Below are 57,240 nucleotides of genomic sequence, written 5' to 3' on the forward strand. Positions count from 1 at the left end.
GACGAACTTCGGCCCGTGCCCGGTGGAGGGATTCGAGAAGGTTCGACGACGCCTTCGCGCTCGCGGACACGTGACCGTACTGAGCATCGACAAGTTCCCCCGGATGGTCGACTACGTCGCACCCGGCGGAGTCCGCATCGGCGACGCCGATCGCGTGCGTCTCGGCGCACACCTCGCCCCCGGCACCACCGTGATGCACGAGGGATTCGTGAACTACAACGCGGGCACGCTCGGGTCGTCGATGGTCGAGGGTCGGATCTCCGCGGGCGTCGTCGTCGGCGATGGTTCGGACATCGGTGGCGGAGCGTCGACGATGGGCACGCTATCGGGTGGCGGCAAAGAGATCATCTCGCTGGGCAAGCGCTGCCTGCTCGGCGCGAACTCCGGCTGCGGCATTCCTCTCGGCGACGACTGTGTCATCGAAGCAGGTCTGTACGTGACCGCCGGCACCAAGGTGACCGGACCCGACGGCGCGTCGATCAAGGCGCGCGAGTTGTCCGGACAGTCGAATCTGCTGTTCCGCCGCAACAGCCTCACCGGCGCCGTCGAGGTTGTGCCGTGGAAGGGCGACGGCATCGCGCTCAACGAGGCGCTGCACAAGAACAACTGACTCGGGGGCTGCCGGGTCGACATCGCGGACGCCTTCGTGGGGGCGTGTGATTTCGACTCGGCAGCTCGCTGCGCTCGCGGCCGGCTCAATCAGCGGCGAGGCGTCGGGCTCAATCAGCGGTGGGGCCGGCTCAATCAGCGGCGAGGCGTCGGGCTCAATCAGCGGGCGGGGCCGGCTCAATCAGCGGCGCGGCGTCGGGTCGGGTTGTAAATGTGTGTCAGATCGAAGGATGTGGGTGCTGCAGCACCCACATCTTTACGTTCAACACACATTTGTGGCGGGCCGCCGGGTGGGCGACGCACAGTCGGCGGGATAGAGCGCCCAGTCGGCGGGACGGGGCCCTCAGGCGGTGAGCCGCGCCACGGCGGCGTCGATGCGCTCGTCGGTGGCGGTCAGAGCGAAGCGCACGTGGTTGACCCCGAGCGGTCCGTAGAAGTCTCCGGGGGCAGCCAGGATTCCGCGCTCGGCGAGCCACGCAACGGTGTCGCGGCAGCCCTCGCCCCGGGTGGCCCAGAGGTACAGCCCGGCTTCCGAATCGTCGACGCGGAAACCCGCCTCGCGCACCGCGGGCAGCAACCGCGAACGGCGCAATTGGTAGCGGGCGCGCTGCGCCTCGACGTGCGTGTCGTCGGAGAGCGCAGCGGTCATGGCGGCCTGGATCGGGAACGGCACGATCATGCCCGAATGTTTGCGCACGGCAAGGAGTTCGGCGATCAGATCACGGTCACCGGCGAAAAAGCCCGCGCGATACGACGCCAGGTTGGAGATCTTCGACAGGGAGTGGATGGCGAGTAGCCCGGTGTGGTCGCCATCGCTGACCCGCGGATCGAGAATCGACACCGCCTCGGTGTCCCACGACAGTCCGAGGTAGCACTCGTCGGACGCGAGGATCGTGTCGTGCTCGCGGCACCATGCAACCACCTTGCGCAGATGGTCGACGCCCAGCACGCGGCCCGTCGGATTCGACGGGGAGTTGATGAACATGAGCGCGGGTGCCGAACTGCCCATGACCGGGCCGATCTGCAGCGTCGAATCCGCTCGTGTCACCGACGCGCCCGCCAGCAGCGCGCTGACTTCGTACGTGGGGTAGGCGACCTCGGGGATCACGACGTTGTCGCCGACGCCGATACCGAGCGCGGAGGTCAGCCCGGCGATGGCCTCTTTGGTCCCGATGACCGGGAGAATCGACGATTCGTCGAGATCCGATGCGCCGTACCGGCGTGCGAGCGCCTCCGCTGCGGCCTCGCGTAGCTCTTTCGTACCGACCGTTGTCGGGTAGCCGGGAAAATCCGACGCGGACGCCAACGCCTCACGGATCAGCGTGTCGACGGGATCGACGGGCGTGCCGACAGAGAGGTCGACGATGCCGTCCTCGTGGGCGGCAGCATTCGCCTTGGCCTCGGCGAGCGAATCCCAGGGAAAATCGGGTAGCGCCTCACTCACACGTGCCCGACGGGCCGTTCGCAAGTCAGTCCTCGCCCTCGTTCATCGGCGGGAGTTCTTTGACGAAGGGCGGGTCGAAGTCGGTCTTGCCGACCTTGCTCGCGCCACCCGGCGAACCGAGGTCGTCGAAGAAGTCGGCGTTCGCGCTGACGTAGGGCTCCCACTCGTCGGGAACGTCGTCCTCGTAGAAGATCGCTTCCACGGGACACACCGGTTCGCAGGCACCACAGTCCACGCACTCATCCGGCTGGATGTACAGACTGCGGCCACCCTCGTAGATGCAATCGACAGGGCACTCCTCGACGCAGGCCTTGTCCATCACGTCCACACAGGGCTCCGCGATGATGTACGTCACCACTTTCTCCTTTTCCGCATCACACGTTCATGTGTCCGCTCGCGCCCGCGTGTGCTCACACGGCGGCAGACCTCGACGCGAGGGCTGATCGCGTCGCACGCGCGCACCGTCGACCTCCCCCGAGACAGGCGCCGAGCACACACGCATCGTCAACCTTATCTGCCCGGCAATGCCACAGCCCACATCGCCCCGTGCAATCGCCCACATCTTTCCCGGTCAGGGCAACTCGGCACGACGAAGATCACAGTTTCGACGACCCGATTCCCTCCCCGACGACAGCCGTCGATTTGCGTTCAGCGTGACGCCAACCCTCCCGAGGCGCAGACGTCGGGAGCATCCTGTCCTGGTGAGTCTGATCATCGCCCGGAACGGGGCCCAGCAGATCAGCGTGGGATTGGCCATCGCGCACTGTCGACGCCGCTGATCATCCGCCGATCCCCGACCCCTCTCCACCTTTCTTCCGGAGTACTCATGACCTCGACCCTCGATCCCGTGCACCGCGCCGCGACACGACCGACGAGTGCCACCCTTCCCACCAGACTTCGACCCGCCGACCTCCTGCGCATCACCGATCAGGGCGTCGCAGACGTTCTCGACGGTCGATACAACCACCTGCTGCCTCCGACCTGGGACCCCGTCGAGCGCTGGTCGACCCGCCTCGAATCCGACGACGACCTCGACCTCTGGCTGATCAGCTGGACGCCCGACCGCTCGACGGACCTACACGACCACGCCGGCTCACTCGGCGCACTGACCGTGCTGTCCGGCGCGCTGCGCGAGTACCGCTGGACCGGCAACGATCTCGCACTGCGCATCCTGTCCGCGGGCGACCAGGCGTCGTTTCCCCTCGGCTGGGTCCACGACGTGCAGCATCACGCCAGCGCCCCTCCGCTACGCGGACTCAACCAGGCGCACGCAACCTCGCACCGCCTCGGCTCGGTGAACGAACCGGGCCCCACCCTCAGCGTGCATGCCTATTCGCCACCGCTGACGGCGATGTCGTTCTACGAGGTCACCGACTCGAGCAGATTGCGACGCACACGCACAGAACTCACCGACGAACCCGAATGATCCCGATAGCCTTGCGGTGTGCCGATGACGATCAATGACCTCCTGCTGAACGCCCGCGAGAGCCTCCAGCGGGTCGACGCCGAGGATCTGCCCGACGAACTCCAGCGGGGAGCAGTCCTCGTCGACATCCGCCCGGCCGCGCAGCGCGCCGCCGAAGGAGAGCATCCCGACGCACTGGTCATCGAGCGCAACGTCCTCGAGTGGCGCTGCGACCCCGCCAGTGACGCCCGGATCGACGAGGCGGTCGATCATGACGTGCGGTGGATCATCCTGTGCTCGGAGGGTTATACGTCGAGCTTGGCTGCGGCGTCGCTGCAGCAGTTGGGCTTACACCGCGCCACCGACGTCGTCGGCGGCTACCGAGCGATCCTCGCCACGCAGTCAGACGACTGAACTTCTCAGTGCCGCAAGACCTCCCGAAGCCGCGAGACCTCCCGACGCCTCAGACTCCCTCACGCGACGGCGGGCCAGGGACGGCCCGACGGCCTGGCGTCTGCCGCGAGTCCGGTGTCCGGGTCGGCGAGTGCCGCAACGTGCGCCGTCAGTGACGGATCGATCCAGTTCTCGGCGTCGAGCACGTACGGCGGTTGGGCCGTGATCCGCTCGGCGAGAACGTATCCCGATTCCGCGGTGATCTCGGCGAGAGTGGTCAGGTTGGGCCACGGACGTTCGGGGTTGACGTGGTCGGGCGTCAGCGGCGACACGCCACCCCAGTCGTCGATGCCCGAGGCGATCAACGCCGCGCACTCCTCCCCCGACACCAGGTTCGGCGGCGCCTGCACCCGCATGCGCGACCCGAGCACGATGCGTGCGGTTGCCACGGCCGCGAGGAACTCGGTCATCTCGGCGTCGGGTGTGCCGCGCATCGCGGTGTCGGGCTTGGCCCGGAAGTTCTGCACGATCACCTCCTGGATGTGACCGGCACGCGCGATATCGGCAAGTGCGAGTAGCGATTCCGCGCGTTCGGTCAAGCTCTCACCGATGCCGACGAGGATGCCCGTGGTGAAGGGAATCCGCAGATCACCCGCATCGCGCAGCACCTGCAGCCGGACCAACGGGTCTTTGTCGGGGCTGCCGTAGTGCGGTTGCCCCTTCTCGGTGAACAGTCTGCGCGAGGTGGTCTCGAGCATCATGCCCATCGAGGGCGCAACGGGCCGCAACACCGCCATCTCCTCGGCGCTCATCACGCCGGGGTTGAGATGCGGCAGCAGGCCGGTGTCTTCGAGGACGGCAACCGCTGCTGCGCGCACGTAGTCGAGTGTCGACGAATATCCCCGTGCGGCAAGCCATTCGCCCGCCTGCGGCCAGCGATCCTCCGGCCGGTCGCCCAGGGTGAACAGCGCTTCTTTGCAGCCGAGCGCGGCTCCCTGGCGTGCGATCGACAGCACCTGGTCGATCTCGAGGAACATGCCCTCGCCCGCCCGTGCCAGTTTGCCCGGCACCGTCACGAACGTGCAGTAGTGACACCGGTCGCGGCACAGCCGCGTCAACGGCACGAACACCTTGCGCGAGTAGGTGATCTGACGTTCCCGACCCACCTCGGCAAGCCCCTCGTCGCGCATCGCCGACGCGACCGCCGCCACCGCGGTCAGGTCGTCGCCCGACGCCGACAGCAGCGCCGTCGCCTCGGCGAGCCCGACGTCGCCCCCCGCGCGCAACACGTCGAGCGCCTCACGTGCAGTCATGTCGGTTGTCATCACGCTCACCCCTCGCGGGTCTCGACGACATACGGCCCTACATCGAACGTACCGTTTCTCTCTCGAAACGAGACTGCCGTACCAGGCCAGAGCAGCGTCAGCCTTCCGCTGTCCGGATCGACATACCAACTGTTGCAGCCGGTTAACCACACCGTCGACGAGGCGCGCTCGTCGATCTCGGCTGTGTAGGAGGCTTCGGCGTCGGCGGTGACCTCCACCGATCGGATCCCGTCGTCGGCGAGTACATCGAGCGCGCCGAGAACGTAGCCGAGTTGGGTCTCGATCATGTAGATGGCGGAGTTGTGCCCCAGTGCGGCATTGGGGCCGTCGAGCACGAACATGTTGGGGAAGCCGTGCACGGTGGTCGACGCGTACGACGTCATCCCGTCGGACCAGTGCGTGTCGAGCCGTTCGCCGCTGACACCGGTGATGCGCGTGGAGACTGGAGGCCGGGCGGCCTCGAATCCCGTTGCCAGCACGAGTAGGTCGAGGTCATAGCAGCGTCCACTGGCCGCGCGAGCCTTCGATTCGCGCACCGTGTCGAGCGCACTCGGCTCGAGGATCACGTTGTCGCGCAGAAGCGTCGGATAGAAGTCGTCGCTCAACAGGATGCGTTTGCACCCGATCTCGTAGTCGGGCGTGAGGATCGATCGGAGTTCCGGATCGTCGATCTGGGCGTGCAGCTGAGTTCGTGCGCGCGCGCGGATCTCGTCGATATCCGGGTGCAGCGCGAGCCGCTGACGGAACGCGGCATCGGCGTCGCGCAGAAGCTGATCGCGCACATCATCTGCGACAGCGGGATCGAGGTAGGTGGCGCGTTCTTCAACGGTGTACTGCCGATCGTCACGCGGCACGACATACGGTGGCGTCCGACAGAAGACGACGAGTTCTTCGGCGTTCTCGGCGAGATGCGGAGCGATCTGCACCGCCGACGCACCGGTACCCACCAGACCGATGCGCGCGCCGTCGAGCGGTAGGTCGTCACGCCAGGCGGCGGTGTGGACCACCTCGCCGGTGAATGAGTCGAGTCCCTCGATGTCGGGGACTCTCGGCTCCGACAACCGCCCGACAGCGAGAACCAATGCACGGCAGATGATCTCGCCGTCGGACGTCGTGATCGTCCACCGAGCCGCTACGGGATTCCAGGTGGCGTCGAGCAGCTCACAGCCGAGTCGGAGTCGGTCGTCGAATCCCTCGTCGAGCACGGTCCGTTCGAGATACTCGCGGATCTCGCCACCACTGGGATACACCGACGACCAATCGGCAGGCGGACGGAACGAGAAAGAGTAGAGATGCGCCGGAATGTCGCAGGCAATACCCGGATAGGTGTTGTCCCGCCACGTTCCCCCGACGGCGTCGGCACGCTCGAGAACGAGAAACGACTCGCGTCCACGTCGAGCGAGCTTGGTGGCCATCCCGATTCCGGCGAACCCGGCACCGACGATCACGACGTCGACGTCGGGCTCTGCGACAGCTCGACGGTCAGGCGTGCTCACATGATCGGCAGTCACCCGCAGGCCCGCATATTCTCGTTGCGCGGCAACGTGATTCGACGCCCCTCCGGAGGATCGCCATAGTCGGTACGACGCTGCCGGGGCAGCCGACCAACCGCGTGAGCGATCTCCGCGATGTCGTAGACGGACAGCGTGCGACCGGCCTCCTGGCCGGATTCCGGCGAGAGCTCGCCGTCGAGCAGCAAGCCGCCGATGTCGTCGGCCCCGCCCGCGAGAACGTCTAGGACGACGTCGCGATCGAGCTTGGTCCAGGCGACCTGGATGTGGTCGATGTGTCCGAGCATCATCAGACGCGCGACCGCGTGGACTGCTCGGGTCTCACGAACACCGACCGAGTGGGTGGCCGCGCCGGCGAGGTGAGGTGGTGCGTTCTCGGGCAGCAGCGGCATGACGATCAACTCGTGAAAGCCGTGGGTCTCGTCGGCGATGCGCGCGAGCAGTCGCAGGTGTGCGACCACATGCTCGGGCTCTTCGACGTGGCCAAACAGCAGAGTGGCGGTGGAGAACAGGCCCGCGTAATGGGCGGCGCGGATCGTGTCGACCCACTCCGATACCGGCTGTGGCGCACCTGCGGGATGCAGTGCCGCACGCACCTCGTCGTCGAGAATCTGTGCCGCGGTGCCCGGTACCGACCCGAGTCCCGCGGTGCGCGCCAGCCGGAGGAACTCCGCGACTCCGAGATTCATGCGCGCAGCACCGTCGCGGATCTCGGGTGGTCGGAAGGCGTGCAGGTGCATGTCGGGTGACGCGGCGTGGATTCTTTCGATGATTCGCAGGTAGACGTCGCCGCGTTCATCGCCTGGTATCGCGCCCTGCATGCAGATCTCGGTGGCGCCGAGCGTCCACGCCTCGGCGACGAGCGCCTCGATCGAGACTGCCGAATCGTCGGCCGCGACAACCGCGGTGTCGAAGTTTCGGTTCACCACGAAGGTCATGACGTCGGGATCGGTGACCTCCCTGCGGGCGGCGTCGGCGAGTGCGCACAACGCGAGCAGGTCGTCATCATCGGCGCCGAGCAAGGCCACCCACTCGGCGTCGGTCACCGACGCCGGGTCGGCTCGCACAGCGGCCAACGCCGACCGAACCGATTCGACTGGGGCGGGGCGGTCACTCGCCCACGCGCGCAACACCATGCAGAACACTCTAACGATCGCCGCCGTCGCTACCCCCGGCGGACGCAGCTGGAGAAGCTCAGCGGACGCGGAACCCCGGTCAGGCCTCGGCCTCGGGCAGGCGTCTCGACCACACCAACGCGACGGGTGCACCGAGTCCGATGATCACGAGCAGCAAGGTCGCGAGCGTCATGCTGCCCTGCAGCGCGAGCATCACGTCGCCGCCCGGGCCACCCATGCCGGCCACGGCAAGCACAATCAGCCACGCCACCAGGGGGCCGTACCGCAGCGGGCCGTCGGTGTACTTCGCGGCCAGCCACAGCAGCAGGCAGTTGAGCAGGCCGGCGCCGATCGCAGCGACCGGTACGGGTGTCCCTCCGAGGCGCAGATAAACGAAGCCGACCGAGAGGAGTCCGACGATGAATCCATCGAGGATCAGGAATCCGAGGAGCACGCGGTCGGCGACACGCATCACGCCACTCCGTCGGACGAGCCGTCAGACGCGTGGTCCGAGAAGAAGAGATCCGCAGCACGGCGCCCAGACGTGAGGCGATCCCGGTTCGACCGCAGCACGAAGTGTTCGTCGCTCATGATCGGTTGCAGGATGTTGTTGCTGAGCGCGTACTCGGTTCCCGACGGCGCGACGGTCACTTGCGTGGCGTGCGCACGCAGCCCGTCGACCTTGCGGTCGTAGACGGCGCTGACGTCGATCGCGGCGTCGATCTCGTCGTCGGGATAGCTGGGCAACTCCCCCGTCCCGGGCATCCGCCACCCCTGCGGAACACTGCTCGTCGAGGCCAATCCCTCGTGCAGCGCACTGTGTTCGGTGACCGACTCCCAGACGATGAGCTCACGCCCGGTTCGGGCCTCGACGAGTGGGATCGCCGCCATCGACGCCGTGTGCACCATCTTGTGGTCGGGGTGACCGTAGGTGCCCGCCATGTCGTAGGTGACGAGGACGTGCGGGTCGAACTCGGCGATGACGTTCGCGAGTGTTGCCACGACGTCGTCGAAGCGCGCTTGCGCGAGCGCACGCGGATGCTGCGCCGACGCCGAACCGGCCATCCCCGAATCGCGCCAATGCCCCGCACCGCCGAGGAACTCCGGACGCAGCGGCGCTGCACCCTCCGGAGTGAGCGCGGCCAGCGCATCGGTCAGCTCGCGGATACGGTAGCCGCCGAGTTGATCGGCACCGCCGTCGGCGACCAACTGCGCCCATTCGTCGCCGATCACCTCGCCCTCCTCGCCGAGCGTGAACGTGAGGACGCGCACGTCGACGCCCTCGGCGAGGTACCGCGCGATGGTGCCCCCGGTCATGATCGTCTCGTCGTCGGGATGCGCGTGAAGCAGCAGCAGTCGACGATCGGATCGCTGGTCGCTCACGAGAGATTCCATGTGCTCGCCGTGCCGAAGATCGAGACCTGGATCGGTCCGGACAGCGGAACACGGGTCACCTTGCGCGTCACACCCACCATCATGCTGTCCTGATAGAGCGGCAGATAAATCGACTGCGCTGCCAGCAGCGGTTCGGCCTCGGTCAACTGCGGAAGCGGGTTGTCCGACGACAACGCGTCGCGCGCGAGGCCGATGAGGACGTTGTCGCAGACTCCCGAGGGATTCGACGCGTAGACGTCCTGGGTCGACGTCTGCTGCTGCTGGTCGGGGGCATCGCTCGTGGGGGTCGGCGGCGTCGAGAGGCTCGGTGCCGTACCCGGCTTGGGCTGATCGCAATCGACCTGGGACGCCAGTGCCGCGGCAGGCGGCACGCCGAGGCCCGTCCAGCCAACGGCCATGTCGACACGCGATTCGGTGAGGGCGACCCCATACAACTCGTTGTTGGGCAGGGAGACCACGGCGGCACGGACACCGGCGTTGCGTAGCTGGTCGACGATGTTGGCAGCGGCGGCGGTCGACCGCGCGTCACCGCTGATCGCACCGACGCGCACGGCGAGGTCGCGGCCGTCCTTGGAGAAACCGGCGACACCGTCGGGTACCGGCGACATGGTCGACGCGGGGTCGGGTGGCGTCGAGGACGACGGGGAGACGGGGGCCGTCGAGTGCGACGGGGCTCCCGACGAAGGTGACACAGAACTGGTGGCCGGTGCACTCGAGGGAACCGACGAACCGGCGGGCGGCGTCGAGGTCGGGGTCGGCGCTCCACGCCGGTAGCCCGCCGACCCGAGCAACTCGTCGATCTGCTCGACGCTCGGGCGCTGGCGGTCGACTGCGAAGTACCCCGGATCCGACGGTGCGAGAACGGTGTTCGCGTACGGCGTGACGATGGTGTCGCCCGCGCCCGCGTAGGTGACGACCGCCGGGTCGATCATTCCCAAGATTGCTCGACGAACCGCCACCGAGTTCATCACCGGAGTGCGCGCGTTGACGCTGATACTCAACGCTCGTGACGTCGCCGAGCGCTGCGTCGCGATCCCTGGGACGGCGGCGAGTTCTGCGCTACTGGCGGGCCCGGTGGCCAGCGTCGCGAGCGACGAGTCGCCCGAACGTACGGACCCCACCATCTGCGACGCGGTACCCGCTCTGCGCAACACCACCTGGTCGAGGATCGACGGCTTCACCCAGAAGCGGTCGTTGCGGATCAGGCGCACCTCGTCGCGGGTGGTGTCGATCGAGAACACCGAGAACGGACCAGCCGACACCGGCTTACCGCTGTCCATACCGGTCTGGAATCCGGCGGGCGCCCCCTTCAGGACGTGACTGGGAAGCAGCCAGGTGAACATCTCGCGCCACGCCGGGTATGCGCGCGCGAACTTGACCGTCACCACCTTGCCACCGCTGCTCGACTCCACGGAGTCGATCAACCGGTACCCCGCGGGCGCGACGACGTTGGGCTGTCGAGACATCTGTTGCCACAGGTAGCTGAAATCGTCGCCGGTGACGGGCAGACCGTCGGACCACTGCGCATTGGTGTGGATCTTGTAGGTGACCGTGAACGGCTGCTGCGACGTGACCTCCGCCGAGGTGAGCAGCGCCTCGGAGCGCTGCCAGACAACACCGTCGGGCGTCTGAACGGGTTCGAACGCACTCGGCAGTGTCATCGAGGCGATCGCCGTGGTGACGGGGCTCTGATCGGCGGCGAGATGCGGATTGAATCCCTGGCCGACCGAGTCGGTGGCGACGTAGATCGTCTTCTCCGTCGGGTACTCGGCGGGGGTCTGCGGTGGGGCCTCGGTCTCGCGGACCGGCGGCGGCGGGTCGGACATGCACCCGGCCATCGTCGCGACCACAACAGCGCTCAGCACCGCCAACAGGAGGTGCCTACGCCGTCGAGAACGGTCAACCGCTCGCGCCCGCATCGGCGGCCTCCTGCCGGTCACCCACTCACCCCCACCATCACGTCCCCATGTTCACGTCAGCACCACCCCGACACTCACGAGGTCGGCTAGCCGGCCGCCTGATCACGCGTCTTGGCTCGCGAACGCTCACGGGCACGCGTGGACGAATCGAGATGCACCTTACGCACACGCACGACCTCGGGGGTCGCCTCGACACACTCGTCTGCTGCGCAGAATTCCATCGCACCCTCGAGCTCGAGATGCATCGGCTTGGCCAGCGTCTCCATGACGTCTGCCGACGACTGACGCATATTGGTCAGCTTCTTCTCGCGGGTCACATTGATGTCGAGATCCTCCGCACGCGGGTTGATACCGACGACGTGACCTTCGTAGGTGTCGTCGCCCGGATTGACGAAGAACGTGCCGCGATCGGCGAGCTGGATCATCGCGAACGGCGTCACCGTACCCGCGCGGTCACTGACCAGTGAGCCGGTGTGGCGTGCGCGGATCTCACCCGCCCAGGCGTCGTAGCCGTCGAACACGGCGTTGGCGATGCCGGTGCCGCGCGTCTCGGTGAGGAAGTCGGTGCGGAAGCCGATCAGCCCGCGGGAAGGCACCCGGAACTCCATGCGGACCCAACCGGATCCGTGGTTGTTCATCTGATCCATGCGACCCTTACGCGCCGCGAGCAACTGGGTCACCGCACCGAGGTACTCCTCGGGGACGTCGATCGTCAGGTGCTCGAATGGCTCGTGCACCTTGCCGTCGACCTTGCGTGTGACCACCTGCGGCTTGCCGACGGTCAGCTCGAAGTTCTCGCGTCGCATCTGCTCGACGAGGATCGCGAGGGCGAGCTCACCACGACCCTGCACCTCCCAGGCGTCGGGCCGATTGATGTCGACGACGCGCAGCGACACGTTGCCGATGAGCTCGCTGTCGAGGCGATCCTTGACCATGCGCGCGGTGAGCTTGTGGCCCTTCACCCGACCGGCGAGCGGCGAGGTGTTGGTGCCGATGATGACCGAGATGGCAGGCTCGTCGACGGTGATGCGCGGCAGGGCAACCGGGTTCTCGGCGTCGGCGAGGGTGTCGCCGATCATGATCTCGGGGATACCGGCGATGGCCACGATGTCGCCTGCGACCGCCGACTCCGCCGGACTGCGCTCCACGCCGACGGTTGCGAGCAGTTCGGTGATCTTGGCGCGCTCGACGACCGGCTCCGCGGTGCCGTCCTCCTTGGTGATCTCACGCATCCAGGAGACGGTCTGGCCCTTCTTGAGCGTGCCGTTGTGGATACGGACCAGCCCGAGGCGACCGAGGAACGGCGAGGCGTCGAGGTTGGTGACGTGCGCCTGCAGCGGAGCATCCGCGTCGCCCTTGGGCGCGGGGACGTGCTCCATCAGGACGTCGAAGAAGGGGTCGAGGTTCTCGCCCTCGGGGACCTCGCCGTTCGCGGGCTCCACCGTGCTCGCGATGCCTGCGCGGCCCGAGGCGTACAGGACCGGGAGGTCGAGGACCTGCTCGGCAGCGGCGGCGGCCTCGTCGTCGAGGTCGGAGGCGAGGTCGAGCAGCAGATCGTGGGTCTCGGAGACAACCTCCGAGATGCGCGCGTCAGGACGGTCGGTCTTGTTGACCAGCAGGATGACCGGCAGCGATGCGCTGAGCGCCTTGCGCAGCACGAAGCGGGTCTGCGGGAGCGGACCCTCGGACGCGTCGACGAGCAGCACGACGCCGTCGACCATCGACAGGCCGCGCTCGACCTCACCGCCGAAGTCGGCGTGGCCGGGGGTGTCGATCACGTTGATGACGACCTCGGTGCCGTCGGGCTGACGACGATGCACCGCGGTGTTCTTCGCGAGAATGGTGATGCCCTTCTCGCGTTCGAGGTCTCCGGAGTCCATCACGCGATCGACGAGCTCGGCACGCTCACCGAACACTCCGGACTGGCGGAGCATCGCGTCGACCAGCGTGGTCTTGCCATGGTCGACGTGCGCGACGATCGCGACATTGCGGAAGTTGGGGACAGCGCTCACTGAGCTCTCTTTCATCTTTTTCGACGTCCCGAAGGCATGTGCGGGCCGTCGGCGATCCGGTTTCAGGCACCGGATGTGGACTCTACGACGCTCAACAGGGTATCTGCTCGGACCATGAGAGCGCGATCACACAGGTGGGAGTGGGTTTTGCGGTGCTCTTTCGAGGGATCGTCATCGTCACTTCGACCGACCACCCGCCTGGACTCCGATCGCCCCGGCGACGGCGAGGATTCCGAGCATCTCGGTGAGCGCGGGGACTTGCCGCAACGCGATGAAGCCCACCACAGCAGCTGTGACCGGCAGTAGTGCGAGCAGCACGGCGAACCGAGCCGGACCCACCGAACGCAGGATGACCTGATCGAGGGCGTACGGAACCGCTGTCGAGAGCACCCCGAGTCCCAGCGCGAGCAGGATGAGCCACCACACGTTCTCGCCGGCCCGCACGGCCGGTCCCACGGTCAGCGCCAGCGGCGACGTCACGATCGCCGCGACAACGAAACCCGTTGTCAGGTCCTCGATCCCCGCCCCGCGGACGGCGACGCGCCGACCCAGCACGATGTAACCCGCCCAACACGCAGCGGCCACGAGCGCCAGCACGACGCCGAGCACACTCCCCGCCCAGTGCACGTCGACGATGAGTGCCACGCCGATCACCGCGGCGAGCAGCGCCGCGACATCGCGCCTCGTACGTGATCCGGCCGCCGCCACTGCGATGGGACCGAGAAACTCGAGTGCGACCGTCGTGCCGAGTGGCAGGTGGTCGAGCGCGAGGTAGAACGCGATGTTCATCGCGGCCGTCATCAGGCCAAACATGCCCGCGAGGCGCAGCCGCGACCACTGCCACGCGGCACGGCCGGGACGCACCACGATCAGCAGCACGAGGCCTGCCCCGGCGATGCGCAACCACGCGACACCCGCGGGCGACACCACGTCGAAGAGCTCGATCGCGATGGCGGCACCGAGGTACATCGACGTGCCACCCAGGAGCATCAGCGCGGGACCCAGCCAACGCACGTCGCGTGTGGCCGAAGGCCGCTCGACCCGTTGCCGTCGCTGTTGCGTCACAGCCGACGAACCTACTCCGCGCCGCAGTCACCTCGCACGGAAGTTTTCACCGACACGATCGTCGTCAGGACGAACCGGATGATCCTGCCGAGCCCGTCGTCAGTCCGTTCGATGGCGCCTTCCGCACGCATCCGCTCGCCGCGGCTTTCCCGGCGAATCTGTCGGCGAGCCATTCGTAGGCCTCGTTGTATCCGGCGACTCCACCCGCGATGTGGCCCAACGCAGTTCCTCCGATCACCGGAAAGCTGATGTTCCGATACTCGAGTGATCGTGGGTTCTCGGCGCACCACTCGGCGAAGAGCGTCTGACCTTGCGAGACGGGGACCGTCGGGTCAACGGGATTGCTGGACAACAGGATTGGGATATCGGTGGGCTTGCGCATACCGACCTTCTGATCATTCACGCGCGCGGCAAGCGCGGGGGTGGAGTCGATCAGCTCCCCGATTGTCTTGCCGCTGGCCGTCCACGTACTGGTCTTCGGCGATCCGATGAGGGTCGTCGCCACGATGCACTGTCCGCGAACAAGATTCGTCACGCGCTTGCCCTCGGCGTTGAGCAGCGGAGGAATCTGTTGCGCCATATCGGGATACAGCGCCATCGCCCCGTCGATGGCCCACCCGATCGCTCCGCCGAGGCGCTGACCGTCGAGGTGATTGAGCAGACTGCGCAGATCGGTCGGAGCACCGCCCGCATAGATTCCGACAACATGGTTGGCCAGGTCGGGGGCGTAGGAGTCAATCAGTTCCGCTGCAGCGGCCGTCGCGGCGCCGCCCTGCGAATAACCGGCGAGCGCGACCTTGGTGGCCGGATTCACGCCGGGCAGGTGCAACGCGGCGCGTGCGGCATCGATCACGGCGTTGCCCTGGTCGATGCGCATCGCGAAGGTGTGATCGCCGGGTGTCCCCAGTCCGATGTAGTCGGTGCTCACCACGCCGTAGCCGCGCGCGAGCAGGTTGTAGGTGATCAGTGCTTCGATCTCGGCCATCGGTCCGCCGGGTGACGCCACGTTCGGCGAGGAGACCAAACGTGAAGGCGCACACTGGTCGCCCATGCCGTGTGCACCGGGCCCGTAGGAGACGAGGGGACGCGTGCCCGGTCCGGCCCACGGCCGCGACGGTTGCAAATAGTAGCCGCTGACCGCGACCTTCTTGCCGAGAGCATTCGTCGACACATACAAGATCTTCGTCGCCGACGCCGGGATCTTCCCGGCCCGATTGGGCACGGTGATGAACGTCGACATGGACTGTGTCCGAAGCAGTGTGCCTGGCGCGGGAAGCGCGCCCGTCGGCGGTGTGTAGAAGGGGTCGCTGCCACCCGACGATCCCGCCGAACCGCTATCGGCTGAGCCCGACGACCCGAGCGGTGCCGCCGCGGCGCGACCGGCGTCGAACACCGCGCTCGTTCCCAACATCCCGGCGACCGTGAGCGCCACGACGCAAATGATGGTCGCCATCGATCGCCACCGGCCGCCACGCGACCGAACCGTACGCCGATACGGCGTTTCTCCCCCTCGATTGCCCACTCCGACTCCCACTTTCGATTCGACAGCCACAGCGATGTCGCGTGCTCCCCTGGTACGACGGGATGTGCGGATCGCCACCCCCGGTGTTCGGTGTACGACAGTAAACCGAGTGTCGTCTGAGTGCAGGTTCGATTACCGATTCGTGATGTAACGAGTTGACGCTTGCCCTGTCATCGCGCTCGGCGCAGAACCTTTCGGAGTTCGGGCAGCCACGCGGTATCGGCGGGCACCAGCCGGCCCACCGCAGCCATATCGTCGAGTTCGTCGGCGCTCACCCACAGCAGTCGGGAGTGTTCGACCGCCCTCGGCGCACCGTCGACGATCCGCGCCCACAGCGCGACGAGCGTCAGGTCGTGCGAGAGTTCGACGGAGTCGGCGAGGCGCGCACCCACCTCGACGTCGACCTCGAGTTCTTCGCGCAGTTCACGACGCAACGCGGTCGCCAGGTCTTCGCCGTCTTCGACCTTGCCACCCGGAAGCTCCCACAGACCGGCAACCTGTGGCGGATAACTGCGCTGCGCCAAAAGAAGTCGGCCATCGGAGGTGGTGATGGCACCCGCGACGACGATCCTCGTGCTCACCTGCCGATCACCGCCACGTGTTCAGGACGCAACCGCAGCGCGACGGAATCCCCCACGCGCACACCGTCCGGCGACACCGCATCGACCTCACCCACCGATGTCGACACCCGAATCCGCTGGCCTGCAGGAAGATCGGCCACCACGACCACCTCGCCACGAACCGCATCCGCGTCGAGAGTCCGGTCGCGCGCAATTGCTTCCGCGGCGAGCGACTCCGCGCGGAGTCCGAGTTCGCCTGATTCCCAGTCATTGTCGATCCGCAGGGATTCCGGGTCGACGACGCCCAACGACGTGCTGATCACACCGTCGGTTCGTCGCGCCTGCACCACCGTCGTGCATCCGAGGAACTGTGCAGTCCACGTATCGACCGGTCTCTGCCACAGCCGCGCAGGTGGATCCGTCTGCACGATGTCGCCCGACCTCATCACCGAGATCGCGTCGGCAACCAGCGCCGCCTCGGTGTGATCGTGGGTGACCAGGATCGCGGGTGTCGCGGTCGCCCGCACGGCGCGACCGATGTCGACGGCCAGCTCGTCGCGCAGTCTGCGATCGAGTGCGGCGAGCGGTTCGTCGAGCAGCAGCAGTCGGGGGTGGGGCGCGAGCGCACGCGCCAACGCGACGCGTTGCGCCTGCCCGCCCGACAGTTCGTCGACCGAACGCCGCTCAAATCCGGGCAACTGTACGAGTTCGAGCATCTCGGCAACCCGTTCGGCGATCTGTGACCTGCCCATGTGCCTGGCCTTGAGTCCGTAGGCGACGTTGGCACCGACGCTTCTGCCGCCGAACAGTTGACCGTCCTGAAAGACAACACCGAAGTCCCTGCGGTGCGGCGGCACTCGGACCACATCGTCTCCGTCGAGGCGGATACTTCCCCGCTCGACCTCTTCGAGACCTGCGATGGCGCGGATCAGCGTCGACTTTCCACACCCCGACGGACCGAGCAGCGCGGTCACGAGACCGTGCGCCCCGACGCTCCAGTCAAGATCGTCGATCACCGTGTGCGCACCGTAGGAGACGCGCACGCCCTCGAGTTCGAGCTTCACAGCACCGCCCTCGACCGAGGCCTGAGCACTTCGACGGCGAGCATCGCCACGGCGGTCGCCACGACGAGCAGCATCGACGCCGCCATCGCCGTCGCCAATTGTGTTGCGCCGGGACGGTTCAGCGCGGACCCGATCAACACCGGCAGCGTCGTGGTGTCGGCGCGCGCCAGAAAACTCGTCGCACCGAATTCGCCGAGCGCCATCACGAATGCGAATCCTGCTGCGGCGGCCAGCGACCTGCCGATCGCGGGAAGGTCAATGGTGCGCAGCACGCGCAGCGGGCCCGCCCCGAGCGTCGCAGCAGCAGCGCGTGCACGGTCGGGAACCGCGTCGAGCGCGGGCACGAGAATCCCGATCACGACCGGTATCGCGATCAGCGCCTGAACACACGGAATGATCAACGGCGAGGACGCCGTTCGTGCGGGAAGCTCCGACAGCACAATGAGATAACCGAAACCGAGTGTGACAGCACTGATCCCGAGCGGGATGAGCGCCAGGACCGCGCCAACCGTCCGCGCAGCGCCTCGTGCGGTGTGCAGTGCGATCGCGGCCATGACACCGACGACCAGCGCGATCAGCATCGCCAGCAAGGCGGAGAGAAACGAATACCGCAGCGTCGCAAGTGGTGTCACACCGTTCACCGGCTCCGCCAGCGCGCGATAGCCGGCAAGAGTCCACGCGCCGTCACGACCGGGGCGAACCGACCGCACCGCGAGCACCACGATCGGAACGACCAGGCCCACGATCGTCCAGGCCCACGCGAGCGTCGCCGACACCCGCGCCCACCCCCGGAGTCGACGACGCCGAGGCGCGCGCGTGCTCGTGGCGGAACTTCGCGACCGTGCCGTGACGAGGCGGGTGAGCAACAGTGCGACGACCACGACGACGATCTGCAACAGCGACAACGCCACCGCCTCCGGAATCCGGAAGTAGCCGATGGCCTGTTGGTAGATCTCGGTTTCCAGTGTGCGTAGCGTGCCGCCACCCAGGATGATGATCACGCCGAAACTGGTCGAGCAGAACAGGAAGATCAACGTGGCAGCGGCGCCGACCGCGGGCAGCAGCGCGGGGGCGATCACCGTCCGCCACGCACGAAACCGCCCGGCGCCCAACGTGCGTGCGGCATCGAGAGCACGGGTGTCGAGCCCGCGCCACGCCGCGCCGACAACCCTAACCACCACCGCGACGTTGAGAAAAGCGTGCGCGGCCAGCACCGCCCACCATCCGGAACCGATGTGCGCAAAGGCGAGTGGGCCGTCGAAGACCGCTCGGAACGCGACACCGACCACCACCGTCGGCAAGACGAACGGCACCGTCACGACGACGCTCAGAATCATCGCCGACGCTCCCCGCAGCCTCGACGACAACCAGACGATGGGTGCGGCAACCAGGAGCGCCAGCGCCGTCGACGCGGCCGCCTGGGCGAGTGTCACCCCCAGCAGATGAGCCGCGTGTGTTCGCGTGAACAACTCCCCCAGCGATGCGGATCCTGTTGCGGCGTTGCTGTTCTGGGAGATCGCGCGCCACACGAGCGCGGCAACCGGCCAGACGAAGAGCACCCCGAGGAACACCACGGGAACGCCCGCGAGCAGCCAGCGTCCGAGGCGGTTGCTGTTCAGCGACCGACTGCGCTGCGCCATTGCTGAAGCCACGTCTCCCGATTCTGCGCAATGTATGCGGGCGGAAGATTCACCGTCGACTGTGGGATCGGTGCGCGTTGCGCCCAGCCGTCGGGCAACGGCGTGTTCTTCTGCACCGGGTACACGTACATCGACGCCGGAAGCGCCTTCTGCACAGTGGGACTCAGCATGAAGTCGACAAGTTTGCGCGCACCGGCCGCGTTGGGAGCACCCTTGAGTACGCCGACGTACTCGACCTGCCGGAAGCAACTGTCGAGCAGTGCACTCGTCCCCGGCGTCGCAGCAGGCGACGAGGCGTACGACAGCACTATCGGCTTGTCGCCCTTGCCTTCTCCGGCGGTGAAGAGCTGGTTGTACGCGATCTCCCAGCCCGACACGATCGTCGCGCCCGCCGCGGACACCTGCTTCCAGTAGTCCTGCCAGTTGTTACCGAAGACCCCGACAGTGCTGAGCAGATATGCCATACCCGGCGACGACGTACCGGGGTCGATCAGCGCGGCCTGCTTGGCGTAGGTGGGATCGGTCAGGTCGCGCAGACTCTTCGGCGGGGTCTGGCCCTCGCGTCGATACCACTCGTCGTCGATGTTCAGGCAGACGTCGCCACGATCGACTGCCGTCAGCTCGTTGTTCGAGTCGGGCACCACGTATTGATCGGCGCCGTCGGCCAGAGCCGGCGATGCGTACGACTCGAGCGCCCCGGCCTGAATGGGTCGGGTCGCGAACGTGTTGTCGATCCCGTACACCGCGTCACCTTTCGGCGAACCCGGCGTGAGAGACACCGTCGACGCCAGCTGGCCCGCGTCGCCGCTCTTGACGACCTTCAGCGTCTGACCGGTTTCCTTCTTGAACTCGTCGAAGACCGATTGCGGGAGATCGAACGAATCGTGGGTCAGCAGCGTGACCTGAGAATTCGACGACGAATCGTCGCCACACGCGGTCAACATCGACGCTCCGACCGCGACAACCGCTGCGGCCACCGCCCCGGTGCGTACCATCCCTCTGCGCGTACTCCGCTGCCAGTGGGGGCGTCTCACTGCGGTCCGGTCTGTCACCAGCGCTCCTCATCTCCGGGCGATCCACATCTCCTGGTGCTCTTCGCATGCGAGATCGACGCCGTCCGACACACAGAACTCGGGCGACACCACTGAAGAAAGACACACCACCGAGAAGACCGACATTGATCGAACTCCTGTCGATCTAACCAGGTGCATCACAGACGTTCCGCAGACCAGCAGACAGTGCATGTCCGTACGTAACATTCGTAACAATTGCATCACCTGCACCAGAATCGGGGTGCTTGCGGCGTTAGGCTCCCCTGGACACCGCCCCATCGCCGGGGCTTAGAATGACGCGCCGGCGTTTCCGGACGGGGCACCCGGGTAGGGTCCCGAGTGCCGGATATCCAGCGCCCGATATAGACACCGACAACCGATAGGACTCCGACAAGTGCGTCTCTCAGCACTGACCAGTCGCGCCCGCATCGCAGTGGCCGCAGCAACGGTCGCCGTCGCCGCGTCGCTCGCGGCCCCGAGCATCGCGCACGCCGCACCTGCGCCCACCCAGGCCACGAAGGTCGACCAGCGCACGCTGGATTCCCTCGGAGCCTTCGCGCCCGCGATCATCGGCTCGGTCACCACGCCCGGACCGGACGGCAAGGTGAACGCTCAGCTGTTGCAGCAGGCGCGAGCGATGGCCGACCAACCGGGGCTCCCCCCGCAGGTCGCCGCCACCTGGCAGAAGATCACCGACTTCCTCGGCGAACCCGGCCGCAAGCAGGTCGCCCGGATCGAGGCCGCAAAGCCAGGCGATCCGGAGATCCCGCAAGGTCCGAACGCACCGAAGATCCAGGAGTTCCTCTACCCGACGCTCGGCTTCGGCTGCATGCCCGGCGGCGGCAACTCCCTCGGACGAGCTCTCGTGACGGCGGGTCCGCAGAAGGCGCCGGCCCCAGGCCCCAAGCGCGGACAGGCCGGCTATGTCTACACCAGCCTCGGCACCGGCCCCGCGATCAACAATCAGGCCCGCCAGCTGCTGGTCAGCTGGATCAACATCGACAACGGCCGCACCGGTCAGCTCCAGCTCAAGCGCAACGCGCTGATCAACGCGACCAACGGACCGGGCACCTTCACCGGGATCGCCTCCACAGGCAAGGGACGCGTGATCTCCACGATCTACGGCGACGTGACCACCAAGACCAAGGGCAAGGTGCTCAGCTGCACCATCATCCCGACGATCGGACTCGCGATCATCTGATCCGACCCGGGTACCACGCTCGACCGGTACCACTCTCGGCCCGCAGCACCAACGACAAGCCGGGGAAGCAGATCTGCTTCCCCGGCTTCGCCGTTTCCGGCTCCCGATGTGGCCCGAGCCGTCGAATCGGGGTCACCGTGCGGGATCGCATCGGGGTCGCGTGCACATCACAGCTCGGACTCGCGACTTGCAGACCCCACCTCAACCGTGGTCTCTTGTAACTCTAGAAACATCTGTCACATCTGCACCACGCTATTCGCGCGTGGGCTGATGGTCGTGTCGAGGAGAAGCATGATGATGTCGGCCCTACACACCGCACTCGGGCACCGCACCATGACCGGGCAGCGCGAGCAGAACCGCCGTCGAATCCGGGTTGGCGTTGCGGGAGCGGTCACGGCGGCCGCGATGCTGCTCGTCGTACCGGCGACAGCATCGGCTGCGCCCGCGTTGCCGACCGCGCCGACGACACTGGCTCCCGACCCTCAGTCACTCGGCAGTGTCCCGCTCGACCACGAGCTCGCCGAGGCAGTCAAAGCACTCAAGGCCGCAGGCGTCGACCAGTTGGCACTCAAGGCCGCCGAGGCCGTGAAGTCCTCGCTGGGACAGCTCTCCACCGCCGACATCGAGAGCAAACTCAATACCCTCTCCGTTGCCTTCGGTGGCGCTTCGGCATCGCGCGACGTGAGCGCCACCGGCGTCGCCCCCCATCCCGTCGCCGGTTCCGATGTCGCGTCGGTACTCAAAACGCTCGGCATCCAACCGTTCTCGCCCGCGATCGCACCGTTCTGCGCAGCGCCCACCGACGACAACCCGCTCGGGATCGTGACAGGCGCCGCCGGTGCGGCGCCCGGTCCGTGGCCCGCCAAGGAGGAGCCGATGAAGGTTGTCGAGCCCCTGGCGCCGCTGCTGAAACTCATCCCCGGCATCACATTGCCGAAGAAGCTGAATCTCGTCGACAAGGGTGAGACGGCTTTCGCGTTCGTCCCGGCCGCCGTCGGTACCGGCACCGCCGATGACGGTCAGATGCAGGTTGCGTGGTTCAACACCTCGACGCTCCAGGGCGGCTTCGAAAAGCTTGCCCCGGTGACGGATCCGACCGCGCGGGTTCTGCTGCCGATGCTGTCCGGTGTGCGCCTCGCACCGGTGAAGACCGGTAGCGGCACCATTCTCGCCGCCATCTACGGCACGTCGAACAACGCGGGACGCTCGTGCTTCTTCCTGCCTGCGGTCGGCGTGGTGAACGCCAAGTGACCACGTCATCTCGCCGTCGGAGACCGCGGAGGGCACAGGGCAGATCGCTTCGGATTGCGACGTGCGCAGCCGTCGTCTGCGCAAGCCTCGCGGCAGCACCTGCTCTGGCATCGGCGACCCCATCATCGTCTGCCGGGGAGCCGAACGCGCAGTCCTCTTCTGACTCGGCCAGAAGTTCTGACTCGGCCACATCTTCCGACGCCGCAACGACTGTCGATGCGGTCACGAGCGGAGGGGGATCGGCGGGGGCGGTGTATTCGCGGCGACCGATCACCCGATCGAATCTGGTGCCCGGCGCTGCGAGCGGCACCGTCTTCACCTATGCGACCACCGGGGCCGATCACAAGCCGCAGCGATCGAGCGGCATGCTGCTGACACCCTTCGGTTCCGTTCCCGCAGGCGGATTCCCGGTGATCGCCTGGGCGCACGGCTCCCGGGGGTTGGCTGACGGATGCGCACCGTCGGTGCGGCCGGCCGTCGCCGATCTCGACCAGGCACGCGCATGGCTGTCACGCGGCTACGCGGTGGTGAGCACCGACTACGCAGGACTCGGAACCGCCGGAACGCCACAGTATTTCGACACCGATGCGACGGCGCGCAACATCGTCGACGCCGTGCGTGCCACCCAATCGCTACGCAGCGATGTCTCGCGTCGCTGGGCCGTCGTCGGTCAGGGACAAGGTGCCGCCGCCGCTGTCACACTCGCTAGGATCGGGCCGACACTCGGTGGCCCGATCCTCGACTTCCGTGGCGCCGCCGCGTCGTCGATCCCGGCCCAGTTCTCGTCGCTGCTCACCAAACTCGGCCCCGGCACCGTCAACATGCCCGCCGGACTGACCGCCGACGCCCTGTACACGCTCAGCGCCATCAGCAGCGCCCGCCCCTCGGTCGACGTGGTCAACTACCTCACCGAGAGCGGTAGGAGTTGGTTGAACCGTGCCGCACAATTGTGCGTCGCCGATCTGACCCGCGAGGTCGACGGCGTGTCGCTGGGATCGCTGTTCTCCAAACCGCTCTCGAACAATCGGGAGCTCGCAGGTGTTCTCGAGGCGGCATCGGTGTTGCCGGTTCGTGGCTTCACCCGGCCGGTGATGATGACGCAGGGGCTCGTCGATCCGTCGGTGATCGTGCCGCTGACACTGAACTACATCAACGACGCCAGGATGGCCGACAGACAAGTCTCACCGCGTCCGTATCTGACTCTGTCCGCTGACGGCGCAAACCGAATGGCCGACAACGACATCCGTTCGTTCATCGCCACCGTCATGCGTTGATGGGCGGTCGACGGCGCGCCGCGTCGGGAGTAAATGGACAACGCGCTATGTCGTCGGGGTTTCCGCTCGCCTACGCCCTCTCGTCGGCCGTCGCGACAGCCGCGGGAGCATTCGGTACACAACGCGCCGCCGCGCTCACCAAGCCGATTCCGCTGGCCGTGCTCGCCGGACGCGCACTGCTGCGTCGCCAGCGCCAACACTCCGGTCCGGGGATCGACGATGCGCTTCTCGCAGGCGCGATAGCGTTCTCTGCGGCAGGCGACCGCGCGATGCTTCTGGAGGAGTTCACGCCGACCGACAGCGAAGCCGATCGCGTGACAAAGGATCGTCGACTCGCCACGGGCGCAGCGCTTTTCGGTGCTGCCCAACTCTGTTACTGCGCGCTGTTCTGGCGACGCGGTGCCCGACCGACGGTCAAGGCATTCGCGCCGAGGATGGCGGCCCTGAGTGAGTCGGCCGCAGTCCTGGCCGCCAACCGACCTCGTCCGCTGCTCGTGCTCGCCCCGTACGGCACCTCGTTGGCGGCGATGTCGACGCTCGCGGGCGCCGTCGACTCCCCGCAGCCGTCCGCTCGCATCGGCGGACTGTTGTTCCTCGCATCAGATTTCACGATTCTCAACCGCCGACACCTGATCTCGGGTGCCACCGCGCGCAGCATCAGCGAAGTCTGGGTCCTCGCAAGCTATTTCGCGGCACAGTATCTGCTCACCGATGCAGTCGACGTCGCGGCGTCACCCGACGTAGCCGGCGAGCTCGCCTGACCCGGACCTAACTCGACTTCGCCCGCTTCGTCGCCTCGAAGCGGGAGAGATCGTCTGCCGCAACGGCATCCATCTCCTCGAGTTCGAGACCCTTGGTTTCGCGCACCTTCGCCCTGACGAAGAAGTACGACGCCGCGGCACAGAACGCGAAGAAGCCGTAGACCCATCCGAGTCCGAGGCTCGAGCTGGCCTGCGGGAAGAGCATCGAGATGGTGAAGTTCGCCAGCCAGTTGAACGCGGTACACACACCGAGCGCGACCCCGCGGATTCGGTTGGGGAACATCTCGCTGAGCATGACCCACATGACCGGACCCCAGGTGGCGGCGAACGCGATCACGAAGAGGTTGGCTCCGATCAGCGCCACGACACCCCAGTGCCCATTGAGCGTCAGACACTCGGAATTGGTGTTCCCCGGTGTGCACTGCGTATCGCCGACAGAGCCGGTCTCCTTGTAGTGCGACTGTGTGAAGGCGACGCACGCCATGACGAGTCCGATGAACATGCCCACCGAACCCCAGAGAAGCAGCACTCGCCGCCCGATTCGATCGACGAACAGAATCGCCACGAACGTCATCACCACGTTGATCGCCGACGTGATGACCGACGTGGTGAACGCGGAGTCTGTGCTGAATCCGACGGACGTCCACAGGCTCGTCGAATAGTAGAAGATGGCGTTGATACCGACGAACTGCTGGAAGATCGCCAGCCAGATACCCACCCAGACAAGCGGATGCAGACCGAACGACGGACCGCGCAGATCCGACAGCTTGGCCGACGATTCACGCTTGACGGTCAGTTTGATCTCTTTGACACGATCGAGCGGATGCTGCTCTCCGGTGACCTCCTGCAGGATGCGGGCGGCCTCCTCGTCGCGGTTGTGCCCGACGAGATACCGCGGAGACTCCGGGATCAGCAGCGCGAGAATGCCGTACACGACTGCGGGAATGACGCCGACCAGGAACATCCACCGCCAGGCCTCGAGTCCCCACCACAGGGTGTTCATGGGGTCGCCACCGGGCGCGGCCTGTTGAAAGAGCTTGTCCGACAACAGCGCTGCGAAAATGCCGAGTGTGATGGCCAACTGCTGCATGGATGCGAGCGCGCCGCGATAGCGCGCCGGCGCGATCTCGGCGATGTAGGCGGGGGCGATCACCGAAGCGATGCCGATGCCGAGTCCGCCGATCACGCGCCAGATGAGCAGGTCCCAGACCGTTTGGGTGTACGCGGTTCCGACGGCCGACGCGGTGAACATCACCGCACCGAGGACCATCACGCGTTTGCGACCCCAGACGTCGGCAAGACGACCGGCAAACCATGCACCGACAACGCAACCGAGCAGTGCGATCGCGACGGCGAAGCCCTTGAACAGCGATCCCAGCCCGAAGGTGTCCTGGATGGAGTCGACCGCGCCGTTGACAACGGAACTGTCGAAGCCGAAGAGGAATCCGCCGACGGCCGCTGCGACGCTGACGCCGATGACCCGCGCTGTGTGTTGATCAGATGAAGGGGCAGAACGTGCTTGTGACATTGCCTGACCTCGCCTCGATGCTCGGTTCGCGGGGACGCAGCGCCCCAGACGTGATTTTCACGTTACCCAATGTTGTTCAGCGTGAAGGCGTTTTGCACGGCACCACACGCGAAACCGTGACAGCGCGACGAGATCGAGCTCAGATCGTGACAGTCCGGCGTTCAGGCGGTTGCCGTGCCGCGGCACGTCGAGAACTGCGGGTTGACCATCGGTACGAACGCGATGGCCCCGATCTTCTGTCGAATGACGAACGACACCGGTCCGGAACCCGGATGAATGTCGATCTGCCAGGAGATGTTTCGCGCCCGGCTCGGCGCGCTGACCACACCCGTGCGACCCGTCGCCAGGTTGCGCCACGAGACCGTGACGTCCATCGAGTACTCGACGAGCCCCGGCTTGCCGCGATCGGTGCCGATCAGCTCGATCGCCGGAGGTGGCAGACCGTCCGACGGGAAACGGATGCCGTTGAAGACATCGACGTGGATGCGCAATGGCCCCAAGGGCCACGGATTGGCGCTGTCGCACCTCAGCGAGGTCACGAAGTTGGGGTTGCTGTATTCCGGAATCGCCTGCGCGCCGCCGACGCCGACGGTCGTCAGTCCCGTAATCGCGAGGATTGCCGCACCCACGATCACCGCCATCCGGCGCACCATCAGCCTGCCTGCACCGACTACCCCTTCGCGCATGGCGTCATTGTAGGAGTCCCTAGGATGGAGCCATGGCAAAACTGCAGATTGCCCAAGACCCGGCCGCAGACGAACTGCTGTCGACCGACGCGTTCGCACTGCTCACCGGCATGTTGCTCGATCAACAGTTTCCGATGGAGCGCGCCTTCGCCGGGCCGGCGAAGATCCGCGACAGGTTCGGTTCGCTCGATCCCGAAGCGATCGCCGACGCCGATCCCGAGGCCTTCGCCGACCTGTGCGCCACACCGCCTGCCATCCATCGCTACGGCCGCTCCATGGCAGGCCGTGTGCAGTCGCTCGCCCGGGTTATCGTCGACGAGTACGACGGCGACACCGCGCGCCTGTGGACGACAGCCACCACCGGCAAGGAACTGTTCGACCGCATACGCGCACTGCCCGGCTTCGGCGATCAGAAGGCGAAGATCTTCACGGCGCTCCTCGCAAAGCAACTCGACGTCGCTCCGCGCGGCTGGACCACGGTCGTCGGCGACTACGGCAAGAAGGGTTTTCGGTCGGTTGCGGACGTAACCGACCCCGACTCACTGCAGAAGGTTCGGGACTTCAAAAAGGCCGCCAAGGCAGCAGCCAAAGCGGGCGATCAGGCGTCGTCGAAAGGCTAGGGTGTCGTGGTGGTCGAAGAACGTGACACCGATGTCGACATCGTGCCTGTGGACCTGCGCTCGGCCGTCGACCTGCCGTTCCGCCTAGGGTTCGCGATAGCAGGTGTGGCACTGACCGCCGCGGAATCGGCGGTCACCATCGCGCGAGTGACCGCGACGAGTGTGCAGCACGAGATCGGGCAGGCCATCGGGGTCTCGGGCGCCGAACTCGGCGGTGCACGCGCCCCGCTCGCGCTGCTGGCTCAGCTGAGCGATCTGATGTCACCCGACCGCCCGCTGGGCAGGCTTATCGCGCCGGGAGGTCCACTCGAGCGACTGGTCACTCCCGGTGGCGTCATCGATCGCCTCACCGCCAAGGACGGCCTCCTCGAGAAGTTGACGGCCCCGGGCGGGATCTTCGACCAGATCACCGACGAGAACGGCATTCTCGTCCGGCTGACCGCCAAGGACGGACCGCTCGACCGACTCACCCGCGAGGGCGGCGTCGTCGACCAGTTCACCGAGAACGAGGGCATCCTCGAGCGTCTGACGTCCGAGGGTGGGATCGTCGACCAACTCACCGCTCCCGGTGGAGTGTTGGAGAAGGCGACAGAACCCGGTGGTGTCCTCGACAGGCTCGCGGCCGACGGTGGTCTTCTCGATCAACTCGTCGGCGAGAACGGCGCGGTCGAGCGCGCCATCACGCCCGGCGGCACGCTCGATCGCATCACCGAACTGACAGAGGTCATCGCGACGCTCGCCCCGAATCTCATCGCGATGCAGGACACGGTCCACGAGCTCGCCGAGACCGTCGATCTTCTCAACCAGACTGTTGCACCGCTCGGCGGACTCGCCGACCGGCTGCCGAAGCGGCTCACACGTGGCCCACGGAATTCTCTTCCGAGCGGCCACGATCCATCGCGGGCGCCACACGACCAGCTTTGACGCTGTGGGGTCGGAGGGTCCCGAGCCGGTCGATCGCTTCGGACAACAACGTCACGTAGTCGTCGACGTCGGGAGCGATTTCCGGCGACGTCGTCACCGAGATGGTGACTCGATCGGCGATTCCGTGCACGCCGTGCGTCAGCCCTTGCACGGGAGACAGCGCGGGGAAGCCTGTTGTCGCGAGGACCGGTCTGCCATCGAGCGCGAGGTCGCCCGCACCCCGATTCACCGACGACACAACGGTGACCCCGGTGATGTTCTCGGGAACCAACGTCGGATCGAAGTGTCCGATGCCCCACCGGGTCAACGCCGCGGGAGTCGCGGCGGTTGCCGCACGCGATGCGACGCGCGCCGGATCGTCGTCGGCGCGACGGGCGGTGTCGATCTCGGCGGCGATCAGACGAGCCCGCTGCGCGAGATCCGGCTCGTCGACGTGGAGGTCGACGCCGACGTTACGAAAGTTGTTGCGCACCGCCTTCTTTGGTGACCGTGCGACGGTGAGCTCGACGACGAGACTGCCCTCGGGATCGGCGAGGAACGTCGGCAGTGCCAGCGAAATGGCCACCAGCGCACCGACTGTGACACCGAGGTCACCGATACGCAGAGCCTCGCGCTCCACGGTGATCGTGCGCAGGGTTCGACCCGCTCCCGGTGCGCGATTCAGGCGTGAGAGCGGCACACCGCCGCTCTGCTGTGGCGGAGAAGCCCGATACCGTTGCCAGGCAACGAATCCGCGAGCGATCATCGAAGCGAACTGCGCGGGCAGGCGCGCCGCCCCGACCACCGCTCCCGCGGCCCGTAGAGCCGAATCCGGAAGTGCGCGTATCGGATACGCGGAGGTGGCGGGTGATGGGGCCACTTGTCCGAAGAGTTCGCGGGCGATCGCCGCGGTGCGCCGACCGTCCCCGAGTGCGTGCGAGAACTGCAGGGTCACGACGACGCCGCGACCATCGCCACCTCTCGGTCCGGCGGCGTCCGGAACCTCGTCACCGAGAGCTCCCGTGCCCGGAACCGACGACACGTGAGCGAAAAGATGTACCCGCCAAGCCATCTCGGTCGGATCGAGCTGCTCGGCCATCCGATCGGCCAGAATCGCGAGACATTCCTGCCAGGTGAGCGCGGCGTCGTCGACGACGAACTGCCGCGGCAGAATATCGGCGTGCACCCAGTAGGGCCGATCGAGCGTGAACGGTATGTCGAGGACGCGCAGCCTCAGGTCCGCGATGTTCGCCGCCCTCGTCGCGATCCACGCTGCGAGCTCAGCGGCGTCGACCGGCCGGTCGTCGGCGAAGATGTAGACCACGAACTGGTCGTTGGGGATGATCGGCGCCATCCAGTACGGCACCACATCCGTGGCCGACAACCGCTGCATCGGGCGAGATCCCGTCAGCCCTTGGGGGTTTCGAAGTGAACGAGACCCTGGACGTGGACGTCAGAACCGTCCACCGCAGCCCGGATCAGTTCAATTTCTGGTCCGAGCACAGCGGCGACGTCGTCGTAGGAGTACGTCGGCGGCGCCGTCACGGTGACCCTGATGAGTTTGCGACCTCTGTCGTCGAGGGCCTTGGCCGAGACATCGTCGAACATCGTGTGTCCGGCGAGGTCGGCGGCGACCGCGTTCGCGATCAGTTTGGGCGCGACGATCAGTTCGCCGTCGTCGTTGCTGCCCGCGAGCTCGAGGTCGTCGACCTTGCTCGGGCGAATGGCCGTTGAGATCAGCGACCATCCCCAGATCAGACCGATGATGACGATTCCGAACAGCAGCACCGTCCACCAGTCCGTGCCGTCGAGGCGGGCGGGCCAGCCCGAATCGAGGTGATCGGCCCAGTCACGAACCTTGGGCACGTTGAGTTTCCACAGAACAGCACCCACTCCGACGACGAGGCAGATCAGACCGATCAGTCCTGCCGTGATCCGGTGAAATGACGCGGGTCCGCGGTTCATCGCGATGCCCCCTTCTTGTGTCGAGTGACCACCTTGAGCTTCACGCGCATCTTCTTCTCCAACGACGACGCAACGCTTTCGAGCGTGTCGCGAAGCGCCGACTCGTCGACCGCGGAATCGGTGGTGACGAGGACCTTGGCACGCCGTCGTCCGACGACCGTTGTCGCGTGTTCGACGCCCGGCACCGACAGCGCCGCTGTGCTGAATCGGCGTGCGACGTCGCCGCGTCGAGTCCACAGGACCTCGAAATCGCCGAGGCTGACGTGAGTGCGCCGACGCGGAGCGAGAGCCGTCCACACCAGGAGAAGGCCCACGATGATGAAACCGACTGCCGCAGCCCACATCCAGTCCTGCCACGTTGCGCCGTCGAGCCAGTCGGCAGCGGCCTGCAGCCACCGCGTGCCCGACACCCAACCCGCCTCGACGAGCAGGTCGTGGATGGCGACCGCGACCAATGCGAGCAATGCGACGCCGATGATCACGCCGGACACAACGGATTTCGGCCCTGCTGCCGGGACGAAGACCTTGCCCTTGTGGGTGTCAGCGGTACGCGCCTCAATGACGGCGCGCTCGTTCTTGCCCGCTGTGTTCTTGTCCCCCGTGCTCTTGCCCGCTGTGCTCTTGTCCGCCGTGTTCTCGTCCTTTGGGGCGGCGTCCGGCGTGGTCGTGCTCATGACTCCTCCTCATCGCTGTCGGTGACCCGCTCGCTGCGGGTGGCCCGACCCTCCGGCGATTCTTCGGAAACCTCCGATGGGGTCGTCGGGTTCGGGATCTCGACAAACCCTGCGCGACGGCTCTTTGCCTGTGCCGTCGTCACGATCTCGGCGACTGTCACATCCACCCGTCCGGGGCGAACTCCGGTCAGCCGAGTGACCTCTGCCGCGACGTGATCACGCACCTCGGCACAGACCGCGGCAACCGCGCACGGCCACAGAAGCGCGACCGTGAGTGTGATGGTCGGCGCGGTCTGCGACATGTCCGTCGACGCGGACGGATACCCACCCGCGAGTGGGTTGAGCGCGTTCAGTACCGACGCGCCCTTGCCGTCGGATTCGATCACCCCGTCTACCCCGAGTGCGGCTCGTTCTGCGATCTTCTCGCCGACGCGGTCGTCGAGGACCAGACTTCCGCGTGCCCCGGGATCGGACGCGTCGGCAGCCTCTGGCGACAAGGCCGGCGCTGCTGTACCGACCGCCGACGCGCCTAGATCGCCACGGGTGACGGTGACCGCATCAGCCACGGTTCCGGCTCTTCAGCAATCGACCGAGATCGAGCACACCGTCGCGGTGTAGCCCGATGACCAGTCCCACCGCTCCGAGCACGATGGCCAGGATGAAGCCGGTGAAGCCACCGGTCGTTGCCGCGAGTGCGAGGAGCAATCCGACAATCAGACCGATCACCGCGTTGTTACTCATCGTTGTTCACCTCTGTTGATCGAGTTGGATGTGCCTGCGTCGATGTATCGGCGACGGGGATGTCACCGATGGGGATGTCACCGATTGGGATGTCACCGACGGGAATGTCGCCAACGGGGATCTCTCCGGCTGGGGTATCCCCGCCTGATGTGGTCCCGGCTGACGTGGTCTCGCCTGATGTGGTCTGGGGTTCGTCGTGAGACTCGGTGGGTCCGACCGAGATGTCCTCGACGACCACCGAGACGGGTACGCCTGCTACCTGCGACGCGACCGTGACGACCTCGTCGGCGACCGCTCGCAGGTCGTGGTTGATGTCGACGACGATGTGTACCTCGCCCGAGTCGTCGGACATGCGCACACCGCTGACCCGGCTACCGGGCAGATACGTCGCGACTTCACCGAAGACTCCGGCGTGCAGCCCCGTGACCCCGGGCACCGCCTCCGCCGCCGCTGCGACCTTCTGCGCCACCGACCCCGCTCCGACATCGGAGCGGGTGGCGGCGTCCTGATCGCCTGCGCCGCCGGACAGCGACGACCCCGACAGCGACGACGACTCAGACATCACTGCACCCGCGGCGCGCTCGACGAGTCGTCGTCATCGTCGCCGAAGTGGATGTCGTGCACGGTGACATTCACCTCCGTCACCTCGAGTCCGGTCATCTGCTCGATCGAGGTGATCACGTTGCGTCGGATTGCCGCAGCGAGTTGGTGAATGGCGACGCCGTAGTCGGCGACGATCGAGACGTCGACAGCGGCCTGCCGCTCCCCGACCTCGACGTTGATGCCCTGAGTGGTGCTGGTGCCCGTACCCGGGATCACCTCGCGGACCTTGCCGACCATGCGTTCGGTCGTGCCGCCGACGTCGTAGACGCCGTTGATCTCGCGGGTTGCGATGCCCGCGATCTTGGCGACCACCTGGTCGGCGATCGACGTCTTACCGCGTTCTCCGGCGGGCGCCACCTTCTTGGAGGCGTCGGTCAGCGCGACGGCGCTGCTCTTGGCGCTCTCGGTGCTGCCTGTGCTCGACTGATTGGTTGCGGTTCCTGTGGCTGCGCTCTCGGCCATGACGCTCCTCTTTCCTCGTTCTCATCCGATGTAGATGGTCAGACGACGGCATCCCGACAACCTCGACCGCACGTGCCAACTTCTCGGCACGCCGTCCGGCGGTCGCCGGAATGGGGAGCGATGACGGCGGGGATCTATGACCCGCTTCCCCATCGCTCCCGTATAAGGTCAGTCGTAGTGAATCCGATATCTGCACGCGTGAATTCGCGTGACCCCGGACACAGTGACGAGTCACCGTCAGCGGCAGGCCGACACGCGGGCACGCCGGGTCCGACGCTGCGTTCGGCTCCCGGTCCGTCGACACAGGCGCCCGCGCTGAGCGACTTCTCCGAGGATGAACTCGCTGCCGCCGCGGCAGCGGGCGACGCCGAGGCGTTCTCGGTCCTCGTCGGAAAGCTCTCCCCCTCCCTGCTGCGCTACCTACGCCGCATGGTCGACGATCCGCAGACCGCGGAGGATCTGGCCCAGGACACACTCCTCGACGCATGGCGCGGACTACCCGATTTCGCATTCCGCAGTTCGTTCAAGACGTGGATGTTCGGGATTGCACACCGCAGAACCGTCGACCACTGGCGTCGACGTCGCGACATCCCGACCGCGGAAGAACGCTTCGCCGACCTCACCGACCCCCATCCCCTTCCTGCCGACGACGTGCTGCACACGTCTCTCGTCGAAGCGCTGCGTCGAGAACTGACGACCCTTCCGGAGACATCGCGCGCCGTATGGTGGCTGCGAGAAGCCGAGGGACTCTCGCTCACCGAGATCTCTCGGGTCTTGCAGATCTCCGTCGGCTCGGTCCGCGGGCATCTGCAACGAAGTCGGCGCTACCTCGCGACCCGCCTTGCCCCGTGGCGTCCCGACGCAACCAATGACGGCGCAACCAATGACGACGCAACCAACGCTGAGAAACCCGGCCGAGGGCCCGACAACACAGGGCGAACACGTACAGGGCCGGCGAGTACAGGGCAATCAGGTACAGGGCCATCAACTACCGGGTCACGTTCGCTGAGAGGAGGACGACGATGACGCGAGCAGGCAGGACAACGCGCGGCGCAGGTTCTCCCGACACGGACTTCGACGACCGCTACGAGAGACTCGACGACGACTCCGACGAGACCGACGCGTGGCTCGTGGACGCGAGTCGCCGACTCGAGGAACCCGACCGTTACATCGCCCGGCTGATCACGTCGATCACGGGAAAGCTCGGACGAGTCCGACGCAGCGGCCGCATTCTCGACACCGACGACGGCACCGTGCGCGTCAACGACCGCGTCGTCAAACAACTACTCGCCACACGCATCCGGCACACCCTCGGCCGACTCGTCGTGCTGGTGGAACTCGACAGCCCCGACGGCAGCGAGATCCCCGACACCGGCGAGAACCTGCAGTCGCAGGGCAGCCCGGAGAACGCTGTCAGTCGGGTGCGTATCGGGCTGATCGCCCGCTACCACGACGATCTCGTCGTCGATTCCGATCGCGTGCGCGAGGTCGCCGACGCCGTGCTGGCGTCGACGCTCGGACCATCGACCTCTGCGACCGCACGCCGACACATCGACATCCGCTGGCAGGATCTGTACACCCTAAATTGGATCGACTGAGCCCGAGTCCATACGCGTGTTTCGCTCTCGCGATTGGCACGAGCGTCTATATGCTTTGCCCGACGGGTTTCTTCGTCATAACCGTCATAACGGGCGCGGCAACAGAGGCAGTACGGCTGCGCCATCGGGATTGCTGCGTCACAAGGGATATCTGCGGGGGCCGACGCCGACAGAAAGGTCGACATGGCGGACGAAGACGCGACTGACGACAAGGTCATTGACGGCGAAGTTGCCGACGACAAGGTTATCGACGACAAGGCAATCAACGACCCGGGTTCGCCGACCTGGGCACTTCCCCGGGGAACGGTGGTGCTGCTGACCATCGCGGGCATCGTTGTCGCGGTCTTGGGAATCAAATCGATCGGATCGATCGTCGGGCCCGTGTTCCTCGGCCTGATCATGACCGTCGCTGTTGCCCCGTTGCCCGGCTGGTTGCGACGCAAGGGCTGGCCCAAGTGGGCCGCATTCCTCGCGACGGTCCTACTGGTCTACGGGATCATCCTCGGGCTGTTCGGTTCGGTCATCTACTGCATCGCCCGGCTCGCGACGATCCTCCCCCAGTACAGCGACAAGTTCAACGACCTCATCGACGACATCCAAAAAGCACTGTCCGACCACGGCATCGGACAGGACAAGGTCAACGACATGCTCTCGCACGTCGACGCGGGCAAGGTATTCGATGTCGTCGGCGACGTCGTGTCGAGCACGGCGAGCGCGGCGTCGGCTCTCATCTTGGTGCTCACCGTTCTGCTGTTCATGGCCGTCGACTCGATCAACGCCGACGAACGTTTCGACGTTCTGAAGAAGGTTCGCCCCGACGTGGCGCACGCGTTTCAGACGTTTGCCTCGGGCACGCGTAACTATCTCGTCGTCTCGACGGTGTTCGGCCTGATCGTGGCCGTCTTCGATACCGGCGCCCTGTGGCTGATGGGCATTCCGCTCCCGCTGCTGTGGGGCCTGCTCTCGTTCATCACCAACTACATCCCGAACATCGGCTTCGTGCTCGGAGTCATCCCGCCCGCGATCCTGGCACTCCTCGACGGAGGCTGGACGCTCGCGTTGTGGGTCATCATCGTCTATTCGGTGATCAACTTCGTGATCCAGTCGGTGATCCAGCCCAAGTTCGTCGGCGACTCCGTCGGTCTCACCACGACGGTCACGTTCCTGTCGCTGATCTTCTGGGCTTGGGTGATCGGCCCGCTCGGTGCGCTTCTCGCCATCCCACTCACGCTGCTGTGCAAGTCGCTCCTGATCGACATCGATCCGTCGACCCGCTGGGCTGACGTACTGGTCTCGTCGGGTCGACCGACCACGGACGAGGTCGAGGACGCGCGACGTCACAACGATCGGGAGGAGCGGATCCGCAAGGTCGAGAACCAGACTCTACGCGCGGGCGACAGCGACAACAGCGACAGCAGGGATGGCGAGGAGAGAGGTGGCGGTGAAAGCATCGCCTGATGGTCTCGTCAGCGATCTGACCAGACCGGCTCTCGCTTTGCGAGAAAAGCCGTGATCCCCTCCTGTGCGTCACACGTCATCGCGTTGGTGGCCATCGTCGAACTCATCGAGCGGTACGCCTGCGGCTCGGGCTCGTCGATCTGCCGATAGAAGGCACGCTTCCCGATCATCAGGGTCGACGCACTCGACGCCGCAATCCGCAGCGCAAGACCACGGACGGTGTCATCGAGAGCTTCCGGTTCGACGACGTCATTGATCAACCCCCAATCCGCCGCGGTCGCCGCGTCGATCGGGTCTCCGGTCAGCAGCATCTTCATCGCACGCTTACGCCCGATCGCCCTGGTCAGCGCCACCATCGGCGTCGAGCAGAACAATCCGATCCGTACGCCCGGCGTACTGAACGATGCCGCTGTGGACGCCACGGCGAGATCGCACGCGGCGACGAGCTGGCATCCCGCCGCGAAGGCGGCCCCCGCGACCTGCGCGATGACCGGTTGACGGATCTCGTGGATGGTCGCCATCAGCTCGACACACGTCGCGAACACCGCCTCCTCGTCCGCGAGAGTTCTGTCGACGAGTTCGGTGAGGTCGTGTCCCGCAGAAAAGGCGGGTCCTTCTGCCCGAATGACGACCACACGTACGCCGGGGTCCTGATCGAACTCACGCAGCGCCGTTGTGGCTGCCCGCATCGTCGACGTCGAGAGCGGGTTGCGTCGTCGTGGATCGGTCAGCGTGAGGTAACGCAGCGGCCCGTCGTGCGAGACAGTGACCGTGGTGGAATTCATTTCCGACATTTCGTCCTCATTTCTCCGCGCTCAACGTTAACCAACTCGACGATATCTGTGCGCCGGACCACAAAATAGTGGTGATCTGTCTCACAGTATAGGCACTCATTAAACTTGCGAAATAGCACGACGAAACGCCGGAGTGCGCAGGCATTTCTCAGAAAAATGCCAGATTTATCTTGGGTAATCGTCACAGCGCAGGTCAGAAAGTCGATGTGACCTTTCCGTGATCACTCCGTAAGGTCGCCGTTGGTCCAAATACGAGTCACCCGAACACCCCACTCAATTTGTCCTGACCGGGTGACTGATAGGAGGAACAATGACCACGCGGATGAAGAAGACCGCCCTTCGCGCCGGAATCATCGGCGCGATCGCACTTGCTCCCTTCGGCGTCGCGACCGCGACCGCCTCTGCGGATGGACACGACTGGGATGCCGTCGCCAACTGCGAGAGCAGCGGCAACTGGGCAACCAACACCGGCAACGGCTACTACGGCGGCCTGCAGTTCTCGCAGAGCACCTGGGAGGCCAACGGCGGCAGCGGCAGCGCGTCCAGCGCGTCGCGCGAGGAGCAGATCCGCGTCGCGGAGAACGTACTCGCAACTCAGGGACCGGGCGCATGGCCCGTGTGCGGCCAGTACCTCTGATCCTGAGGTCTGCCCACCTGCCGTGACGACCCGATCGGGTCAACGGTTCTTGTCAACGCCCTGCGACTACGCGGACGCCCGTGGTGTACCACGCGCGTTTGCCCGGTCGCGGGGCGTTTGCGCGCCTATAGGGCGCCAGACCCCGTGATCGCGGGCTACGATTCGCGACATGGATGCCGGGCACGGATCGTCGGAGAGCACTCATCACGTGTCCGACGCCGACCGCTCGACGCTGTCGATGTCATTGCTGATGACGCCGGGCATGGCCAACTTCACCGGAAACGTCCACGGCGGCACGCTGCTCAAACTGCTCGACGAGGTCGCCTACGCATGCGCGAGCAGATACTCGCGTCGATACGCGGTCACGTTGTCGGTCGATCGCGTCATCTTTCGTGAACCGATACGCGTGGGCGAGCTGCTCATCCTGTCGGCGTCGATCAATTACACCGGCCGCACGTCGATGGAGGTCGGGATCAGGGTCGAGACCGAGAACATCCATACCGGGATTCGCCGACACACCAACAGTTGCTACTTCACCATGGTCGCCATGGGCGACGACGGACGGCCGCGCGAGGTACCACCGCTCACGCCCGAGACCGCGACCAGAAACGACGCTTCGCCGAGGCTGAACTCCGCCGCGAGGCGCTGCGCTCCGCGCGTGACGGATAGCCGCGACCGCCGTGGCAGCACTCCCATCGGATGTAGGGCGCGCAGCGGTTGACGCTCACTGCCGGTGGCCATAGCGTCGAAGCGAGGTCGGGTCGCACGGAACACCGGCCACCAGCCCCTCGTCAGCCCCCTCTCCTTCAACTCCTGGCCCCTAGCCCCTGACCTCTAGCCCCGGCGGTGAGCGATGCACCACAGCAGAACCGAGAACGACAGGCGATGAGAGTCGCACTGTTCGCAACCTGCTTCAACGACACGATGTGGCCGAACACCCCACGCGCCACCGTGCTGTTGCTCGAACGCCTCGGTGTCCGAGTCGAGTTCCCTGTCGAGCAGACATGCTGTGGGCAGATGTTCACCAACACCGGCTACGCCGACGAGGCCATTGGCGGTGTCCGACAGTTCGTCGACGTCTTCTCCGGATACGACGCGATCGTCGCCCCCTCGGGTTCGTGTATCGGATCGGTCCGCCACCAACATGCGGCCGTTGCCGCCCGAACCGGCGACACCCGGCTCCGCCACGCGGTCGACGAAATGACACCACGATTCTTCGAACTCAGCGAGTTTCTCATCGACGTGCTCGGCGTCACCGATGTCGGTGCCTACTTTCCCCACCGGGTCACCTACCACCCGACGTGTCACTCCCTACGGATGCTGCGTGTCGGCGACAAGCCACTTCGCTTGCTGCGCAGCGTACGTGGCATCGATCTCGTCGACTTGCCTGCCGCCGAACAGTGTTGCGGCTTCGGAGGTACCTTCGCCATGAAGAACGCCGACGTCTCGGTGGCGATGGGCGCAGACAAATCCAGGCATGTACGCGACACCGAGGCCGAAGTTCTTGTCGCCGGCGACAATTCGTGTCTTGCACACATCGGGGGACTTCTCTCCCGCGAACGGGCGGGCGTCCGGACCATGCACCTCGCAGAAATCCTGGCATCGACCGAGGAGCACCCGGCATGAGCGAGACCGTTGAGTCCGATCGGCACGTCGATGAGTCCGATCGGCACGCCGAGCAGGAAGCGTTGAGCCAGCACGGTTTCGGGCTCGGACATCCGCACGTCGGGGTGACCGCGACATTCGTCGGGATGCCGAAGTTCCCGAAGGCGGCCCGCCACGAGCTGGCGAACACTGTCCAGCGCCGCAATCTCGAGCACGCGACGTCGACGATCCGGCACAAGCGCGCAGCGGTTGTCGACGAACTCGCCGACTGGGAGGAACTGCGACTCGCGGCGGAGGCGATCAAGAACCGCACGCTACGTCACCTCGACGATTATCTGCTCGAGTTCGAGGAGAAGGCGACTGCCGCTGGCGCACAGGTACATTGGGCGCGCGACGCGGAGGAGGCCAATCGCATCGTCGTCGATCTGGTCCGCGACACCGGCGCCTCGGAAGTGGTCAAGGTCAAGTCGATGGCCACCCAGGAGATCGAACTCAACGAGGCGCTTGCCGCCGCAGGCATCGATGCCTGGGAGACCGATCTCGCCGAACTGATCGTGCAACTCGGCAACGATTGGCCGAGTCATATCCTCGTGCCGGCAATCCATCGAAATCGCAGTGAAGTCCGCGAGATCTTTCTGCAGAACATGGCGAAGGTGGGACGCCCCGCACCCGACGACCTGACCGAGGAGCCTGCGCGGCTGGCCGAAGCGGCACGCGTGCATCTGCGTGAGAAGTTCCTGCGCGCCAAGGTCGGCATCAGCGGAGCCAACTTCGCGATCGCCGACACCGGGAGCCTTGTCGTCGTCGAATCCGAGGGCAATGGACGCATGTGCCTGACGCTGCCCGAGACGCTCATCTCCGTGGTGGGCATCGAGAAGATCCTGCCGACGTGGGCCGACCTCGAGGTCTTCCTGCAGGTACTACCCCGCTCCAGCACCGGCGAACGCGAGAATCCGTACACGTCGGTCTGGACGGGCGTCGCCGCGGGCGACGGTCCGCAGAACGTGCACATCGTCCTGCTCGACAACAACCGCACCGGCATCCTGGCCGACGAGGTCGGGCGCGCTGCCCTGCGCTGCATTCGGTGCTCCGCGTGCCTCAACGTGTGTCCGGTCTACGAGCGCACCGGCGGGCACGCGTACGGCTCAGTCTACCCGGGTCCCATCGGCGCGATCCTCACGCCGCAGCTGCGCGGCACGGCGTCGAAGATCGATCAATCGCTTCCCTACGCGTCGAGCCTGTGCGGCGCATGCTTCGACGTGTGCCCGGTCCGAATTCCCATACCGGACATACTCGTTCATCTGCGCACCCGCGTCGTCGACGAACATCGGAAGGGGCTTCCGACCGCCGAAGCTGCAGCGATGAAGGCCATGGAGAAGGTCTTCGCCGATCACCGCAGACTCGAAGCCGCGCAGAAAGCCGCGACGGTGAGTCACCGCTTCTTCGGCAACCGGCGCACGCTCGGCGCGCTGCCCTGGCCGATGACTCCGTGGTCGAGTGCGCGTGACACCCCGGTCCCACCCGCCGAGACGTTCCGCGAGTGGTGGAAACGCGAGCGCGGCAACACTTCTGGAGATGAGACACGATGACCGCCGCACGTGAGGAGATCATCGGTCGGGTCCGCGCGGCACTGGCCGACGTACCCGCCGACGACGTCACACCCGTCGACTGGGTCTACGGCCGACCCTCGAGCACGGGCGATCTCGGCCTCGTCGACCGATTCGCCGAGCGCGTCGCCGACTACAAGGCCGTTGTCGAACGCGTCAATTCAGCGCACCTGTCGGATCACGTGAACGCCCTGCTGGAGAACGTCGACGGTCCGATCATCGCCGACGCCGTCGTCCGCGACCTGCTGTCCGGGGTAGACTCGGTGTGGCTGTCCGATGACGATCTCTCCCCCACCGAACTCGACGCCGCGTCCGCGGTGATCACCACCGTGGCGGTCGGCATAGCCAACACCGGCACCATCGTGCTCGATCACGGCGCGGGACAAGGTCGTCGAGCCGTGTCACTGGTACCCGATGTCCACCTCTGCCTGATCCGCACCGATCAGATCGTCAGCGACGTTCCCGAAGCAGTGGCCCGCCTGATCGAGCAGGGCTCGGCGATCCGCCCCCAGACCTGGATCAGCGGACCGAGCGCGACGAGCGACATCGAACTCGATCGCGTGGAGGGCGTCCACGGACCGCGCACACTGCACGTCATCATCGTCGAGGCGTAGTGGCCGGCCGGGAGACCGGTTGACTTCGGCCCTGCCCGGAATTCTTTCAGCGTGGAATCCTTTTCGGGCCACGCCGGTTGGTAGTAGGCATGTCGCCAGATACTCGAAGTATCCGTTTCGGAGTCAACCTGATGGGAACCGGCACGGGAGATCAGTTCCGTGCGCAAGTGCAAGCTGTCGCCGATTCCGGCGCCGATGTCGTTCTCGTGCCCGACCATCTCGGCCTCATCGGGCCGATGCCTGCCCTCGTCGCGGCTGCCGCGCAGGCACCGGACCTGCGGATCGGCAACTTCGTACTCAACGCGCCCTTCTACAGTCCCGCGCTGCTCGCACGCGACCTCGCAACCGTCGATCAACTCAGCGGCGGACGCCTCGAGATCGGTCTCGGTGCGGGCTATGTGAAAGCCGAATTCGACGCCGCGGGCATCCCGTTCGGCCGCCCCGGCCAGCGAGTCGATCATCTCGAGGAGGTCGTCGACCATCTGCACGTCGCCTTCGACGATCCCGCGCAGGCGCCGCCGTTCGTACAGTCGCATCCGCCGATCATGGTCGCGGGGATCGGCGACCGCGTGCTCTCTCTTGCCGCACGCAAGGCCGACATCGTCGCGTTCTCCAACCTGCCGACCGACGACGTGCTCGCCGACCGAGTCGCCCACGTCCGTGCCGAGGCCGGTGAGCGCTTCGACGCACTCGAACTCAACGTGATCGTCTTCGACCTTGCCGTCGGGCGCGAACCCGATGTCACCGCGCTGCGCGGGGCAAACCCGGACCTCGACGACGCCGCGCTCCGCGAATCAGTCAATATCCTCCACGGCAGCGCTGCGGAGGTGGCCGACAGGATCAACCACCTCAACGAAACGGCCGGGATCTCGTACTTCACGTTCATCGAACCGTCGGCGAAGGATCTCGACGGACTGGCGGAGGTGATCGGTCTCGTGCGCGGCTGACCGGTCAGTCGATGAGTCCCTGACGACGCGCGCTGGCAACAGCGGCGGTCCGGGAGCCGACACCGAGCTTGGTGAAGATGTGCACCAGGTGCGACTTCACGGTCATCTCGCTCACGTGCAGCGCCTTCGCGATCTCGCGGTTGCTCCGGCCCGTGGCCACCTGTGCGACGACGTCGATCTCGCGTGGCGTCAGCACGGTGTCGGGTGTGGCGCGCACCCGCGTCAACAGTCGGGTCGCGACCGACGGCGACAGCGCACTCTCCCCCGCCGCCGCAGCGCGGATCGCGGCCAGTAGTTCCGCGGGCGCGGTGTCCTTGAGGAGGTACCCGCTCGCCCCTGCCTCGATGGCGGCGAGGATGTCGGCGTCGGTGTCGTAGTTCGTGACGATGAGAAGATGCGGCGCCCGTGGCAGGGCGTGAATCCTCCGCGTGGCCTCCACTCCCGAAATCCCCTCTCCGAAGCGGAGATCCATCAGGACGACATCGGGTTGTGGGGATCGGGCGGTGTCGGCGCACCAGGCCACCGCGTCGTCGGCCTTCGCGGCCTCGCCGATCACGTCGATATCAGCGGCGTTGGCGAGCAACGCCGACAACCCGGCCCGCACGATCGGATGGTCGTCGGCAAGTAATACGCGGATCACCGGCCGCTCTCCTGCACCGACCGCGCGGCAGCAGGCGCCACGGTGGGAAATGACACGGCGGGAAATGAGACCGCGGGAAATGACACGGCAACGGTGGTACCTCCGTCGTCTGAGGTGATGTCGACCTGTCCGCCGAGAGAGTCGACGCGCCGTCGAATAGTGCTGAGCCCGTATCCCTCCGACGCATCGGACGCGAAACCCGTTCCGTCGTCGACGATATCGAGGTGCACCTCGTCGGCGGTGTACGTGAGGGTGAGATGCAGTCTCCCGGCGTGAGAATGGCGGACCACGTTCGACACCGCGCCCTGCGCCACACGGACAAGCGCCGCCTCGGTGGGCATGGCGAGTGGTTGTGCGTCGCCCTCGATGAGCACGCTGACGGTGATGCCGTGTCCCGATGCGTCGGCGGCGACTCGTCGGAGTGCATCCGCCAGAGAGGAGCCGTCGAGCGGCGCCGGCGACAGCTCTGCGATGAGGCGTCTGGTCTCGGTCAGCGCGTCACCAGCAGCTTTGCGCGCCAACATGATCGACGACGCCGCTTGTTCTCCGGTCGACTGTTCGGCCGCGTGCAACAGGAGTTGGATACTCGACAGGCTCTGCGCGACGGTGTCGTGGATTTCGGCAGCGAGCCGTTCACGTTCCTCGGCTCTGCCGATGGCCTGTTGCTGGTCGCTGAGATCGGCTCGCGCAGCGACCAATTCGTCGATGAGTCGCTCACGCTGTCGCGCCTCGGCGAAGAGCTGTGCGTAGCCCGCGGAGATCACGACGGCGACACCTGCACCGAGCACTGGTCCGATGATCGCGGCCGCCGACCATCCGTTGTGCAGCGCGTAGCCGACTACCGCAACACCGGTAGCCAACGTGACCGCCGCCAAGCCTATGCGTCTACCCATCAGGTGCAGGTAGAGGAAGAACAGGACGAAGACGAGATACGTCGCCTCCGCGGTGAGTGCCAATTCGACCAGCCACACCGCGGTGAGTACAGCCAGCCACAGCAGCGCCCGCCGACGATTGCCCACCACAAGACCGCCCGCGAAGTAGACCGCGAGCCACACCCCCGCGACGATCGCTGCCGCGACGTCGGTCGGAGTCGCGATCAACGCGCGCACCATCACCACGACGGTCAATGCGACTGCGAGCAGGTGCAGACCCCACCGCAACGCAGCGACAACGGGGGTGAGTGGGGACGGGTGCATGTCTTTCAACGATAGCCGCGCTCGGTCTCCGCGCATCCATCGAAAGGAGGAGAGGACACGCACGGAGGGCGGAGCCGATGCCATCCCGACGGGCGACGCGCTTACGGCGTGTGCGGCCGAGCATGAAGAAGTCACCACAGTTCGACGCTGCGCTGCCGCCGATCACGAGGATCGCCGGCTGCGCCGCGACAGAAAGGACCTCTCGATGTTTGTCGCGCTTCGCGACCTGCGGCGCGCCCGTGGACGGTTCGCGCTGATAGCGCTCGTCGTCGTGCTCGTGGCCATACTCGTCACATTCCTCAGCGGACTCACGGCGGGCCTACGCCACCAGAACATCTCGGCGGTGCAACACCTTCCGGGCAACTCGGTGGTGTTCTCCGACGCCGGAACTGCACCCTCGTTCGACGAATCCTCGCTCACCGCAGCGCAACTGGCCGCATGGCGCTCGGCGCAACCCGATAGCGTCGGCGTCGGGATATCGCGGTCGCGGATAGCCGCAACCACTGCACCCGACTCCCCTGTGCCCGTGGCGCTCATCGGTACCGACCGCGACTCGCCTGCACCCGGGAGCGTCGAATTGAGTTCCTCGGTGGCGGAGACACTGCACGCGAGTGAAGGAGCACCCGTCGACCTCGGCGGTCGACCATTTACGGTTGCGCGGATCGTCGGCGACGACTGGTACTCGCACAGTCCCGTCGTGTACCTGGCACTCAGCGACTGGCAGCAGTTGTCACCGCACGCCGGCGCCGCAACCGTTGTCACCTTCACGGATTCGAACGGTGCCGACATGTCAGCGGTCGCGCGGGCGACACAGACGACGGTCACGAGTTCCGACGATGCGCTGTCAGCGCTGGCGTCCTACAAGGCCGAGAGCAGTTCACTCACGTTGATGACAGTCATGCTGTTCGTGATCTCGGCGTTGGTGATCGGCGCCTTCTTCACGGTGTGGACGGTGCAGCGCATCCCCGACATCGCGGTCCTCAAGGCGTTGGGCGCGTCGACCGGTTCACTGGTGCGCGATGCGCTGGGTCAGGCCGCGATGGTGCTCGTCGTCGGAGCCGCGATCGGAACGGCCATCACTGCCCTGGTCGGTGGATTCCTCGGCGGAATACCGTTCGTGCTGACCACCTCCACGACCCTCCTGCCCGCTGCCGCCATCATCGCGCTCGGCCTGATAGGCGCCGCGCTGGCGCTCCGATTCCTCGTCACCACTGATCCACTGACCGCACTTGGAGGTGCTCGATGAGCACGATTGTCTCAACGAATTCTGTTCCTGCCCTTGATATGTCGGCAGTGACGCTGACCTTTCCCGACGGCACCGGGCGTGTGCGAGCGCTCGAGGATGTCAGCCTCGCGGTAGCGCCGGGCGAGATCGTGGCGATCACCGGACCGTCGGGTTCTGGGAAGTCGAGCCTGCTCGCCGTAGCGGGCCGTCTGATCCGACCGGATTCGGGGCGCGTTTCGGTTGCGACCCGGTCGGGAGACACCGTCGAACTCAATGGTCTCTCCCGTGGCGAGGCCGCGCGGGCTCGTCGCGAACACCTGGGCTTTGTGTTCCAGCAATCCAATCTCATCGCGTCGCTGACCGCGATCGAACAGTTGGAGGTCACCGCTCATCTCGGCCAGCGATGGTGGTCGGGACCGAGCCGACGCCGCGAGGTGCGTGAGCGCGCCCGACTATTGCTCGACCAGGTCGGGTTGGCCGATCAGTCGCACAAGCTTCCCGCGCAGCTCTCCGGCGGCCAACGTCAGCGCGTCAACATCGCGCGCGCACTCATGAACACGCCGTCGCTGCTGCTCGTCGATGAGCCGACTTCAGCGCTCGACTCGGCACGCGGTGCCGCGATCATCGAACTCCTCGTCGCGATGACGCGGACACACGGCGCGGCGTGCGTTCTGGTCACTCACGACCCGACACACCTCGACCGGATGGACGCCGTCTACGAGATGGTCGACGGACGCCTACGCAGCGTGACCGGCGATCAGGACGTGGAACCGGGCGTCGGCTCGTCAGAGGCAGGACCGCCGTCGGATGCAGGACCGTCGCTCGACGGCGTGGGGCCTGTGTCCGTGGGCGGGACAGCGATGTCGAGTGCGCTCACCGCGATGCCGTAGGGCAGGAATCGAACCCGACGGGTGGGATCGGTGTTGTGTTGGTTTGCCCGTAGGGCGTCGAGTTCGTTCGCGAAGACCTGCTCGACGCGTGCACCGCCGTCGGCGTCGGTGACGAAGACCGCCCAGACGCCCGAGCCGGACTTTCCTGTCGTCTCCGGTTCGGGTGCCGCACGGCGCGCGGGCTGCTCGAAGACAGTCGACCACGCGACTCCCGACGAAGGTGAACCGAGGAACTTGCCCACCATGTCGCGCAGGCCGTCGCCGGCCTCGCGTGCGAACCGATCGAAGTCCTCCGGATCGATGCCGAACGGATTGTTGCCTGCCATCGTCTACCTCCCTGCGAGCACCCGGCGAACACCGGGCTGCCCTCCAGTGTGGCGACGATGCCGGTTGTGCGCCACAACCGCCGCTGATCGAGCTACCCCCGCTGATCGAGCCTGTCGAGATCACCGCCGACCGAGCTGACCCCGTCGCTGATCGAGCTTGTCGAGATCACCGCCGATCGAGCCCCACCCGCCGATCGAGCTGACCCCACCCGCTGATCGAGCTTGTCGAGATCACCCGCCGATCGCGCTGACCCCACTCGCCGATCGCGCCCCACCGCTGATCGAGCCACCCGCCGCTGATCGAGCCCAACCCGCTGATCGAGCTTGTCGAGATCACCGCCGACCGAGCCCCACCCCGCTGATCGAGCTTGTCGAGATCACCGCGGCGCGAGCGCCTCGATCGTCCACGTGAGATCGCCCGTGGTCAGCGTGGAGCGCAGCCGGACGTCGAAGGCGGAGTGGAGCAGCTTCCAGACCTGGCGCGCCTGGGGAAGGTCGATCGACTTGTAATGCGACACGACGATCTCACCGGTCGGCGCGAGCCACCCCTCTTGCAGGCGGCGGACCGTCGCGAGCGGGTCCGGGAGGTAGTAGAGCATCTCGGAGAACACGATCGCGTCGAACCGCTTCTGCGAGGCCGTCGGATCGACGTCGTCGGGACTGAACGTGCTGGCGTCGGCTTGCACGAACGCGGCGCGGTCGAGCCCGCGTGCCCGAGCCTTCTCGACGGCATCCTGCGCGGCGTCGACTCCGAGAAACTCCGTGTAGTGCGCGGGCGAGAGCCGCTGCGCCAACAGCCCCTCGCCGCAGCCGAGTTCGAGCACGCGGGGTCGGGGTGACGTGCGCAGACAGTACCCGGCGACGACGTGGAAGCGCGGAGCTTCCTGCTCGTTGGCGAGGTAGTCCCACTCGCCGCTGCGGTATTCGTCGTCGCAATCGGCGACGCCGTGTGCCGACGAGTACGGCCTCAGATAGCTCGACACGAGTCCCACCCCGCGTGCCGCCTGCCGCCGCGCACCGCCGACGATTCCTTCACGCGCCGCACCCATCGCCAGCCCTGCCTTCGTTTGTCGGACAAATCCGACGGAATGCTACCGGTGATGTGGGCGCGACGGATATGTGCGGCGCCACAGGATCGCGTTCACCAGCGGTAATCGAGGAACTTTCCGTCGAAGGTGACCACCACGCGGTCGCCGTCGGGGTCGGGCCTTCGCGCGATGTCGACCTTGAAGTTGATGGCGCTCATGATGCCGTCGCCGAACTCCTCGTGGATCAGTTCTTTCAGCGCGGGGCCGTACACCGCGAGCGCCTCGTAGAAGCGGTAGATCGTCGGGTCGGACGTCAGTTCGTCGTCGCGTGTCCGAGCGGGCTGCAGGCGAAGACTCTCTGCGACGCCTTCACCGAGACCGAGTATCTCGCAGACGATTTCGGCCTTCTCCGCAGGTACGGGATGCTTGCCGAGTAGCGCGGCAACGGTCCACACGAGCGGTGCCTCGATGCGCTCGGCGATCTCGGCCCACGTCAAACCGGCACGCAGTCGCGCTGCGACGATCAGTTCGGCGGCGTCGGATTTGGACATGATCGGTGGGTTCAACGGTCGCTCCTGTGTTGGTGATACGGATGGTTGGTCGATACAGCTGGTTGGTTATTGCGAATGGTGCGGTCATGCAACGACGTCGGCGTCGGCCAACCACGCGAGCAGGCGGTCCAGTGGCCACGTCGTCACGATGCGGTCGGCGTCGATGCCGAATTTCTCAGCGCGCTGGGCGCCGAGTGCTTTGAATTCCAGTTGGCCGGGCGCATGTGCATCGGAGTCGATGGCGAACAGGCAGCCGAGGTCGCGTGCGAGGGTGAGCAGATCGTCGGGAGGGTCGACGCGTTCGGGTCGGGAGTTGATCTCGACTGCGGTGTTGGTGTCGCGGCACGTCGAAAACACTTGGTGCGCATCGAATGTCGACTGTGGTCGCGTACCTCGTCCGCCGGTGATGAGCCGGCCCGTGCAATGCCCGAGCACACGGACGCGCGGATGCTCGACCGCGGCTACCATCCGTCGGGTCATCGGAGCCGCGTCCATCCTCAGCTTCGAGTGCACCGACGCCGTGACGACGTCGACGCGCTCGAGCATCTCCGCGGATTGATCGAGCGCCCCGTCGTCGAGGATGTCGACCTCGATTCCGGTCAACACGGTGAGGTCGACGTCGCCGCGCGCGTTGATCTGCTCGATGACGCCGATCTGAGCATCGAGACGCTCGGCCGAGAGTCCGTTGGCGACGGTCAGCCGGGGCGAGTGATCGGTGATCGCGAGCCATTGCTGTCCGAGAGCGCCTGCCGCCGCTGCCATTTCGTCGATGGAGGCGCCGCCGTCGCTCCACCTGGTGTGTGCGTGGAGGTCGCCGCGCAGCGCCTCGTAGAGCAGGTCGCCTGACTCGGCTGCAGTGTCAGTCAAGGGATCGGCCCGGGCCTGCAACCCGCCGAGGTAGTCGGGAAGTATCCCGGAGACGGCGTCGTCGATCACGGCTGCGGTGGTCTTGCCGATGCCCGACAACGCGGTCAGCGAACCCTCGTCGGAGCGTCGTCGAATCTCGTCATCGCCGACGTCGACGACCGTCGCGGCCGCACGCCGGAACGCCTCGACGCGGTAGCTGCTCTGCCTGTCGCGCTCGAGCAACCACGCGATCCTCGTCAGCGCCTGCGCGGGATCCACCGGCGCGGCGAGTGGGATCAGTGGGCGCATTCCCCGACAGTAGCCTCGCCCGACCCAGCAGCGCACTCTCGACCGAATTCGACGCCCACTCACCCGCTTTCAGCGCACAGTCGACCGGATAGAGCGCCCAGTCGACCGGATAGAGCGCACAGTCGACGAGATCCGGCGCGGCGCTAGCCGACCGTGATGGCATCGAGCCGTTCGCGGATGAAGTCGCCGCCGATCACCGGTGGCCGACCCGCGACCTTGCCGACGGGAGGGTCCAGGGGTGTCACGACGGCGTCGTGGTCGAGTTCGTAGAAGAAGATCAACGAGACGAGATCTTCTTCCGGGGCGTCGGCCTGCGGCGGCAGCACACGGTGCCTGCCGGCGGGCCATCGGCCGCCCGACCAGTACTCGAGCAGGTCGCCGATGTTGACCGTCAACGCAGACGGATCGTACGGCGCATCCGCCCAGCCACCCTCCTCGCTGTAGACCTGCAACCCGCCCGCGCCCGGCTCGCGGTCGAGGATGGTGACGGTGCCGAAGTCGGTGTGCGGGCCGATGCGGAACTGCCCCGGCTCGGGCTCGCCGACATCGGTCATGGGCGGATAGTGATTGATGTTCGACGTCCAGGTGGCCGAGCCCGCGAGGTCGCGAAACGGGTTCTCGCCGCCGGAAAGTCCCAGCGACGCCGCCATCAGGGCGAGCAGATCGTCGGAGAGCTTCTTGCACGCCGCGGTCCACGCTGTGAACAGTTCGCGTAACCGCGGCGCCTCCGCGGGCCAGACGTCCGGAGCGAACCAGTAGTCGTCCACCTCGGGAATGCCGACTCGTGTCTGGGCACCCGAGTTGTAGGTCTCCTTTAGGTCGGGAGGCGTTTCGGTGCCCTCGGAGTAACCGTTGGCCTCCAGGCCCGGGCCGATCCAGCCTCGACCACCGACGCCGACGGCGTACTGCCCTTTCACCTCCGGCGACATGGCGAAGAACTCCCTGGCGGTGGCGCGCAGCGCTGCTGGCAGCGCCGGATCGATTCCATGGCCCGTCACCAGGAGGAACCCCGCCTTCTGTAACGACTCGTCCACCGCGGCGCACACGGCGTCGGCGCCGTCGCCACCGGCACGCCACTGCGCGAGATCGACGGTCAGGATCGGACTCGACATCTCGCCGCTCACCGCAGACTCCCCGTCTTGTCGGAGCGCGCCGCGTTCACACCGGCATCGACAACCCCGATGTCCTCATTCCAGAGCGCGGGATTCCCGGCGATGAAGTCGGTCATCATCGCGACGCACCGCTCGTCGTCGAGAATCGTCACGTCGACGCCGAGCTCGCGCAGCCACTCCTGCCCGCCGTCGAAGGTGCGGTTCTCCCCGACCACCACCGCCCCGATGCCGAACTGCCTGATGAGCCCACTGCAGTACCAGCACGGCGCCAGCGTGGTGACCATGATGGTCGACGAATAGTCGCGCTGCCTGCCCGCGACGCGGAAGGCATCGGTCTCGCCGTGTACCGATGGGTCGTCGTGTTGCACGCGACGGTTGCGTCCCTCACCGAGGAGCATGCCGTCGGAGCTGAACAGGGCAGCACCGATCGGGATGCCGCCCTCGGAGAGGCCGAGTTGTGCTTGTCGGTAGGCGGTGTCGAGCGCAGCCACGGCGTCGAACGTGGACGTCGTCCCATGTCGCGAGAGCATGATTCGACTGTGCGCGGCTACGTCGTCGTGTTCAACCGACAGTCCGTCGCGTCGCACACCGACCGCAACGTGCATATCGTCTGTCTATGCACGAATCACCAGGGTCGACGCTCACGCTGCGACAGATCATCGACGACTTTCTCGCCGACGCCGATCCGCACGTACTCACCGCACACGATCACCTCGAACGCCCCGTGATCTGGGTGCATTCGAGCGAGATCTACGAGATAGGGCCCCTGCTCTCGGGGGGTGAACTGTTGTTGACGACCGGACTCGGGTTGGCGGGACTCGACGCAGGCACACGCCGCCACTACATCCGGGAGCTGGCCGAGCGCGGTGTGGTGGCGCTTGCCTTCGAGATCGGACGCAGCTTCGACAGCGTTCCCGACGAGATCATCCGAGAGGGATCTGCGCGGCGGCTGCCGATCATCGAGCTACGCCGGGTGGTGCCGTTCATCACGATGTGCCGTACCGCGAACACGGCGATCGTGTCTGCAGAACTCGCCGACCTGCGGTTACGGGGCGAGCTCGACACCAAGTTGCACGACGACATGGCCGCCGGAGGTGGCGTCGCCAAGATGCTCGAACACGTCTCCGACGCCGTGCGCTGCCCGATCGTCCTGGTGGGCTCGGGTGGCGCACTGATCGCCGCGCATGGCGTCGACGACGATCGATCGGCGTGGCGGGCCGTCGACGGTCAAGTCGCGTCGGCACCGATCATCGCGCGCGGGCGCGAGATCGCACGGCTGATCGCGGGCCCTGGCGCCACGCAGGTCTCCGGCGATCGCGCCGCCATGCTCCTCGACTGTGCGGCAGGTCCACTCACGTCGGCACTCGTTCGCGCAGGCATCGGACGCTCCGCAGTGGCGTCGCGACTCATCGAGGAATTGTTGGCGTCACGCCCGATTCGACGGGCCGACCTGTTCGCTCGCCTGTCGGGCTCGGGAGCTCCGGTGGCGCAGTCGACTCAGATCGTGCCGGTCGTCGTCGAATCGCCCGATTCGCGCATGGCAGAGAGTGCACTCACTCGTGCCGCGGCGACGCTCGGCGGCGTTGTCTTCGAAACCGTCGACGCCACCGTGTACGGGCTCGTCGTGATGCCGACACCTACCGGTGACCACGACGCCGTCGACTGTGTCCGCACGGCCTTCACCGACATCGGTGCACACGCCAGCCGCGTGACCGTGGTCATCGGTCAACCGTGTGCGACCGCCGACGCCGGACCCGGGCCAGGACTGTCACTATCGATCGGAGACTCGCTGCGCACCTGTGCCGAAAGACTGGGCAGCGCAGTCGAATCCGTGCAGACCAAGGGTGTTGCCGGACGCGTGTTCACCGCTCGATCGCTCGCGGTCGACGCCGCGGCCGGCACCATGTCTGCCGCGGCGCGCGACGAACTGATCGACCTCATCGACCCGCTCGTCCGACACGACAGGGCGTCGTCGACGCACCTCGCGCGCACACTCGAGGTACACCTGCGCAACGGCTGCAGCGCGACTCGCTCGGCGCAGGCCCTGCACATCGGACGCCAGAGTCTCTATCAGCGCCTCGACCGTGTGCGCGAGGTGCTCGGCTTCGACCCGACAGATCCCGAGATGTACGCGTCGATTCTGTTGGCCTTCAGCGCTTTACGCGTAGACGGCGCCGGAGCTCTCGCGCCCGCATGACACAGGCGGACCTTCCTCCGAGTTCGGTCTCGGCGGAAGGTCCGCGTGCGTGTGACAGCCGTGGCAGGTGTCGTCAGCCGTATGTGCGCTGCGACTCCTCGACGCTCTTTCTGGCCAGAATCACATACCCCACGAATGCGATTGCGAAACCGACGAACGCACCGATGTCACCCAACTCGGGAACCGCGCGGACCACGTACCCGACGAATTTCTCCTGATTGCAGAACAGCAGAACCGATCCGACCAATGCGATGACGAATGCGGCGAGGCCACCCCAGTTCACGTACCGCGTGTCGTACAGCAGATCCAGCGACGGACGCTTCTTGCGCAGCAACCGATCGGCGAAGACCACACCGAGCCACGGACCGATCCAGTACGCGACCAGGAGCAGGAACGCCTCGTACGACGCCGCGGCGTCGGCAAGTGCCCACCAGGCCACCAGGAATCCGACGATGCCGAACAGCACTGTGACAAGCGCGCGCTGCGTGTTCATCGGCAGCTTGAATCCCATGGTCACGAACGCCATGGAGCCGGAGTAGACGTTGATCGCGTTGGCAGCGACGGCGCCGACCGCGATGGCGAGCAGCGTGAGATCCGCGACGAGCGTCGGCAGGTTCGCGGTGAACGCGGCGGTCGGGTTGTCCGACGTCGCCGGACCGATCGTCACCGACGCCGCACCCACGAGCATCAGCACGGTGCACGAGACGAACAAACCGAGCGACGCGTAGAGGCCCGTGTGCACCCGCGACACGGTCGGCGGGAGGTAGCGGGTGTAGTCGGCGGCGTAGGGTGTCCAGCCTGCGGTGTACCCGAATGCGGCACCGACGGTGAGCCAGAAGCCCGCCATCGAGAACCCGCCACCCGACGACGGAGGCGCGTCGAGGTGCGACTTGCTGAAGATGATCACTGCGGCGATCAAGAAGATCACGGCCAGAATCGGCGCGGCGATCCGCTCGAAGCGCTGCACGAGGTTGTGCCCGAAGAACGCGAACGCGGTCTGCACGATGACGATGATGATCAGCCCCACGAGCGGCGTGAACCCGAACAACGACGACAACGCGAACGCCCCGCTGGCGCTGTTGGTCGCAAACCAGCCGACACCACACATGACCGCCATGAAGGTCGCGGGCAGAATGTTGCCGCGATATCCGAAGGCGAGTCGACCGAGCACCATCTGCGGCACCCCGTGCAGGGGGCCGTCAGCCGACAACAGGTAGTGCGCGACTGCGGCGAGTCCATTGCCGAGCACCACCGCGACGACGGCCTGCCAGAACGACAGACCGAACACGGCCACTGCCAGCACACCGACGAAAATCGTGGCGAACTCGAGGTTGGGGGCCGTCCACGTCCAGAAGAGACCGCGCGGTGACCCGTGGCGGGCCTCCACCGGAATCGGCTCGTTGCCACCTGGCTCGACGGCGAGGACCTTGCTGCCGTAGTTCAACTGCGTGACGGCGGCATCGTCGTCGGTGGGTGCGTCAGTACTCATGGCCGCTACTGTGCTGCGTCGGGTCGGGAGCAGCAACCGACGGATTGTCCGTTGCACTCACTCGCGGATACGACATTTCGACGGTCGAGCGTGATCGACGCGACTGCGCGACGCCGCTGCTCACTCAGTCAACGCAGGGAATGGCCGAACCATTGCTCACGGCGCCGCCGGAGTCGGGCGCGGGACCGTCGAGCGATGCCGTCGTCTCGGCGTCGGCCGGATCACTCGTCGACGTCGCACCCGACGCCGCGTCGGTCGATCCAGAAGACGACGACCCGGAAGACGCTGACTCCGCCGAGGCCCTTGAGGAAGTCGACGGTGCCTGCATCCCGAAGGCCGTCTGGATCTGGGCGCGCACTTTCGCGGTGTCGATGATGTTGACGTCCTGGCCGTCGACGGTGTCGTACCGCTCGACCGGAAGCGTGCGGAAACTGACGCGCTGGTCGCTCGGTGCGAGCATCTGCTGTCCCCATGACGTGAGGTCCCAGCCGTCGGAGAGAACCACGTCGTTGTTCAGTGCGCTGCTGAGTCTGTTCAGTTTTCCAGGGTCGGTCAGCATTCCGGTGCTCTGTACCTGATGCATCACCGAGAGCAGGAAGGCCTGCTGCCGGTGGGTGCGGTCGAGGTCGCCGTTGTCGAGTCCGTGGCGTTGCCGGACGAAGGCCAACGACTGCGACGCGTTGAGGTGCTGGCGACCGGAGGGGAACCGAGCGCCCGAATACGAGTCACGGACAGAGTGATTCAGGCAGACGTCGATGCCGCCGAGCGCCTTGGCGATGTCGTAGAAGCCGACGAGGCTCACCTCCGCGAACCGATCGATCGGCACGCCGGTGAGCTGACGCACCGTCTCGATGGTCTCGGCACGACCGGCCTCACGTCCACGTGACTCGAGAGTGGCCTGATCGGTGATGCCCTGTGCTGTCAGTTCGTCCTCGACCATCGCCTTCTTGCGGCCGTACGCCTCTTTGATCTTGGCCTGGCTCACATCGAGACCGTCGACGTCGACGAGGTCGTCGCGCGCAATCGAGAAGGCGACGATGTTCTTTCTGTCCGCGGGGATGTGCACGAGGATCAGGGTGTTGGTGTTGTAGCCACCCTCGTCACCATCTCCGGCATGGAGCTGCTTGAGGATGTCGGGTGACAGATTGTTTCCGTCGCGATCCTTGCGGGTGTCGAGACCCATCAACAGGATGTTCTCGGCCCCACCGCTCGACGCCGGTCCGCCGGCCAGTGCTGCCGATCTACCGAACCCTCCGGCGACGTGTGTGACGGTGCCCCACGCGAGCCCGACGATCCCGAGGATCGCGACCGAACACATCGCGACCGCGATCCGCCCGATTCGCACCACCGACGACCGGCCCTGCGGCTCGGCCGCTGGGCGTCGACGCGTCGAGTCGGTGCGGGACGAGCGGGCGCGCGTCGAGCGGGCGCGCGTCGAGCGGGTACGGGACGAGGCGCGAGCTTCATCGCCTGCGACGGACCTGCGCGCGCCACGAGCAGAGGTGACCTGCGGAATGGGCTGGGTGAGATCGTCGACCGGCTCCCACCGCGACCGCCGTTCCGGTCGGAGTGGAGCTTGCTGCGGCGCAGGAGGCTCGGCAGGGGTTCGTGACCGCCGCGCAGCGACTTCGCCCGCGGTCAGGCGTCGACCGTCGGACCCGCGAAAACCTCGGTCACCGGAGGGTGCGCGGCGCGCGCGATAGCGCGACGTTCCCTCCTGCTCCACCGCTTCCGCCCTCTCTCGGTAGTTGACTGCTGCATCCGTGATCGGCATCACAGGACGACATCACTGGTCGCATCAATGGTCTTCGGCGGACTCCCCCACCTCGACTGGATCACGGTAGTGACACCGTCTGTGAGAGCCCTGAGTACTCGACGTTCCGGACGGATCGGACACTGAAACATCGCTGGTGAGAACACCTTTCCGCGCTCACAGCTACCTGGCAGCGCAGCCTCAGCCGCACCTCAGCACATCGGCCGCACCATCGTCTTCGTGACCCCAGCCTCTCCCGCCGCAGCAGCGTTTCCCGCCGGCGCCTCCAGCACCGCCGACCTCGGCGCACCGCAGGCAACAGACGACCTCGATACCGCCGCCGACGACAACCGCCCACCCCGCGCGACGACCCGTGATCGCGTGGCCCTGGCAGCACTCCTCGCCAGCACCGCGGTGCTCTACCTCTGGAACATCACCATCAACGGAAACGCCAACTCGTTCTACGCCGGTGCGGCGTGGGCGGGGTCGCGCAACTGGGAGGCAGTACTTTTCGGATCAGTCGATCCGTCGAACTTCATCACCGTCGACAAACCTCCGGTGTCGCAATGGATCATGGGGATCTCCGGACAGATCTTCGGGTACTCGTCCGCGAGCATGCTGATCCCCGAGGCGATCATGGGAGTCGCGTCGGTCACTCTGCTCTACGCCACGGTGACCCGTATCTCCGGCAGGACTGCGGGACTCATCGCGGGCGCAGCACTTGCGCTGACTCCCGTGGCGGCCATGATGTTTCGGTTCAACAACCCCGACGCCGCCATGGTCCTGCTGATGACCGCGGCCGCCTACTGCACGGTGCGAGCGACGTCTCGGGCGTCACTGCGCTGGCTCGTACTGGCCGGTGTCGCACTGGGTTTCGCGTTCCTCGCCAAAATGCTGGAGGGATTGATGGTGCTACCGGCGCTCGGCGTCGTCTATCTGTTGGCAGCGCCGACGACGCTTGGTCGGCGCGTCCGGCATCTTGCCGTCGCAGCGCTCGCACTCGTCGTGGCATCGGGATGGTATGTGGTGCTCACGCTTGCATGGCCCGCATCGTCGCGTCCGTATCTCGCCGGTTCGACGGACAACAACTTCATGAATCTGGTGCTCGGCTACAACGGACTCGACCGCATCCAGGGTCACAGCCACGCGGGCAGTCCCTCCGATGCCGCGATGGATGAGTTCATGCGCCAGAACCCTTCTCTGGCACGCGGTTTCGGCGGTGGCATGTTCGGGAGCACCCCCGGTTTGGGTCGACTCTTCGCCGGAGAGTTCGGAGCGGAGATCTCGTTCCTGCTGCCATCGGCGCTCATCGCGCTGGTGGTGGTGCTCGCTCTTCGCGGTCGCGCACCACGCACCGACCTCGTGCGCGCAGGCGCATTGCTGTTCGGACTCTGGTTACTGCTCGATGGAATTGTGTTGTCCTACATGAGCGGAACGGTCCACCCCTACTACTCACTTGCGATCGCACCTCCCATCGCGGGACTGATCGGGATCGGAGTCGTCGAAGCGTGGCGCGCCCGCGAGTCGACAACCGTGTGGCGCGCGATCACCGCACGCGTGGGATTGGCAGCGATGATCGCCGCGGGCGGCGTCTGGGCGTTCGTGCTGCTCGACCGCGAATCGTCGTGGCTCCCCTGGCTGCGGTGGACGGTGCTGCTTGTCGCGGTCGCGGCAGCGGTACTTGCTGCTGTGCCGACACGCGCGCGTCGACCCGTCGC

General features: G+C 66.3%; 55 protein-coding genes and 3 pseudogenes (2 of these 58 running past the window's edge). 22 read left to right on the forward strand and 36 right to left on the reverse strand.

Annotation, left to right across the window (positions count from 1 at the left end; genetic code table 11):
- Window positions 1-610: the 3' portion of a 2,3,4,5-tetrahydropyridine-2,6-dicarboxylate N-succinyltransferase gene (dapD, locus tag A5766_RS09260; RefSeq protein WP_082965484.1), read on the forward strand. The gene continues 359 nt to the left of window position 1, outside the view; the window shows 610 of its 969 coding nt (coding positions 360-969); its start codon lies off the left edge, out of view; it ends in the stop codon at window positions 608-610.
- 342 nt (window positions 611-952) lie between these two features.
- Here dapD and dapC read toward each other — a convergent pair whose 3' ends face one another.
- Together dapC and fdxA are read right to left on the reverse strand one after the other, a co-directional pair.
- Window positions 953-2,077, reverse strand: a complete 1,125-nt coding sequence (gene dapC / locus A5766_RS09265; protein ID WP_064904343.1) for a succinyldiaminopimelate transaminase — start codon at window positions 2,075-2,077, stop codon at window positions 953-955.
- Window position 2,078: 1 nt separating this feature from the next.
- Window positions 2,079-2,411, reverse strand: coding sequence for a ferredoxin (fdxA, locus tag A5766_RS09270; RefSeq protein WP_005207375.1), 333 nt, complete (start codon window positions 2,409-2,411; stop codon window positions 2,079-2,081).
- 468 nt (window positions 2,412-2,879) lie between these two features.
- On the opposite strand from fdxA, the gene A5766_RS09275 reads away from it, so the two are divergent.
- Window positions 2,880-3,479, forward strand: a complete 600-nt coding sequence (locus A5766_RS09275) for a cysteine dioxygenase (protein ID WP_064904346.1) — start codon at window positions 2,880-2,882, stop codon at window positions 3,477-3,479.
- A gap of 24 nt (window positions 3,480-3,503) precedes the next feature.
- The gene (locus A5766_RS09280) at window positions 3,504-3,872 is read left to right on the forward strand and encodes a rhodanese-like domain-containing protein (protein ID WP_285897655.1); all 369 of its coding nucleotides are present in this window, start codon (window positions 3,504-3,506) and stop codon (window positions 3,870-3,872) included.
- Window positions 3,873-3,931: 59 nt separating this feature from the next.
- Here A5766_RS09280 and cofG read toward each other — a convergent pair whose 3' ends face one another.
- From cofG to A5766_RS09345, 13 genes are all read right to left on the reverse strand, one after another.
- Window positions 3,932-5,164 carry a 7,8-didemethyl-8-hydroxy-5-deazariboflavin synthase CofG gene (gene cofG, locus A5766_RS09285; RefSeq protein WP_376782621.1) on the reverse strand — a complete coding sequence of 411 codons (1,233 nt, stop codon included), beginning with the start codon at window positions 5,162-5,164 and terminating at the stop codon, window positions 3,932-3,934.
- A gap of 17 nt (window positions 5,165-5,181) precedes the next feature.
- Window positions 5,182-6,672 (reverse strand): flavin-containing monooxygenase, encoded by a 1,491-nt coding sequence (locus A5766_RS09290; protein ID WP_231894592.1) that lies wholly within the window; start codon window positions 6,670-6,672, stop codon window positions 5,182-5,184.
- A gap of 11 nt (window positions 6,673-6,683) precedes the next feature.
- Window positions 6,684-7,823, reverse strand: a complete 1,140-nt coding sequence (locus A5766_RS09295; protein ID WP_064904353.1) for a hypothetical protein — start codon at window positions 7,821-7,823, stop codon at window positions 6,684-6,686.
- 79 nt (window positions 7,824-7,902) lie between these two features.
- Window positions 7,903-8,274: a hypothetical protein gene (locus A5766_RS09300; protein ID WP_005207381.1), complete on the reverse strand. Its 372-nt coding sequence runs from the start codon at window positions 8,272-8,274 to the stop codon at window positions 7,903-7,905.
- Window positions 8,274-9,197, reverse strand: a complete 924-nt coding sequence (gene mshB / locus A5766_RS09305) for an N-acetyl-1-D-myo-inositol-2-amino-2-deoxy-alpha-D-glucopyranoside deacetylase (RefSeq protein WP_064904355.1) — start codon at window positions 9,195-9,197, stop codon at window positions 8,274-8,276. The genes A5766_RS09300 and mshB overlap by 1 nt, the downstream gene beginning before the upstream one ends.
- Window positions 9,182-11,116 (reverse strand): ABC transporter family substrate-binding protein, encoded by a 1,935-nt coding sequence (locus A5766_RS09310; protein WP_064904357.1) that lies wholly within the window; start codon window positions 11,114-11,116, stop codon window positions 9,182-9,184. The genes mshB and A5766_RS09310 overlap by 16 nt, the downstream gene beginning before the upstream one ends.
- Before the next feature lie 86 nt (window positions 11,117-11,202).
- Window positions 11,203-13,128 (reverse strand): translational GTPase TypA, encoded by a 1,926-nt coding sequence (gene typA / locus A5766_RS09315; RefSeq protein WP_039856245.1) that lies wholly within the window; start codon window positions 13,126-13,128, stop codon window positions 11,203-11,205.
- 177 nt (window positions 13,129-13,305) lie between these two features.
- Window positions 13,306-14,193 (reverse strand): EamA family transporter, encoded by an 888-nt coding sequence (locus tag A5766_RS09320; protein ID WP_442902952.1) that lies wholly within the window; start codon window positions 14,191-14,193, stop codon window positions 13,306-13,308.
- 64 nt (window positions 14,194-14,257) lie between these two features.
- Window positions 14,258-15,646: a lipase family protein gene (locus tag A5766_RS09325; RefSeq protein ID WP_005207386.1), complete on the reverse strand. Its 1,389-nt coding sequence runs from the start codon at window positions 15,644-15,646 to the stop codon at window positions 14,258-14,260.
- Window positions 15,647-15,885: 239 nt separating this feature from the next.
- Complete coding sequence (locus A5766_RS09330) at window positions 15,886-16,296, reverse strand: NUDIX domain-containing protein (protein ID WP_005207387.1); 411 nt, start codon at window positions 16,294-16,296, stop codon at window positions 15,886-15,888.
- Window positions 16,293-17,339 (reverse strand): ABC transporter ATP-binding protein, encoded by a 1,047-nt coding sequence (locus tag A5766_RS09335; protein ID WP_064867194.1) that lies wholly within the window; start codon window positions 17,337-17,339, stop codon window positions 16,293-16,295. Before A5766_RS09335 ends, A5766_RS09330 begins: the two co-directional genes overlap by 4 nt.
- Complete coding sequence (locus A5766_RS09340) at window positions 17,336-18,979, reverse strand: ABC transporter permease (RefSeq protein WP_064904359.1); 1,644 nt, start codon at window positions 18,977-18,979, stop codon at window positions 17,336-17,338. Before A5766_RS09340 ends, A5766_RS09335 begins: the two co-directional genes overlap by 4 nt.
- On the reverse strand, window positions 18,955-19,974 hold the full coding sequence (locus tag A5766_RS09345; protein ID WP_064867198.1) for a thiamine ABC transporter substrate-binding protein: 1,020 nt from the start codon (window positions 19,972-19,974) through the stop codon (window positions 18,955-18,957). Before A5766_RS09345 ends, A5766_RS09340 begins: the two co-directional genes overlap by 25 nt.
- A gap of 451 nt (window positions 19,975-20,425) precedes the next feature.
- On the opposite strand from A5766_RS09345, the gene A5766_RS09350 reads away from it, so the two are divergent.
- The 4 genes from A5766_RS09350 (at window position 20,426) to A5766_RS09365 (ending at window position 24,518) form a co-directional block, all read left to right on the forward strand.
- Window positions 20,426-21,232: an Rv1157c family protein gene (locus tag A5766_RS09350; RefSeq protein ID WP_064867200.1), complete on the forward strand. Its 807-nt coding sequence runs from the start codon at window positions 20,426-20,428 to the stop codon at window positions 21,230-21,232.
- Window positions 21,233-21,526: 294 nt separating this feature from the next.
- Entirely contained in the window at window positions 21,527-22,483 is a 957-nt protein-coding gene (locus tag A5766_RS09355; RefSeq protein ID WP_082946583.1) for a hypothetical protein, read from the forward strand.
- Window positions 22,480-23,757, forward strand: coding sequence for a lipase family protein (locus A5766_RS09360; RefSeq protein WP_064904361.1), 1,278 nt, complete (start codon window positions 22,480-22,482; stop codon window positions 23,755-23,757). The genes A5766_RS09355 and A5766_RS09360 overlap by 4 nt, the downstream gene beginning before the upstream one ends.
- A gap of 47 nt (window positions 23,758-23,804) precedes the next feature.
- Window positions 23,805-24,518: a lysoplasmalogenase gene (locus tag A5766_RS09365; protein ID WP_064904363.1), complete on the forward strand. Its 714-nt coding sequence runs from the start codon at window positions 23,805-23,807 to the stop codon at window positions 24,516-24,518.
- Between the two features lie 7 nt (window positions 24,519-24,525).
- Here A5766_RS09365 and A5766_RS09370 read toward each other — a convergent pair whose 3' ends face one another.
- Both A5766_RS09370 and A5766_RS09375 read right to left on the reverse strand, forming a co-directional pair.
- Window positions 24,526-26,046 carry a sugar porter family MFS transporter gene (locus tag A5766_RS09370; RefSeq protein WP_005207395.1) on the reverse strand — a complete coding sequence of 507 codons (1,521 nt, stop codon included), beginning with the start codon at window positions 26,044-26,046 and terminating at the stop codon, window positions 24,526-24,528.
- Window positions 26,047-26,207: 161 nt separating this feature from the next.
- Window positions 26,208-26,687: a hypothetical protein gene (locus A5766_RS09375; RefSeq protein ID WP_039856249.1), complete on the reverse strand. Its 480-nt coding sequence runs from the start codon at window positions 26,685-26,687 to the stop codon at window positions 26,208-26,210.
- A gap of 77 nt (window positions 26,688-26,764) precedes the next feature.
- On the opposite strand from A5766_RS09375, the gene A5766_RS09380 reads away from it, so the two are divergent.
- Both A5766_RS09380 and A5766_RS09385 read left to right on the forward strand, forming a co-directional pair.
- Entirely contained in the window at window positions 26,765-27,352 is a 588-nt protein-coding gene (locus tag A5766_RS09380) for an HhH-GPD-type base excision DNA repair protein (protein WP_005207397.1), read from the forward strand.
- Window positions 27,353-27,361: 9 nt separating this feature from the next.
- Entirely contained in the window at window positions 27,362-28,276 is a 915-nt protein-coding gene (locus tag A5766_RS09385; RefSeq protein ID WP_039856265.1) for a hypothetical protein, read from the forward strand.
- On the opposite strand, the gene A5766_RS09390 is transcribed toward A5766_RS09385, so the two are convergent.
- The 7 genes from A5766_RS09390 to A5766_RS09420 are packed head-to-tail and all read right to left on the reverse strand — an operon-like array spanning window position 28,206 to window position 32,700.
- Window positions 28,206-29,648 (reverse strand): WS/DGAT domain-containing protein, encoded by a 1,443-nt coding sequence (locus A5766_RS09390; protein WP_064904365.1) that lies wholly within the window; start codon window positions 29,646-29,648, stop codon window positions 28,206-28,208. The two genes, A5766_RS09385 and A5766_RS09390, sit on opposite strands and share 71 nt — an antisense overlap.
- A 14-nt stretch (window positions 29,649-29,662) precedes the next feature.
- Window positions 29,663-30,220 (reverse strand): hypothetical protein, encoded by a 558-nt coding sequence (locus A5766_RS09395; protein ID WP_005207400.1) that lies wholly within the window; start codon window positions 30,218-30,220, stop codon window positions 29,663-29,665.
- On the reverse strand, window positions 30,217-30,894 hold the full coding sequence (locus A5766_RS09400; protein ID WP_064904367.1) for a DUF6286 domain-containing protein: 678 nt from the start codon (window positions 30,892-30,894) through the stop codon (window positions 30,217-30,219). Before A5766_RS09400 ends, A5766_RS09395 begins: the two co-directional genes overlap by 4 nt.
- Entirely contained in the window at window positions 30,891-31,460 is a 570-nt protein-coding gene (locus tag A5766_RS09405; protein ID WP_064904369.1) for an Asp23/Gls24 family envelope stress response protein, read from the reverse strand. The genes A5766_RS09400 and A5766_RS09405 overlap by 4 nt, the downstream gene beginning before the upstream one ends.
- Window positions 31,453-31,635 (reverse strand): DUF2273 domain-containing protein, encoded by a 183-nt coding sequence (locus A5766_RS09410; RefSeq protein ID WP_005207403.1) that lies wholly within the window; start codon window positions 31,633-31,635, stop codon window positions 31,453-31,455. The genes A5766_RS09405 and A5766_RS09410 overlap by 8 nt, the downstream gene beginning before the upstream one ends.
- The gene (locus A5766_RS24975) at window positions 31,628-32,197 is read right to left on the reverse strand and encodes a hypothetical protein (RefSeq protein ID WP_005207404.1); all 570 of its coding nucleotides are present in this window, start codon (window positions 32,195-32,197) and stop codon (window positions 31,628-31,630) included. The genes A5766_RS09410 and A5766_RS24975 overlap by 8 nt, the downstream gene beginning before the upstream one ends.
- On the reverse strand, window positions 32,197-32,700 hold the full coding sequence (locus A5766_RS09420; RefSeq protein ID WP_005207405.1) for an Asp23/Gls24 family envelope stress response protein: 504 nt from the start codon (window positions 32,698-32,700) through the stop codon (window positions 32,197-32,199). The genes A5766_RS24975 and A5766_RS09420 overlap by 1 nt, the downstream gene beginning before the upstream one ends.
- A 315-nt stretch (window positions 32,701-33,015) precedes the next feature.
- On the opposite strand from A5766_RS09420, the gene A5766_RS24980 reads away from it, so the two are divergent.
- From A5766_RS24980 to A5766_RS09435, 3 genes are all read left to right on the forward strand, one after another.
- Window positions 33,016-33,726, forward strand: coding sequence for an RNA polymerase sigma factor (locus A5766_RS24980; protein ID WP_373278553.1), 711 nt, complete (start codon window positions 33,016-33,018; stop codon window positions 33,724-33,726).
- Complete coding sequence (locus A5766_RS09430) at window positions 33,723-34,298, forward strand: hypothetical protein (RefSeq protein ID WP_005207407.1); 576 nt, start codon at window positions 33,723-33,725, stop codon at window positions 34,296-34,298. Before A5766_RS24980 ends, A5766_RS09430 begins: the two co-directional genes overlap by 4 nt.
- Window positions 34,299-34,481: 183 nt before the next feature.
- Window positions 34,482-35,756 carry an AI-2E family transporter gene (locus A5766_RS09435; RefSeq protein ID WP_064904371.1) on the forward strand — a complete coding sequence of 425 codons (1,275 nt, stop codon included), beginning with the start codon at window positions 34,482-34,484 and terminating at the stop codon, window positions 35,754-35,756.
- Between the two features lie 8 nt (window positions 35,757-35,764).
- Here the strand turns inward: A5766_RS09435 and A5766_RS09440 are convergent, their stop codons facing one another.
- The gene (locus A5766_RS09440) at window positions 35,765-36,550 is read right to left on the reverse strand and encodes an enoyl-CoA hydratase (protein ID WP_005207409.1); all 786 of its coding nucleotides are present in this window, start codon (window positions 36,548-36,550) and stop codon (window positions 35,765-35,767) included.
- Window positions 36,551-36,860: 310 nt separating this feature from the next.
- Between A5766_RS09440 and A5766_RS09445 the strand changes: the two genes are divergently transcribed.
- The 6 genes and pseudogenes from A5766_RS09445 to A5766_RS09470 all read left to right on the forward strand — a co-directional run bounded on the left by A5766_RS09445 (window position 36,861) and on the right by A5766_RS09470 (window position 41,960).
- Window positions 36,861-37,187 (forward strand): transglycosylase family protein, encoded by a 327-nt coding sequence (locus A5766_RS09445; protein WP_005207410.1) that lies wholly within the window; start codon window positions 36,861-36,863, stop codon window positions 37,185-37,187.
- A gap of 169 nt (window positions 37,188-37,356) precedes the next feature.
- A pseudogene (locus A5766_RS09450) lies at window positions 37,357-37,856 on the forward strand (acyl-CoA thioesterase).
- A gap of 216 nt (window positions 37,857-38,072) precedes the next feature.
- Window positions 38,073-38,813 (forward strand): (Fe-S)-binding protein, encoded by a 741-nt coding sequence (locus A5766_RS09455; protein ID WP_064867210.1) that lies wholly within the window; start codon window positions 38,073-38,075, stop codon window positions 38,811-38,813.
- 125 nt (window positions 38,814-38,938) lie between these two features.
- Entirely contained in the window at window positions 38,939-40,381 is a 1,443-nt protein-coding gene (locus A5766_RS09460) for a LutB/LldF family L-lactate oxidation iron-sulfur protein (RefSeq protein WP_168431295.1), read from the forward strand.
- On the forward strand, window positions 40,378-41,013 hold the full coding sequence (locus A5766_RS09465; protein ID WP_064904373.1) for a LutC/YkgG family protein: 636 nt from the start codon (window positions 40,378-40,380) through the stop codon (window positions 41,011-41,013). Before A5766_RS09460 ends, A5766_RS09465 begins: the two co-directional genes overlap by 4 nt.
- Window positions 41,014-41,102: 89 nt before the next feature.
- Window positions 41,103-41,960 (forward strand): TIGR03621 family F420-dependent LLM class oxidoreductase, encoded by an 858-nt coding sequence (locus A5766_RS09470; RefSeq protein WP_039856505.1) that lies wholly within the window; start codon window positions 41,103-41,105, stop codon window positions 41,958-41,960.
- Between the two features lie 4 nt (window positions 41,961-41,964).
- On the opposite strand, the gene A5766_RS09475 is transcribed toward A5766_RS09470, so the two are convergent.
- Together A5766_RS09475 and A5766_RS09480 are read right to left on the reverse strand one after the other, a co-directional pair.
- Window positions 41,965-42,600, reverse strand: a complete 636-nt coding sequence (locus A5766_RS09475) for a response regulator transcription factor (protein ID WP_005207736.1) — start codon at window positions 42,598-42,600, stop codon at window positions 41,965-41,967.
- On the reverse strand, window positions 42,597-43,796 hold the full coding sequence (locus tag A5766_RS09480) for a sensor histidine kinase (RefSeq protein WP_039856503.1): 1,200 nt from the start codon (window positions 43,794-43,796) through the stop codon (window positions 42,597-42,599). Before A5766_RS09480 ends, A5766_RS09475 begins: the two co-directional genes overlap by 4 nt.
- 205 nt (window positions 43,797-44,001) lie before the next feature.
- Here A5766_RS09480 and A5766_RS09485 point away from each other — a divergent pair, with 205 nt between their 5' ends.
- On the forward strand, window positions 44,002-45,042 hold the full coding sequence (locus A5766_RS09485; protein WP_005207734.1) for an ABC transporter permease: 1,041 nt from the start codon (window positions 44,002-44,004) through the stop codon (window positions 45,040-45,042).
- Window positions 45,039-45,761: pseudogene (locus tag A5766_RS09490) on the forward strand (ABC transporter ATP-binding protein); the annotation flags it as partial. The gene A5766_RS09485 and the pseudogene A5766_RS09490, both read left to right, overlap by 4 nt.
- Before the next feature lie 17 nt (window positions 45,762-45,778).
- Here the strand turns inward: A5766_RS09490 and A5766_RS23825 are convergent.
- From A5766_RS23825 to A5766_RS09515, 7 genes are all read right to left on the reverse strand, one after another.
- Window positions 45,779-46,237 carry a hypothetical protein gene (locus tag A5766_RS23825; RefSeq protein WP_039856502.1) on the reverse strand — a complete coding sequence of 153 codons (459 nt, stop codon included), beginning with the start codon at window positions 46,235-46,237 and terminating at the stop codon, window positions 45,779-45,781.
- 166 nt (window positions 46,238-46,403) lie between these two features.
- Window positions 46,404-46,574, reverse strand: a complete 171-nt coding sequence (locus A5766_RS24675; RefSeq protein ID WP_156528063.1) for a hypothetical protein — start codon at window positions 46,572-46,574, stop codon at window positions 46,404-46,406.
- Between the two features lie 40 nt (window positions 46,575-46,614).
- Complete coding sequence (locus A5766_RS09495) at window positions 46,615-47,286, reverse strand: class I SAM-dependent methyltransferase (RefSeq protein WP_064904375.1); 672 nt, start codon at window positions 47,284-47,286, stop codon at window positions 46,615-46,617.
- Window positions 47,287-47,378: 92 nt separating this feature from the next.
- Complete coding sequence (gene cynS, locus A5766_RS09500) at window positions 47,379-47,831, reverse strand: cyanase (protein WP_005207731.1); 453 nt, start codon at window positions 47,829-47,831, stop codon at window positions 47,379-47,381.
- 69 nt (window positions 47,832-47,900) lie between these two features.
- A complete protein-coding gene (locus A5766_RS09505; protein WP_064904377.1) occupies window positions 47,901-48,971 on the reverse strand; it encodes a PHP domain-containing protein in 1,071 nt (356 codons plus the stop codon).
- 143 nt (window positions 48,972-49,114) lie between these two features.
- Window positions 49,115-50,083: an isopenicillin N synthase family dioxygenase gene (locus A5766_RS09510; protein WP_064904406.1), complete on the reverse strand. Its 969-nt coding sequence runs from the start codon at window positions 50,081-50,083 to the stop codon at window positions 49,115-49,117.
- An 8-nt stretch (window positions 50,084-50,091) separates the two neighbouring features.
- Window positions 50,092-50,688 (reverse strand): nucleoside deaminase, encoded by a 597-nt coding sequence (locus A5766_RS09515; RefSeq protein WP_231894596.1) that lies wholly within the window; start codon window positions 50,686-50,688, stop codon window positions 50,092-50,094.
- A gap of 11 nt (window positions 50,689-50,699) precedes the next feature.
- Between A5766_RS09515 and A5766_RS09520 the strand changes: the two genes are divergently transcribed.
- Window positions 50,700-52,280, forward strand: coding sequence for a PucR family transcriptional regulator (locus A5766_RS09520; protein ID WP_064904379.1), 1,581 nt, complete (start codon window positions 50,700-50,702; stop codon window positions 52,278-52,280).
- 73 nt (window positions 52,281-52,353) lie between these two features.
- Here the strand turns inward: A5766_RS09520 and A5766_RS09525 are convergent, their stop codons facing one another.
- Together A5766_RS09525 and A5766_RS09530 are read right to left on the reverse strand one after the other, a co-directional pair.
- Window positions 52,354-53,769: a purine-cytosine permease family protein gene (locus A5766_RS09525; RefSeq protein ID WP_064867218.1), complete on the reverse strand. Its 1,416-nt coding sequence runs from the start codon at window positions 53,767-53,769 to the stop codon at window positions 52,354-52,356.
- A 124-nt stretch (window positions 53,770-53,893) separates the two neighbouring features.
- Window positions 53,894-55,543, reverse strand: coding sequence for an LCP family protein (locus A5766_RS09530; RefSeq protein WP_231894597.1), 1,650 nt, complete (start codon window positions 55,541-55,543; stop codon window positions 53,894-53,896).
- A 552-nt stretch (window positions 55,544-56,095) separates the two neighbouring features.
- On the opposite strand from A5766_RS09530, the pseudogene A5766_RS23830 reads away from it, so the two are divergent.
- Window positions 56,096-57,240 (forward strand): annotated as a pseudogene (locus tag A5766_RS23830) (glycosyltransferase family 39 protein); its annotated part runs 361 nt beyond the window's last position; the annotation flags it as partial.

The organism is Gordonia sp. 852002-51296_SCH5728562-b (genome assembly GCF_001665475.1).
Taxonomy (GTDB): Bacteria; Actinomycetota; Actinomycetes; order Mycobacteriales; family Mycobacteriaceae; genus Gordonia; species Gordonia sputi.

Coding starts and splice junctions, on each gene's coding strand:
- A5766_RS09375 (WP_039856249.1), bottom strand. CDS start 26,687: ATGGCGGTGATCGTGGGTGCGGCAATCCTCGCGATTACGGGACTGACG.
- A5766_RS09280 (WP_285897655.1), top strand. CDS start 3,504: ATGACGATCAATGACCTCCTGCTGAACGCCCGCGAGAGCCTCCAGCGG.
- A5766_RS09530 (WP_231894597.1), bottom strand. CDS start 55,543: ATGCCGATCACGGATGCAGCAGTCAACTACCGAGAGAGGGCGGAAGCG.
- A5766_RS09495 (WP_064904375.1), bottom strand. CDS start 47,286: ATGGGTGCGGCGCGTGAAGGAATCGTCGGCGGTGCGCGGCGGCAGGCG.
- A5766_RS09355 (WP_082946583.1), top strand. CDS start 21,527: ATGATGTCGGCCCTACACACCGCACTCGGGCACCGCACCATGACCGGG.
- A5766_RS09455 (WP_064867210.1), top strand. CDS start 38,073: ATGAGAGTCGCACTGTTCGCAACCTGCTTCAACGACACGATGTGGCCG.
- A5766_RS09445 (WP_005207410.1), top strand. CDS start 36,861: ATGACCACGCGGATGAAGAAGACCGCCCTTCGCGCCGGAATCATCGGC.
- mshB (WP_064904355.1), bottom strand. CDS start 9,197: ATGGAATCTCTCGTGAGCGACCAGCGATCCGATCGTCGACTGCTGCTG.
- A5766_RS09525 (WP_064867218.1), bottom strand. CDS start 53,769: ATGAGTACTGACGCACCCACCGACGACGATGCCGCCGTCACGCAGTTG.
- A5766_RS09420 (WP_005207405.1), bottom strand. CDS start 32,700: ATGGCCGAGAGCGCAGCCACAGGAACCGCAACCAATCAGTCGAGCACA.
- cofG (WP_376782621.1), bottom strand. CDS start 5,164: ATGACTGCACGTGAGGCGCTCGACGTGTTGCGCGCGGGGGGCGACGTC.
- A5766_RS09435 (WP_064904371.1), top strand. CDS start 34,482: ATGGCGGACGAAGACGCGACTGACGACAAGGTCATTGACGGCGAAGTT.
- A5766_RS09510 (WP_064904406.1), bottom strand. CDS start 50,083: ATGTCGAGTCCGATCCTGACCGTCGATCTCGCGCAGTGGCGTGCCGGT.
- A5766_RS09440 (WP_005207409.1), bottom strand. CDS start 36,550: ATGTCGGAAATGAATTCCACCACGGTCACTGTCTCGCACGACGGGCCG.
- A5766_RS09465 (WP_064904373.1), top strand. CDS start 40,378: ATGACCGCCGCACGTGAGGAGATCATCGGTCGGGTCCGCGCGGCACTG.
- A5766_RS09365 (WP_064904363.1), top strand. CDS start 23,805: ATGTCGTCGGGGTTTCCGCTCGCCTACGCCCTCTCGTCGGCCGTCGCG.
- A5766_RS09480 (WP_039856503.1), bottom strand. CDS start 43,796: ATGCACCCGTCCCCACTCACCCCCGTTGTCGCTGCGTTGCGGTGGGGT.
- A5766_RS09430 (WP_005207407.1), top strand. CDS start 33,723: ATGACGCGAGCAGGCAGGACAACGCGCGGCGCAGGTTCTCCCGACACG.
- A5766_RS09470 (WP_039856505.1), top strand. CDS start 41,103: ATGTCGCCAGATACTCGAAGTATCCGTTTCGGAGTCAACCTGATGGGA.
- A5766_RS09370 (WP_005207395.1), bottom strand. CDS start 26,046: ATGTCACAAGCACGTTCTGCCCCTTCATCTGATCAACACACAGCGCGG.
- A5766_RS09300 (WP_005207381.1), bottom strand. CDS start 8,274: ATGCGTGTCGCCGACCGCGTGCTCCTCGGATTCCTGATCCTCGATGGA.
- A5766_RS09390 (WP_064904365.1), bottom strand. CDS start 29,648: ATGCAGCGGTTGTCGGCCACGGATGTGGTGCCGTACTGGATGGCGCCG.
- A5766_RS09275 (WP_064904346.1), top strand. CDS start 2,880: ATGACCTCGACCCTCGATCCCGTGCACCGCGCCGCGACACGACCGACG.
- A5766_RS23825 (WP_039856502.1), bottom strand. CDS start 46,237: ATGGCAGGCAACAATCCGTTCGGCATCGATCCGGAGGACTTCGATCGG.
- A5766_RS09380 (WP_005207397.1), top strand. CDS start 26,765: ATGGCAAAACTGCAGATTGCCCAAGACCCGGCCGCAGACGAACTGCTG.
- A5766_RS09345 (WP_064867198.1), bottom strand. CDS start 19,974: ATGGTACGCACCGGGGCGGTGGCCGCAGCGGTTGTCGCGGTCGGAGCG.
- A5766_RS09400 (WP_064904367.1), bottom strand. CDS start 30,894: ATGAGCACGACCACGCCGGACGCCGCCCCAAAGGACGAGAACACGGCG.
- A5766_RS09395 (WP_005207400.1), bottom strand. CDS start 30,220: ATGAACCGCGGACCCGCGTCATTTCACCGGATCACGGCAGGACTGATC.
- A5766_RS09515 (WP_231894596.1), bottom strand. CDS start 50,688: ATGCACGTTGCGGTCGGTGTGCGACGCGACGGACTGTCGGTTGAACAC.
- A5766_RS09485 (WP_005207734.1), top strand. CDS start 44,002: ATGTTTGTCGCGCTTCGCGACCTGCGGCGCGCCCGTGGACGGTTCGCG.
- A5766_RS24975 (WP_005207404.1), bottom strand. CDS start 32,197: ATGTCTGAGTCGTCGTCGCTGTCGGGGTCGTCGCTGTCCGGCGGCGCA.
- A5766_RS09295 (WP_064904353.1), bottom strand. CDS start 7,823: ATGGTGTTGCGCGCGTGGGCGAGTGACCGCCCCGCCCCAGTCGAATCG.
- A5766_RS09340 (WP_064904359.1), bottom strand. CDS start 18,979: ATGGCGCAGCGCAGTCGGTCGCTGAACAGCAACCGCCTCGGACGCTGG.
- A5766_RS09505 (WP_064904377.1), bottom strand. CDS start 48,971: ATGCGCCCACTGATCCCACTCGCCGCGCCGGTGGATCCCGCGCAGGCG.
- A5766_RS09460 (WP_168431295.1), top strand. CDS start 38,939: ATGCCGAAGTTCCCGAAGGCGGCCCGCCACGAGCTGGCGAACACTGTC.
- A5766_RS09325 (WP_005207386.1), bottom strand. CDS start 15,646: ATGGCGACCATCATTTGCGTCGTGGCGCTCACGGTCGCCGGGATGTTG.
- A5766_RS09310 (WP_064904357.1), bottom strand. CDS start 11,116: ATGCGGGCGCGAGCGGTTGACCGTTCTCGACGGCGTAGGCACCTCCTG.
- A5766_RS09520 (WP_064904379.1), top strand. CDS start 50,700: ATGCACGAATCACCAGGGTCGACGCTCACGCTGCGACAGATCATCGAC.
- A5766_RS09410 (WP_005207403.1), bottom strand. CDS start 31,635: ATGAGTAACAACGCGGTGATCGGTCTGATTGTCGGATTGCTCCTCGCA.